Below are 57,671 nucleotides of genomic sequence, written 5' to 3' on the forward strand. Positions count from 1 at the left end.
TGATGAGAAAGCAGATGTTATTGATGAAATTGAAGAATCTAATGCTGAAGATGCTGAAGATGAAGGCAACAAAGAACGACATACTATTGAAGTAAAAGAATACGATAAAATGTCGTTAGAATCTTTAGCTATTGAGTTAGAAAAACTAATAAAAAATGAAAAGATTCAAGCCATAAAATCTCATGTAAATGAGATAAATAATGAGTTTAAAACTAAGTTTCAAGCCTTATTAGACGAGAAAAAAACAGAGTTTTTAAATGATGGTGGCAACGAAATAGATTTTTATTACTCCTCGCCTATTCAAAAACGATTCAAAGAAACTTATAAAGAATATAGAAATAAACTAAACGATCATTATAAAAGTTTAGAGAAAAACTTGAAGCAAAATTTAGCCGATAAGCTCGAGATTATTGAAGAATTAAAAGGCTTGCTTAATCTTGAAGAAAATATAAATACCACATATAAACACTTTAAAGAGCTACAAGAACGTTGGCGAAATACAGGCCCAATTCCTAGAGACAAATACAATAACGCTTGGAATTCTTACCACCATCATGTAGAAATGTTTTACGACTTTTTACATTTGAATAGAGATTTACGCGATTTAGACTTTAAACACAATTTAGATAAAAAATTAAAAATTATTGAGCGTGCTGAAGAGTTAGCACAAGATGATAATGTAATGCGTTCTTTTAGAGAGTTGCAAGAGCTTCATAAAATGTGGAAAGAAGAGCTTGGTCCTGTGGGGAGAGAACACAGAGAAGAAATCTGGGAGCGTTTTAAAGCGGCAACAAAAATAATTAACGACAAACGACAAGATTACTACAAAGAAATAGACAAGGTTTATGAAAAAAATCTTGAAAACAAACTTGATATTATTGCTAAAATAGAGGTTATTAACACTCAAGAAAGTGGTTCTCATAGTTCATGGCAAAAAAAAATAAAAGAAGTTGAAGCACTTCGCAACGATTTCTTTAATGCTGGTAAAGTACCTATAAAAGTTAACGAAGCGACTTGGGCAAAATTTAAAGATGCTGTAAGAACATTTAACAAAAATAAAAATGCTTTTTATAAAGGTTTAAAGAAAGAACAATTTGATAATCTTCAAAAAAAACTTGAACTCATTAAAATTGCTGAAGACAACAAAAACAGTGAAGACGTTGAAGTAACTACAGCGTTAATGAAAAAAATTCAAAGCGATTGGAAAAAAATTGGTCATGTGCCGCGTAAAGACAGTGATAAAATATGGAAACAATTTAAAGCGGCCTGTAATCATTATTTTGACAAACTACATTCTAAAAGAAATGCTGCAAGTCAAGAACAAGTTGATGCCTACAACAAAAAACAAGAGCTTTTAAATACGTTGAAAGATTTAAGTTTAACTGGAGATAAAAATAAAGATTTATCAACCATAAAAACGCAAATTGATATATGGAAAAGTATTGGTAGAGTACCAAACGATAAACGTTATATTGAAGGCAAGTTTAATAAATCGTTAGATAATTTGTTTTCTAACTTGAAAATGGAGAAGAATGAAATTGAAATGATTAAGTATGAAAACAAATTAGACAATTTAAGTAGTAGTGATAACAACAATAAAAACCTTGATAATGAACGCGTTTTTATTAGAAAGAAAATAGACGAGGTTAAAGGTCAAATTAATCAATTAGAAAATAATTTGCAATTTTTCACTAATGTTGATGATGATAATCCGTTAGTAAAAGAAGTCCATAACAATATTAAAGCACATAAACAAGCTTTAAAACTTTGGAAAACAAAACTTAGTAAAGTTAAAGAGCTTTATTAAAAGTTTTGTTGTCTGTTTAAAACAAAAAGCCTCATAATGTATTTATTATGAGGCTTTTTGTTTTTTATATGTACTCAGTTTTGCAGCAACAATTACTAGTACTTCCACTTAAAATATTTTTATTAATTTGAACTAAACAAATAGCATACAATCTTTACAATCTTTAACCTCGCCGTAATACGTTTCGCGGTATTTATGAAGCGTTTTTATTGGTAAACCAAATAAATATTTTTTTATGTAAGTTACCTTAGCAGTTAGTTCTCCCATTTTAACTGTATGACGTTTTTCGTATATTGTTTTTCTTTTTACTTGTAAAATTTTCATTTATTTTAGTTTTTAAAATTGATTTTTGCTCTAATTGTATTTCTATATGTCTTGATTTAAAGCCATGTCTTTAATGGTCATTAAATCATATTATAGTAACCCGTTGTGCATTTTAAATAATGCTGATTTTTATATTGTTTATTTTTCTATCAAAGACAAATTTGTTAATGTATTGAATTACAGTTAGCGAAGTTGTTTTAGATATTATTCTGGTCTTAAAGCCTTCAAAAGACTTAGCGTAGTTGCGTCTTATCATGAATTGGTCACACAGTTGAGAAAATAAAGTTTCTATCCTCTTTCTCGATTTTCTAAAAATGTACGGTTGTTTTTTGTAATTGTTTTGATTATTTCTCATCGGTGTATTTAGCTTTATGTTACAAGTATCAAACAAGTTAAGTTGAATTTCTGCGGATAAATAACCTCTATCACCAATTAAAGTGCAATTGCTAATTTGTGCTTTAATATCTTTAAGATAATTCACATCATGAACAGATGCCGGACTCAAATCTATACTCTGAAAAATACCGCTAACAGAACAAATAGCATGTAATTTATACCCATAATAATTAGCACTTTGAGAAGCACAATAACCTTTGTCTGGAAAGACATAAGTAGCTTCTTTACATATTCTTGAACGAGAACTTCTTGATAGCTTACAAACCTCTAAAGGCATACTATCTACAATGAAATAGTCTTCAAATTCATTAAAATGAGTAGCCAATTTTAAACGTATTGCATCAATATGATTTGCTAACTTTCTTCTTCTACGATTATAAACACTGCGGTTAATTTTTGATGAAATGACATCAGGAAGTTGTCTAAATAGGTTACTCTCACTATCTATACCCATATATTCTGATGTAAGGCTTAGGCTTACCAACTCCAAATCACTCAGTTTGGGTTGTCGTCTTTGATAAGCTAAAAGCTGCTCTTTTGATATTTTTCTTAATACTTCCAATATTCTTTCGTAATTTGCATTTAAGTTGTTCATAATTAATGTTTTATCGCTAAAACAAGTTACTGATTATCAGTAAGATGGACAACTTTTTTCTTTTAAATCATAATGCACAACGGGTTATAGTAATATTTATCTATAATTAGATATAGATAAAATTGAAAAAAACAATTATGCGTGATTGATTAAATACTTAAATAGTATAAGTAAATAATAAAATTAAGACACAGAAAGTATTGTGTTAAAAGTGCTTTAGAGCTATAAAGCTGGAGGGATAAATTTATCCGATTGGTTTCTAAAAACTAGAAAATTAAAGTTGAAGATTCTGTTATTTCGCTTTTCATGAATTCCTTTTCCCATGCTGCAAATGTACAAAAACAAAGCCCAAACAGCAAATTAACTGTGTTAAGATAAATACAAAACAAAAAGCTTTTACAATTTTTTAGCTTCCTCCCAAAATACATCCATTTCGGCAAGTGTCATGTCTTTAAGTGGTTTGTTTAAACTTTTAGCTTTACTTTCTAAATACTGGAAACGTTTAGAGAATTTTTTATTGGTACGTTCCAAAGCATTTTCAGGGTTAATGTTTAGAAAGCGAGCGTAGTTTACCATTGAGAATATAACGTCTCCAAATTCACTTTCCATGTTGTCTTGATTGCCCAATTGTACTTCCGCTTTAAATTCGTTTAGCTCCTCCTCTACTTTTTCCCAAACTTGGTTTGGTTCTTCCCAATCAAAACCAACGCCTGCTACTTTTTCTTGAATTCTATTCGCTTTTACTAAAGCTGGTAAACTTTTTGGAACGCCTTCTAAAACACTGGTTTTGCCTTCTTTAAGTTTTAGGTTTTCCCAGTTTCGTTTTACATCGTCTTCATTTTCAACTTTTACGTCGCTGTAAATGTGCGGGTGTCTGCTTATTAGTTTTTCGCAAATGCTGTTGCATACATCGGCAATATCAAAATCTTTGGTTTCACTTCCTATTTTAGCGTAAAATACAATGTGCAATAACACATCGCCTAACTCTTTTTTAACTTCTTCTAAATCTTTATCTAGAATGGCATCTCCAAGTTCGTAAGTTTCTTCTATGGTTAAGTAGCGTAAGGTTTCCATAGTTTGCTTTTTATCCCATGGACATTGCTCTCGTAACTCGTCCATTATAGTTAGTAGTCTATCGAAAGCTTTAAGTTGGTCTTGTCTGGAGTTCATTTTGAAGTTTTTTCAAAAATACGATTTTGATGTTTTGGATTGGAAGGAATTTGGTTAATAATTAGTGATAGCTATTTTGATCATCGTTTGACTTTATAAGAAAAAAAACGACAAATTCGTTTAGAATCTATTATGTATCATTGAAACGACACATATTCGTAAAAACTTTATTTAGTAGTAAACGCAGAGAAGAACAAATCTGAATTGAAATACTTTTCAGTTTAGAATAAAAAGGTTGAAAAGTTGATGCGAAAATCAAAACAACGATATAATGATACAAAATAACAGATATTTTAGCACTAAATTTAAAAGAATCATTTTCTTTACTAAATCAGATTTTTCTCCTTGTAAAATCCTCAATCTTAAATAACATACTAGATTCAATAAAAGCTGATATGACAAAAAAACTATTAATATTTATTACTCTAAGCCTCATAGGTTTTACAGGAAATACTCAATGCCTTAAGCCATACCAAATAGATACAAATAATAAAACCACCAATTCTATAACATTAACTTGGAATTCAGGAAACAATTCATTGACAGGTAATTTTGAAATAGAGTATGGCCTTAAAAACTTCAGCTTTGGAACTGGAACTAAAATTTCTAGCTCATTTACAGCTATCCAAATCAACAACTTAAACTCTAATACACAGTATGATTTCTACGTAACTAACAATTGTGGAAGCACTCCAACTACATCTGATGTTTATCAAAACGTTACAAGTGCAGATTACTGTAATGGAGATTTGTTTTTTGATCCTGGTTTTGAAGAAAATTACGTAGGAACTTACTATGAATCATACAATTTAAGACCAAACTCTTCAGACAAAAGAATAAGTTTAGATTTTGAATTATTTGAATTATCACCCGATGCTACATTAAAAATCTGGGAAGGTAGTTACGCTCTTGGAGACCCTATAGTAGTTTACGACAATAACACCCTGCCATCAGAACCAATCATTTCAAGGGTAGCCAATGGAGAACTGTATATTGTGTTTGAATCAAACAATTCACAAAATAATGCTCCAGGCTGGATAGGAAATGTTAGCTGTATTGACAAACCACAATGCAATTCACCTAGGTTTATTTCTCCAACAAATATTACCTATAATTCAATCACTCTAAGTTGGGTAAAAAGCACAACAAACCGTACATATATTGAATATGGTCTTAAAAATTTTGAAATAGGCACTGGTGAAAAAGTTGAAACTTATACAAATACAATAACAATATCATCGTTAAGTGAGTTGACAGAATATGATTTCTACTTAACTGAAGAATGTGACGACTCAAGCTTAAGTGATACAAAAAAAGCAACTTCTATTTCTACAAAACCTTTTTGTGAATCAACTATTTCTTTTAGAAGACTTGACTCTTACAAATTAAATCAAATAGAGTTAACTGGGGTAAATATTGACCTTGACCTTAATGAAGAGTGGCAGCTAGAATATGGATTAAAAGGCTTTACACTTGGTGAAGGTACGACAGAAAATTATTCTTCAAATGATGTTATTGTTGAGAACTTACAAAGCGATACTGAATATGATTTTTATTTAAGAAATAAGTGTGGTGAACGTTTTAGTACCCCAATAGGGCCATTCTCAGAAAAAACAAATATTGATTATTGTTTTGAAGGTAAAATATATGACAGAGGAGGAAGAGATAAGGTTTATACTGACTACCAATATACAAGGGATTTTTATATACACCTAAGAGACAATAAAAGAGCTCGAATAAAAGTAAACTCTGTAAGACTAGGTAGTTATGAGGAAATTAAAATATATGATGGTCCTGATTCAAATAGTCCTTTACTCAAACATTTACACCGTAATTCACCCTCAAGTGAGTTTGTTTCTTCAGGAAACAGTAATGTCATTTTCTTTGATATTATTAATAATTATTATAACTACTCTGATATAAAATGGGACATAGATATTACTTGTGAGGCAACTCCTAATTGTGAAGAAGCTACAAATTTTCAAGTTAATAACTTTAAATTGAGCCATAATCAATGTGAGTTGAATTGGACTAAAACCTCTAATTTAAATGATAGTTACAGTATAGAGTACGGATTAGAAGGATTTGAAAGAGGAACAGGGACCATCGTACAAACAAATGAGGATTTTATCACTCTCGATAATCTAAATAAATCAACTTCATACCAAGCTTATGTTACTACTGTATGTGCAGAAGGAGGTCAAGATAATATCTATGTTGAACCACTAACTTTTAAAACGACTCCTAATTTTTTTGGAGGCGATAAGTTTACTGATGACGGGGGAATCGACAATAATATTCCTGAAAATCAAACAAAAATAACAACAATATATCCTAAAGCTCAAGGAGAAAGAATTCGTGTCAATTTTGATTATATTGATTTAATGCGAATTTACAACAATAATGCCTTGAAATTATATAGTGGTACTGACACAAATTCCGGGCTAATTGTAGAGCTAAGAAATGCCAATGATCTTGAAAACAAAGGAGTATCATTCTATTCTCATGATCCTAATGGGGCTATTACGGTTGAATTTACAAGTAGTACAAATCCGTGGTATCATGATTATTATTCAAGGGGATGGGAAGCGGATGTAATCAGCGAGCTGATCCCTGATTGCAGTGAGCCTTTCAATATATCAACAACCAACTTTACGCATCAAGAGATAAGCTTAGCTTGGGAGGCTGAAACTGATGTGTCTGAATGGAAAATTGAATATGGGCTTGCAGGGTTTAATAGAGGTAACGGTATAATAAAAAACACTTTGGACAAAAATATCAGTATCATAGGCTTATCTCCTGACACAGAATACGATTTCTACATCTCTTCAAAATGTGATAACGGCAACTTCAATGATTATGCTCCTGCCTATAAAGACAAAACAAGGAAAGACTTTTCAAACGGTGTCTTATTGACTTCTAATGATGATATAGAGATACTATATCCAGACAATATTGGGGAAAGAATTAGAATTGAATTTACTTATTTTAATATTAAACCATATTTAAATCAGAGCACTGTCAGAAGTGAAGTAGTTATTAATTTCTTAAACGAGCAAAATGGATACAACTATTATAGTTGCTATGCTTTTAGGCACGATTCTAATTTGTATCCCGTAGTCTCTGAAAAAGAAGACGGCTCTTTATCCTATTTTCAAAAAATTGATGGTACTTCGTATTGGGAAGCAAAAGTATATAGTGAACCAAAACCTACCTGTGGGACAACCAACGAAAAAGACTTTTTGTTTCAACGATTAAGCCATAATGAAGTGGAGCTGGTTTGGGCAAAAAATGACGATAACATACTTTATAAAGTTGAATATGGACCTGTTGGTTTTTTATTAGGAACGGGGTTCACAAAAGAATTTGATAACACCAGACAATTTTTAGAGGAAGACCTGCGCAGGCCTTATCATACTTATAAGACTGAGAAAGACAGATTTGATGAAAATTTAATTTACTATTCTATTATACTCGATGATTTGGAAGAAAATACAGAATACGAATTCTATATTACAACAATGTGCCCCGATGGATTTATCAATACTTATCCAGTACCAAAACTCATTAAAACAACTAAAAATTTGCTTAATGAAGGAATTTACCATGCGAATTCCTCTGGACAAATGAGACAAAGGAAAGCTTGGACTATATTGGGTCAACTTGAAAACACCGCCATTTGTCCAAATTCCGACACCGAAAGAATAGTGGCAACAGTAAAGAGGTTGGACATCCCTCAATATACTGGCGGGGATCCCTTTACTGTTATTGACGGGAATAATACCAGAGCATCCAATAGTGTGCTTTTTTCTACATTTTCAGAAATACCTTTTATTAAACCTGAGACTGTTTTAAAGGCCGATAATGAGAGTGGTTGTTTAACTTTCAATTTCTCTCATGCTAATAGCACCTCTTTTGCTTATCTCCCAGAAACAATAGAAGATTGGAATTCCACAAGTACTTGGAGAGGCTGGATTGTTGAAATTAGCTCAGAACCAAAAAACAGCTTGAATGTAAAGGATATAGATGATACTAAGAATATTCAGATATATCCTAACCCTTCTGAGGATTATTTCTTTATAAAAAGTAATTTAGATTTAAAAATTAAAGAAATTATCATCAATGATATTACAGGTAGAAGTGTGAAAAAATATTTCAATACTAATTTTAATCAGAAACTATATTTTGACTTACCTTCTGGAACTTATTTTGTGAACATAAAAACCGAAAATAAAAATACAAGTGTTAAAAAAATTATTGTGAAGTAATTATATAATATGAAGAAGTAAAATTATCCTAATTTTTAGATCTCTTGTAGCAAAATATATAAAACTGTAGAAAAAAGCACCGAGAAAAATAAACTGAACGATTTCCTTCTATCAGAACCCTAGAAAATATAAAAGTTAGTTTGTAAAATTAGAAAAAATACTGAACCTCTTAAAAATAAATCTAGCAGATACGTGCATTAGGTATTACAGAGGAAAGCCCACAGTGAGTCTTGATAGCTATCGGGACGAAGCGAGGACTTGTAACGTAAAGCCCAACCTAGGCCCGGAACTAAATTCAGGGTATAGGTAACGCCCAACTTCTCGATAAGATTCCGATTAAAAATCGAAATCACTCGAAGTGACATTATTTTAAACTAAAAAATCCAGCCTTTACAGACTGGATTTTTAAATGTATGTGCTTGTAATTTAAGCGTTTTGCTTTTTAATTAAATTAAGTGCAGATCCCTCGTTATACCATTCGATTTGCGACTCGTTGTAAGTATGATTCAATTTGATAAGATCTTTAGATCCATCTTCATGAACAGCTTCTAGCGTTAATTGTTTTCCTGGAGCGAATGCGTTTAAATCGATAAAGTTAAATGTATCGTTCTCTTGGATTAAATCGTAATCGCTCTCGTTAGCAAAGGTTAAACCTAACATTCCTTGTTTTTTAAGGTTTGTTTCGTGGATACGTGCAAACGATTTTACGATAACCGCAGCTACACCCAAATGACGTGGTTGCATTGCAGCGTGCTCTCTAGATGAGCCTTCACCATAGTTATGATCGCCAACTACAATGGTTTTAATACCAGCAGCTTTATATGCTCTTGCCGTATCTGGAACACCTCCGTATTCTCCCGTTAATTGATTTTTAACAAAATTGGTTTTCTTACCAAAGGCATTTACTGCACCTATTAAAGTGTTGTTTGCAATATTATCTAAATGCCCTCTAAAACGTAACCATGGACCTGCCATAGAAATATGATCGGTAGTACATTTTCCGAATGCTTTTATTAAAAGTTTAGCACCTGTAATTGAATTCCCAATTGGTGTGAACGGTTCTAATAATTGTAAACGTTCTGAATCGTCTTTTACTGAAACTTGCACATGGCTACCATCAGCTTCTGGGGCTAAATAGCCATTATCATCTACAGCGAAACCTTTTGGTGGTAACTCCCATCCTGTTGGCTCATCGAACATCACTTCTTGTCCGTTTTCATTAATTAACTTATCTGTTAACGGATTGAAATCTAAACGTCCAGCAACTGCTATAGCTGCTGTTAATTCTGGTGATGCTACAAAGGCATGAGTGTTTGGGTTTCCGTCGGCTCGCTTAGCAAAGTTTCTATTAAAAGAATGTACGATGCTGTTTTTTGGTGCGTTCTTAGGGTCTGAATATCTTGCCCATTGTCCAATACATGGACCACAAGCATTGGTGAATATTTTAGCGTCTAGGTTTTCGAAAATTCCAAGAATACCATCGCGTTCTGCTGTAAAGCGTACTTGCTCTGAACCTGGGTTGATACCTAATTCGGCTTTCATTTTTAAACCTTTATCTAAAGCTTGTTGTGCGATAGATGATGCTCTTGATAAATCCTCATAAGATGAGTTTGTACAAGAACCTATTAATCCCCACTCTACTTTTAAAGGCCACTCGTTTGCAGTCGCTTTTTCAGTCATTGCTTTACCAACTGTTGTTGATAAATCTGGAGTGAAAGGGCCATTTAATAATGGACCTAATTCTGATAAATTGATTTCTATAACTTGATCGAAATATTGTTCTGGATTTGCATAAACTTCTGCATCAGCAGTTAAGTGTTGTTTTACAGTGTTTGCAGCATCAGCAACATCTGCTCTATCAGTAGCTCGTAAATAACGTTCCATAGACTCATCGTATCCAAAAGTAGAAGTCGTTGCTCCTATTTCAGCTCCCATGTTACAAATAGTTCCTTTTCCTGTACACGACATTGAAGTTGCTCCAGGTCCGAAATATTCAACGATAGCTCCTGTACCTCCTTTAACAGTAAGAATTTCTGCTACTTTTAAAATGACATCTTTTGGTGCAGTCCATCCTGAAAGTTTACCAGTTAATTTAACACCTATTAATTTTGGAAATTTAAGCTCCCAAGCCATACCAGCCATAACATCAACAGCATCTGCGCCACCAACACCAATAGCAACCATACCTAATCCCCCTGCATTTACAGTATGCGAATCGGTACCAATCATCATTCCTCCTGGGAATGCATAATTTTCTAATACTACTTGGTGAATAATACCTGCTCCTGGTTTCCAGAAACCTATACCGTATTTATTTGACACTGATTCTAAGAAATTAAAAACCTCACTACTTACATTGTTAGCGTGTTTTAAATCTGTTGCAGCGCCTTCTTTTGCTTGGATTAAGTGATCGCAATGTACCGTTGTTGGTACAGCAACTTTAGTTTTTCCTGCTTGCATAAACTGCAATAATGCCATTTGTGCTGTAGCATCTTGACATGCAATTCTATCTGGTGCAAAATCGACATAATCCTTTCCTCTTGCAAAGGCTTTAGTAGGATTACCATCCCATAGATGAGAATACAATATCTTTTCAGATAGCGTTAATGGTTTACCCACAATCTCGCGAGCTTTATCTACTCGTTCTGCCATTTTGGTGTAAACACCTTTTATCATATCGATGTCAAATGCCATATTTTATTTATTTTAATTTGTTCAGTTTTTCAAAGTCTTGCAAAAATACAAATAATAGAATGCATTAAAAAATTCTAATCAAATCTATTATAATTTTAAATAATTCGCAATTTAAATAATACTACTATTGCTTAAAATAAGGATTCATCAAAATAACTATATTAAAACTTTTAAATTAACAAAAAAAGAAGCCTGATATATTCATTTTTGCTTCATTGAAAAAAGTAATATGAGAATAACAATACTCTATTTATATATTTAATAATCTTAAGTTTGCAACAAACGATAACTATATGCTACTCATTTTTTTAAGTTGGATTTATATTTTTATCACAGCTAAAAACTTTGGAATCTTATTTACAAAAATTTTAGGTATTAAGACTTGCAATGTTATTATTCTTCAAGTATTAGGACTTTTCTTTTATGCTATAATTACAAGTTTTTCTGCCTTTTTTATTAGAATACATATTGAATATTATCTATTTATTCTATGTATAAATATTTTACTTACCTATAGATATCGAAGTATTATTAAAGATTATTTTAATTCTACCCTTCTATTATTTAAAAAATTAAAACTTCAATATAAAATTCTTTATTTATTTCTGTTCATTATCATATTAGCACAAAGCAGTACTAAACCATATCTTATTGATAATGAAACGTATTACATCCAAACTATAAAATGGCTTAACGAATATGGATATGTAAAGGGGTTGGCAAATGTACACATGTTTTTTGGTCAGAATTCGTCGTGGCACATTATACAAGCTGGTTTTAATTTTCCTTTTTTATCAGGTTTTTATAATGATTTAAATGGTTTTTTATTTGTAATATTTAGCTTTTTTGCTGTTGAAAAGTTAAATGACTACAACAATGGAGAAAACATTCAAAGTTTTAGTTTAGGACTAGTACTTTTATTTTCTCTCTTTTTAATGCAGTTTGTTAATGCACCATCTCCAGATTTAATTATTTTTTTAATAACGCCATATATACTTTATCTATTTATTACAGAATACAAAAACATAGTAATAAACGACTTTAAAATTATTTTAAGTTTAGTGCTCTTTTTATGTTTTGTTAAAGTGACTATGGCTCTTTTATCAATTTTAGTTATAATTCTTTTCTTAAAGAATTATAAAACTTTAAAAAGAGGAATATGGCAATATTCATTTTTAAGCATACTTGTTTTTGGTTTATTCATTGTGAAAAATATAATTATTTCTGGATATTTATTATATCCACTAACTCAATTTGATATTTTAAATTTTGAATGGAAGCAACCAAAAGCTCTTATTGAATTCTATAAAAATGGCACATATTTAGCAGGTATGAATAATGTAGATGTATCTTCTTTTAGCTTTTTAGAAAAAATAGCACATTGGTTAAATATACCAAAGTTACATGGTGTATTTAATAAAACATACATTTTATTAATACTTGTATTTCCTTGGGTTATTTATAAAAGCAAACACAAACACAGCTTATTTACAATCTATATTTTGGCAATCTTACAACTTGTTATATTATGGTTTACATCGCCTCAGTACAGGTTCTTTTTTGTGTTTGTTTCATTTTTAGCTATTCAATTATTTGTTACTATTATAAAAAACAAGAAAGTTGGATTGTATTTAGTGACTCTATCTATTATTCTAAGTGCTATTCCTATTTTTATAACTATAAATTTGAACACGTTTACAAGTAATGACTTTGCGATGGAATTGAATACATTCCGATTGAGAAACATTATTATTCCAGAAAAGAATACTAAAACTGAAACCAAATTTACTAAGCATAATATTGATGGTTTTGAATTTAACTCACCAAGTGAAGATACCTTTTTTTGGGCTACTGGAAATGGCGAATTACCTTGTGTAAACAAGAAACAGATAGACTATATAAGATATTATTATAATTATATTCCGCAAATGCGAACCGATAATTTAAAAGATGGATTTAAATCTTATTTAATTGAAAAATAACTAGTATTAAAAAAGACTTTCAATAATCTGATCTTCAGTAACACCTTCAGCTTCAGCTTTGTAATTTTTAATAATACGATGCCTTAAAATACTATTAGCTACTGCTTGAACATTCTCAATATCTGGAGAAAACTTACCAAGAATTGCAGCATGTGTTTTAGCCGCTAAAATTAGATTTTGCGAGGCTCTTGGTCCTGCTCCCCAATCTATGTATGTTTTAACTAAGTCGTTTGCTGCATCTGTATTTGGTCTTGTTTTACCAACCATAGTTACGGCATATTCAACAACATTATCGGCAACAGGCATACGTCGAATAAGCTGTTGAAAATCTATAATTTGCTGTGCAGAAAACAGAGCATTTACTTCAACTTGCTTGTCGGTAGTCGTTGTTTTTACTACTTGAACTTCCTCCTCAAAAGATGGATACCCCAAGTTAATAGCAAACATAAAACGGTCTAATTGTGCCTCTGGTAACGGATACGTCCCTTCTTGCTCAATAGGGTTTTGTGTGGCTAAAACAAAATACGGTAAACTTAATTTATAATGATGTCCAGCTACTGTCACCGCACGTTCTTGCATCGCTTCTAATAAAGCTGCTTGGGTTTTTGGTGGTGTTCTGTTAATCTCGTCTGCTAAAATTATATTTGCAAAAATAGGGCCTTTTATAAATTTAAAATGTCGGTCTTCATCTAAGATTTCGCTACCAAGAATATCACTTGGCATTAAATCTGGAGTAAATTGAATACGCTTAAAATCGAGACCTAAGGCTTGTGCAATGGTATTTACCATTAATGTTTTTGCTAAACCCGGAACACCAATAAGTAAGGAGTGACCGCCAGAAAAAATAGAAATTAAAATTTGATTTACAACCTCATCTTGACCAACAATAACTTTGGCTATTTCGGTTTTTAAATCTTTATATCGCTTTACAAATTGTTCTACGGCAGCTACATCCGACATATATTTATTGTTTTAACCAGTTACTAGAAAAATCGCAATCTCTATGTTTTCCGCTAACTTTAATATAAGTATCTAATATTTTTTCTTTTTGCCATTTTTCTATAGCAATAACTCTTTTTTCGTTTAGAGCTTGCTCTTTTATTTTTAAATAATCACGTGCATAATCAGCTTCATGCTCATTAATTCTATCTGTAACCATTAAAATTTTAAATTTAACTGTTCCTCTTCTATCCTCTTCTTTTAATACTAAACTTACTTCATTATCTTTTAAATTTTGAATCTGAGCATATAATTCAGGATCCATTCTGGTTAACTCAAAATTATAATCTTGTGTTTGCGGATTAATTAATTGTCCGCCATCAAACTTTGTCTCTTTTTCGTCACTCGATTCTCTTGCTGCTTCTGCAAAAGCAATATCGCCATCAACAATACTTTGTCTCACTTTTTCCAAGCGTTCTTTGGCTTCTTTAATAGCATCATCTGAAACTTTAGGAATTAATAAAATATGACTTATATCATATTGTTGTCCTCTAATTTTTTCAAGTTTAATAATATGGAATCCAAATTCTGTTTCAAAAGGATCTGATATTTCCCCTTCTTGTAACGAAAAAGCAACATCTCTAAACTCTTTAACCATTCTAGGTTTTTTTCTATCTAAAGTATAGATATAACTTGACTCTTTCATTCCAGGATCTTGACCATACAAAACCACTTTTGACCTAAAACTAGCTCCATTTTCTACAACATCTGCTTTAAAACCTTTTAAACGATCAATTATTTTTTGTTTTTCATCTTCAGATACTTCTGGTGCTGCTACAATTTGTGCAACCTTAAGCTCTGTACCAAATGTAGGTCTTTCGTCTTCTGGAATTTTATTAAAAAATATTCTAACTTCATCCGGAGTAATATCTACATCTTCAACAATTTTAGCTTGCATTTTTGAAGCTAATTGATTGTTTTTTATAATCTCAAATATTTCGTCTCTGTAGCTTTTTTCATCTTCTTTTTTATGAATTTCCAAAAGTTTTTCCATTGAACCTCCAGTTTGTTGTAAAAACTGTTGTATTGTATAATCTACTTGTTGAAGAATTTCTGCACTAGACACTTGAATACTATCTTGAACAGCATGATGTGAGTACAATTTATTTTCTAAAAGTTTACCAAATAACTCACATGGCTTTATTACATTAATATCTACACCTTGAACTTCTAATTGTTTATATTCTTTATCTAAATCAGATTCTAAAACAATATAATCGCCTACTACAGCTGCAACACCATCTACTTTTTTTGCGTTAAAAGTATTTTTTACTGTATCTGCTTTTTTTACAGTTTCTTTTACTTCATCTTCAATAATCTCTTGCGCAGACATAACATTCACAGTTAGTAAGGTTATGCTTAAAATAAATATATACTTCAAATTAATTATAAATTTCAAATTGTTTGTTTTTAATAGCATCTTTTGTAATATCTTTTTCTAATTCTCTAATAAGTTCTAACTTCCTTTTATTAATAACTATTTGCTTAATTGTTGGCTTAACATATTCCAACGGTGCGGTTTCGTTACGCAACAAAACATTATTAATTTGCATCAAATATACTCCTAATGAATCTTTGAGTTGTAAAAAATTAGATTTTTTTAACAGTTCATCTTTATTTTCTGGATTTACTACTGAAATTTTATCCATTACCTGACTTACTTTTATCCAAATTGAATCATTTAATGAAAAAGATTTAAACTGAATAGAGATAGAATCTAACTCTTTTTTATCCTTTAAATTAAAGCGTTGAAACTTCTCTTTTATAGCTTTAAAGTTGATTATATTTTCATCTACATGCACATAACGAAACTTAATAAGCTCTTCATTTAATTTAAAGGCTTCTTTATTATTTTCATAATACGTTTCAGCCTCATCATTAGCTAATGTAGTATCGATGTTTTTTTTTACTAAGGCTTCAATATAGGCTTTAGTATACAAATCGTTTTTATATTGCTCTATTAACTTATTAAATGTTGCTTGTTTTTCTTCACTCAAATTTAGCATAGCACCATCTACAAACAATTGTTGTGTTGCCCAGCGATTAATGGAATTTTGAACTAATAAAACACTATCCTCTTTTGTGGTAGCATCTGTGATTAAGTCTTTTATATCGTCATCATACAAATAGGCTTCGTTAACCCTTGCAATTGGAATTCTATCGTCTGCCTTTTTAAAAAAAGAGCACGATGTAGTTATAATGACTACTATTAAAAATATGAGGGTTTTAAATTTCAAAGATTAATTTTTAATTTGATTTTTTACTTTACTTAGTACGCTTTGGTTAACAACTACTTTATATTTTTCTTTTAGTTGCTTTACCCAGTTTTCTTCTTTATAAGTTTGATAATCGCTTATAATTAAACCTTGAGCTTCTTCAAAAGTTTTTAGTTTTTTTGGTAGAACTGCTTTTACTTTAGCAACTATAAAAGCTTTATTGTGTTTATAAATTTTAGAAATGCCTTTTGAAAATTCAAAATTATCAGGGAGCGCTTGATGAGTAGCATCCATAATACCAGATGTAAAAACCACATGCACTTCACCATTATTATTTACAAGGTTTTTTATGTTTTCTAAATCCATATTTTGCTCTAATAATTCAGCTACCTTTTTTAAGACTCTTTGTTTCGTAGATGATGCAACAATGGCATCAATACGCTTTGGCAACATGTATTTTTCTTTATTGGAATTGTAGTAGTTCTGAGTTTTTAAAGAATCTGATTTAGCTGTATTCCAAATAGTAGTTTCCATTAAATCGAAGAGCAGCAAACCATCTCTATACTCATTTACAATATGAGCGAATTCTTCATTTTCTTCTTCTAAATGGTTTTCTTGATATTGTATTAATCGTGTATTTAAAAAAGTATTATACTTTTCTGAAACAATGGTTTCAAATGTAGATTTAGAATTAGTTCCGCGTTGTGTTTTCTCCAAATAAACTCCAAAATCTTTAAATGAGAATTGTTGGTTTCCTATTTTGATTAAAGGTGAATCGCCTTTAAAATCTTCAGGAAGTTTCCAAGTATTTTTATAATAATCATCATTTAATATAGAAACGAAATATTCTAAAGCTGGTTGCTCATCGCTAATATTATATTTAGCTTTAAGTTTAATTGTTAATGCCTCGTCAATTAATTTAGAACGCTCGTCGCGTTTTACTTTAGCTTCTAACTCAGATTTTATGTCTGAAAACGGAGGTGCTAATTTTTTAGCATGTAATTTAACAATATGCCAGCCGTATTTAGTTTTAAAAGGCTCAGATACATCATTAATGTTTTCTAAATTAAAAGCAACATCTTCAAACTCAGGCGAACTTAATTGTCCGCTAGAAAAAGACGATAACAAACCTCCTTTTAATGCCGAATTTTTATCATCAGAAAATTGTTTAGCCAAGGCATCAAAATCTTCGCCTTGGTTTAGTTTTTTATAAATATCTCGTATTCTAGCTTCTGACTTTTCACCTAACGTGTCGTTTTGTTTAATAGCAACCATAATATGCGCTACAGTACGCTCGCCTCTAGATTTACGCTTATCTATAACTTTAACAATATGATAGCCAAAGCGTGTTCTAAAAGGTTGAGATATATCGCCAACATTAGTGTTAAACGCTTCGTTTTCGAATTTATAAACCATTCTAAAACCAGAGAAATAGCCTAATTCTTCGCCAAAAACAGATTTACCATTGTGCACTTCTTTTCTAACTTTTTCGAAACCTTCAGTTAGAGCTCTATCTCTTAACTTACCAATGGTATTAAACGCCACCAATGTATCTTGCGGATTTGCATTTTCAGGTATTTTAATTAAAATATGATTTGCTTTTATTTCATAAGATACTCTTTCGTATGCTTCTTCAACCAGCTCATCTGTTACTTTATTATCATAAATAAAATTTTTGGCTAGTTGCTTTTTGTACGTATTTAATTCTCTTAAATATGATGGCTTTTTATCAAGCTCTAAAACTTGCGCTTCTTTTAACTTTAATTTATATGTAGTGAAAAGCGATAAATATTCATCTACATCTTTTTGAGACTCATCTTGAACCAAATCAAGGTTTTTATTATACACTCTTAAAAATTCTGAAACATAAACTGGCTCATTATCAACTGTAAAAAGCACCTCATTATTATCATCCTGAGCATTGACATGTAGCACAATAGCTGTTAATAGTAAAATAATAAAATGTTTTAATTGCATGTAGAAAAAATTATTCAGATGGATACAAAAATAGTAATATAAACCTATAATACAAGTTGCTTTAACAAACGTTTAAAAAGTAAAAATATTACCCCTATTTATATAATATATCTTTACTTTTAACATCCATTTTAATTAAATAAATAATGCGCAAACTAAAACTAATTTGGGATTTTCGTGGTCCGGATGCTTTAAAAATTGCTGAACATCATGAGATCCATTTAAAAGATTATGTTAAATTAGAAAAATTAAATCTAAAAATTACTGGTTTTGAACCTATTACAGATTTACACGCCATTGCTTTTATGATTGTTACAGAAGATAATATGAAACCTATTAGAGATGCTTTAAAACCACATCGTGGACAAGTTTATATGAAATAAAATCTATTTCTTTACTATTGTAAAGTAATTAAACTAGCCTAATATTAAAAAATATTCAATATAAAAATAACCCTTGACACAATACGACACAAACCCATATAAATTTGCATATAAGTTTAACAATTAAATCAAATTAAAAATGAAAAATGCAATTAGCTGGTTTGAAATTCCGGTAAAAAATTACGAAAGAGCAAAACAATTTTACACAACCGTAATGGACTCCGAAATCACAGATCACCACATGCCAGAGCAGAATACGAAATATGGTATGTTTCCTTATGATAACGACAACAATGGTGTTGGCGGAGGTCTTATTGAAGCCGAAGGGCAAAACCCAACTTCTGATGGTTGCACCCTTTATTTAAATGGCGGTGAAGATTTAAATGTAGCACTTGAAAAGGTAGAAAATGCAGGTGGAAAAGTATTAATACCAAAAACGGATATTGGCGAAAATGGATTTATGGCTCAGTTTTTAGATACTGAAGGAAACCGTATTGCACTACACTCTTTTATGTAGTAATTCTAATTAAAAAACGAGATAGTGAATTGTAAAACGGTTCACTATCTTTGTTATAATATGTCACAATTAGCAAGACTTATATCTATACTTACCCTGTTAAAATCGAAACGACTTTTAACAGCAACTGAACTTTCAAAAAAATACAATGTTAGTATTAGAACCATATACAGAGATATTAGAAAATTGGAAGAAGCTGGTGTGCCTGTTACCACAATTGAAGGTCGTGGATATAGTTTAATGGATCATTATGCGGTTGCTCCAGTTCAGTTTACCGAAAAGGAAGCCAATGCATTAATCACGGCACAACATATTGCAAATCAATCTAAAGACACTTCTTTTGTAACAGATTTTAATGAGGCATTGACTAAAATAAAATCGGTTTTTAAAAGTTCAATTCAGCAAAAAAGCGAGTTGTTAAGTAATAAAATACACGTTTTCAATTGGTCTTACGAAGAATTTTCCAGTAACGCTTTATCAGAAATTCAACTTGCTATTACTAATTTAAATTTCATAGAAATTAATTATCGTAAAGCTAATGATCCAAACACCTCATTCAGAAAAATAGAACCTTATGCTTTTTATTCAACCAATCATAAATGGATATTAATTGCCTGGTGTCATTTGCGCAATCAGTATCGTGCTTTTAGAATTGATAGAATTCAACATTTTAAAATATTACAAGAAACTTTTGATGACAGAAAATTTAATCTACAAAACTATTTTCTAGATTGCCCTTATGGAAACTAAAATTCTTTACTTTTAAGTACATGAAAATCACCTCAACAAACATAGCAAAACCAACTACCATTATTTGGAATGGTAAAAAAGTAAATACAGGCATATACAAAACACCAATAAACGAACCCGTTTATTTAGGAAAAGAAGCCGTAAAAAATGATGAGATTTCAGATAGAAAAGTGCATGGTGGCATTTATAAAGCCTGCTATTTGTTTTCAGAAAATCATTATGAATATTGGAAAGCTTTATACCCAAATTTAGATTGGAATTATGGCATGTTTGGAGAAAATTTAACCGTAAAAAATTTAGATGAAACCGAAATTTTTATTGGTGATATTTATAAAGTAGGAAAAGCCTTAGTACAAATAACACAACCTAGACAACCTTGTTTTAAATTTGGTGTAAAATTTGGAACACAACATGTTTTAAAACAATTTATAAATCATGGTTTTCCAGGAACTTATACTCGTGTTTTAGAAGAAGGACTAGTAACTAATGGAGATGTATTTAAACTTATAGAACAAACAAATAACAGTTTAACAACTGCACAACTTTTTAACTTGCTATATGCTAAAGAAAAAGATCAAGCGCTTTTAAATTTAGCTATTAAAAATGAAGCTTTGCCACTTAGAAAAAGGAAAAAGTTAGAAGCTTTTATAAAATAAGTTTGATAATGTTTACTGTATCTTTGCATCAAACTATTTTTACATGTCATTTAAAGACTTACAACTTAACAAACCGCTTTTAAGAGCCATTGCCGAAGCAGGTTACGACAATCCTACTTTAGTACAAGAACGCACTATTCCGCTTGTTTTAGATAAAAAAAATGTGATTACTTCTGCACAAACTGGCACAGGAAAGACGGCTGCTTTTGCATTACCCATTTTACAATTATTGTATGATAAACAAGATGCTCCAAAAAAAGGAAAAAAAGTAAGAGCTCTAATTATAAGTCCAACAAGAGAGTTAGCCATTCAAATTAATGAAAATTTTAAAGTTTATGGCAAAAATACCAATTTACGATCGACAGTAGTTTACGGAGGCACGTCTATTGAGCCTCAAAAAGATATCCTAAATAAAGGTGTTGATATTCTTATTGCTACACCAGGGCGATTACTCGATTTACATAAACAAGATATTATCAATTTAGATTATATTGAAACCTTAGTTTTAGATGAAGCCGATTTAATGCTCGACATGGGCTTTATTGATGATGTTAAAAAGATTGAGCGTTTATGTCCTGAGGAAAAACAGATACTATTGTTTTCGGCGACAATGCCATATAAAGTGGAGCAACTTGCAAATACGATTTTAAAATCTCCAGAGCGCATTGAAGTGTCTCCAACATCATCAGCTGCTAAAAATGTGAGTCAAGTTTTGTATTATGTCCCAAAACGCAATAAAATTGAATTGTGTTTACATTTATTACGAAATACCATAAAAGGCAATATTCTTATTTTTAGACGCACCAAGTTTGGAGTAGATAAATTAGAACAAACGCTTATAAAAAATGGTTATAAAGTTGAAACTATTCATGGCGATAAAACTCAAAATTTAAGACAAGATGCTTTAATGAAATTTAAAAATGGCTATATAAATATTTTAATAGCAACCGATGTTGCAGCACGTGGTATTGATATTAACGAATTGGATGCTGTTGTAAATTTTGATATGCCAAACGTACCAGAAACTTATGTGCATAGAATTGGACGAACAGGTCGTGCAGGACAAACAGGCATATCTTATGCATTGTGTTCGGCAGATGAAAAAAGCTATGTACAAACTATTCAGCAATTAATAAATGTTCAAATTCCTATAGAAGAAAATCATCCTTATCCGTTAGACCCAAAAGCGAAACCTATTATTCATAAATCTAAAAAAACAGGAAGTAAACATAAAAAAGGACGTAAAAGCGAGGCTTCTAAAAAGAAAAAGAAACGCTGGTATTAATTAAAAAAGAACTAAGACCGCTTTGCTACTAGATATTAGAACAAACACAAAAAACCAATTAATTAAAGACTAATTCGACTAAACTTCAAATCGTTTATCAAAATGATTTTTAAGAAATGGTATTTGAATACAAAACATTAATCCGAAAAACACAATAGCATACATTAAAGTTTTAGACATTGTAAAACCTGACAAAACATTGGTGAAATTGTTGTTTGATAAAGCACTAAAATCTAAAGTACTAAACCAACTCACCTTTTCTGTCTCTGTTCCTAAAATTAAATAAGCACAAAGCACCACAAAACTTAAAGCAATTAAAACCCAAACTTTTTTAGAGATTAAAGGCTTGTAAACCGTAGCGCTACTATTATTTAATGCCGTTACTTGAGCCATTATTTCTGAAGTAAAATAAATTGAAGGACTCTCCGAAGCAGCCTTTTTAATAATCTTTTTAGTAAAATTATCTAAGTGTTTATCTTCATTCTCTTTCATAATATTCAATTATTTCTGGTTCTAATCTACTTTTTAAAATAGTTGCTAATTTTTTCCGACTTCTAAAAATTTTCACTTTTACATGATTAGCTGTAATACCAACAATTTTAGAAATCTCTTCTAAAGAATGATCTTCAAAATAATATAATGTTAGCAAAAAACTATCATCGTATGGTAACAAAGTTAAGCAATCTTGTATGGTTTTATTATGCTCTTGTTGCTCCATTCTATCTAAAGCGTTATCTATGGTTTTTATTTGATACTCGGTAAATTCATCAATAGCAACATCGTTAAAGTGCTTTTTATTCTTCTTAATTCTATCTAAACAGGTATTGTAAGTAACTTTATAAATCCATGTTGAAAATTTAGAATCACCTTTAAACTTATGTAGCGATTTATATGTTTTAATAAAAGTATCTTGTGATACTTCTTCGGCTTCTTCTCTATTCTTTAGCATGCGTAACGCCAAAGTAAAAACCAAATCTTTATAACGATCTACCAATACTGAAAATGCATTAGTGTCGCCATTTATAATTTGTTTGATATAATATTGATCGTTGTTGGTGGTCATTTTTTAAGTAAGACGACTATATTCTATTTTAGGTTACACGTCTTTGAAAAAATATTTTTAGAAAAAACTGTAACCAAAATTAAAAGTGTATCGTCATAAGCTATGAACACATTAAAATTAATCAATTAAAAACGAAACATTATGCACGCAACAGAAGTAATTATCCCAATAAGTTTGTTCTTAGCCATTTTCGGAATATTCTATTTGTACTTATCAACAAGAAACAAAGAGCGCTTAGCGCTTATAGAAAAAGGTGCAGACGCTAGTATTTTTAGTTTTAGTAAACAGGCTGGTTCATCATGGAAAGTTATAGTCCTTAATTTAGCTTTTTTATTAATGGGGATTGGTTTAGGAGTTTTTATTGCTTCTATTTTAGAAAGTTATACAACTTTAGATGAGGATGCTATATATCCAGCACTTATTTTCTTTATGGCTGGTATTGGATTGTACATCGGTTTTACGCAAACAAAAAAGCATGTAGATAAAGGATAATAAAACTCATCAATCAAAAAAAGGAAAAGCGTTTTAATTAAATTTTAAAACGCTTTTTCTATTCTATAGGAAAATCAAAATACGTTTTAGGAAAAGGCTCGTGTCGCAATGTAAAATGCCACCATTCTTTTGGATAATTTCTAAAGCCATGTTTTAACATTACAGTTTGTAAAAGTTGTCTATTCTCTTTTTGCTTTTTAGTAATATCAGCATAGTTTACCCAAGATTCTTGTCCGAAAAAATCATACGGACTCCCCATATCTAAAGGCTTTCCTGTATTACCGTTAATAATGGTTAAATCTACCGTACTGCCTCTACTATGTCCAGATTTACTCGCAATATATCCAGATTTAAATAGATTTTTCTTTTTTACATCAGGATAAAAAATAGACTTATTAATAGTATCATTTAATTGTCTTGCCCAACGCATAAAATGATTTACAGCTTGTTGCGGCCTATACCCATCGTAAACTTTCAAGCATAAATTTCTGTTCTGTAGTTCCTCTTGAACCAACTTTAAAGCTTGTGCCGTTTGTTTTGTTAAAATGAGCTTATTTGAATGATAACCATCTACACGTTTACCAACAAAATTATTTGATGTGTTGTATCTTAATTCTACATCTAAATCAGGAATACTATCTTTTACATAGGTAAATCCTTCTGGCAATTGCGCAAAAGATAAAAAGCAAATCAGCAACAAAAAAAGGGTTGAAAAAAATTTCATAAAGAATGATTATTAGCTAATTTATATAAAAAAAATTATTCCTTAAAATTGAAGCACAAAAAAACCGAGTTCCCTCAAACTCGGTTTCTTTTCAATTTGCTTTTTTTATTACGATGTAGATTTAGGGTCTCTATACCAACAACATAATGCAAATATTAATTAATTAATCCATTGAACTAAAAAGTATGTTATTTAGTACACATCAAATATATAATTAATAAATATATGTTGTCGACAAAAAACACAATAAATCGATGAAATACATGTAATTTTAACATTTAAAGATGAAAATATGCATTTCGTCGATAAAATACAGTGTGTTATATAAAAAAAGCACCTTAAATAAGGTGCTTTTTTACTAACTAACCAACCAAAAATATGAATTACATTTTCTAAGTTTAAAGTAACCACTCAATAAACCTTTTTACTAGAATGTAATTATTTTTTATAACACAATATCTATGCCAAAATTAAAATCAAACAATTATATTAACATATTTTTAATACATTTAAAGTTTTAATAAATATTCTCTCGTGTATAGTATTTAAAATATAATTATAAGATATTTGCCTATTCTAAAAAAAATAAGAAATCATGAAAAAACTATCGTTTTTAGCTTTTCTAATATTAATAGTTTCGTGTGCCAAAGAACCCGATTTAATTGTTAAAACTAATATTAAAGGTTTAAAAAAGGGAACTGTTTATCTTAAAAAAGTAAAAGACACAGCACTTGTAACTGTAGACTCTATAGTAATTAATGGAAATGCTGGATTTGAGTTGAAGAGTGATTTAGAATCTCCAGAAGTATTCTTTTTATACTTGAATAAAAATACCAACGAGGACGACCGAATAGCATTTTTTGCTGATAAAGGTATTACAGAGATTAACACTACCTTAAAAAACTTCGTTTTTGACGCAAAAATAAAAGGTTCTGCACAGCAAACTACTTGGGAAGAATATCAGGCTATGATATCAAAAATAAATGGCAGAAACTTAGATTTGATAAAAGAAAATTTTGAAGCACAAAAAGATGGTGACACAGCAAAAATTAGCTCAATAGAAAAACAATATAATGGTATGTTGAAGCGAAAGTATTTATACACAGTAAATTTTGCTATAAACAATAAAGATAGTGAAGTGTCTCCTTACTTAGCATTAACGGAAATTTACAATGCACATATTAATTTATTAGATACCATAAATAATTCTTTAACTCCAAAGGTAAAAGCATCAAAATACGGAAAAGAATTACAGGTATTTATTGATGAAATAAAAGAAGCTGATAAAAAATAACTAAAATATTAACTTAACACAAAAGCCTTTCAAAATTGAAAGGCTTTTTTATTTTATAACCAATGGAAGAAATCCCTTCTACTACACTTAGGATAAACTTCTTGTCTTGAAAAAACGAAAAAAGCTTCTCTAAAAAGAGAAGCTTTTGGGAGCCGATGGAGGGACTCGAACCCACGACCTGCTGATTACAAATCAGCTGCTCTAGCCAGCTGAGCTACATCGGCGTTTTAAAGGTTGCAAATATAATCGCAAAAACATTAATTGCAAGTGCTCCGTTAAAAATTTTTATCCTAGTTTGTTAATTTTTTCTATTAATGCTCGACCTTTTTCTTCTAATTCAGCATTAATTGCTTTAAAGTGAGCTTTTGGGTTTTCGATATCTTTAGCATTTACTTTTGCTATTAAAATATCAAACGTTTCAATTGCCTCATCAATAATTGCTTCACTTTTTTTTGTGTCTTTATCCGTGTTTGCATATTCCCAAACGTAAACTGCTTCAATAATATCACCTAAAACATAGTTTATATCTTTCTTTAGGTTTCTAACATTTGCCATAATTTGTAATTTAATTTAGTTGCAAAAATAAGTAAATAATTAAACATTACCCTTTTATAGCGAAGCATAATTAGAAGTTATTTATCTCCTTAAAACTCCATAAAAATATAAATATGGTATTACTCACCAGAATAGCTCACAAAATTTCTTGGTGTTTCAAAAAGTGTAATTTCTAATTCTAATTCAGGTTTTAATTCAGACTTAATTTTATCGTAAATAACTACAACTATGTTTTCCGCGGTTGGGTTTAAATTCTTGAATTCTAAAACTTCTACATTTAAGTTTTTATGATCAAAGGCGTCTTCAATTTTCTCTTTAATAATGTCTTTTAAAGTTTTAATATCAATAACATAGCCCGTTTCTTCATCTATATTTCCAGTAACGCTTACAATAAGTTCGTAATTATGCCCATGAAAATTGGGGTTACTACATTTACCAAAAATTAAACTGTTCTTTTCGTCAGTCCAATCTTTTCTGTATAATCTATGGGCTGCGTTAAAATGTGCTTTTCTGCTAACGGTTACTTTCATTTTTGTATATTAATATGTTCGTAAAATTTACTAAAAATGATTTTAAACCATTCTGTATAAACTTCTGGATGCAACTCCATATCTACTTTAACAGATTCAATTGGCATCCATTTCCAATCAGCAACTTCTTCTTTATTTATATTTGGTAAATCGTTATACTTACCCAACATAACATGATCGTATTCATGCTCGGTTAAACCATTATCAAAAGGTGCTTTATATATAAATGAAATAGATTCTTTAAGTTCTACTACAAAACCCATTTCCTCATGTAAACGACGTTTTCCTGCTTGTATATTTGTTTCTCCATCACGCTGATGACTACAACAGGTATTTGTCCATAACCCAGGTGAATGATACTTGTCTAATGCGCGCTGTTGTAACATTAATTCGTTCTTATCATTAAATATAAAAACTGAAAATGCTCTGTGCAATAAAGCTTTTTCATGAGCTTCCATTTTTGGCATCAAGCCAATTTGCTCGTCATTCTCATTTACAAGAATTACTTGTTCTTCTTTCATAGTTTTACAAAAATATGAAATACTTTTATGGCATCATAAAATAAAAAGAGCATTCAAATTAATGAATGCTCTTTTATTCCCTTATAAATTGATGTTAGTTGGCTACAACAATAAATTCACTTCTTCTATTTTCTTGATGTTCTTCTTTTGTGCATTTAACGCCATTTTTGCATTTATTAACTAACTTGGTTTCTCCATACCCTTTTCCTGTTAATCGATTTTTAGAGATTCCTCCTTTTTCTACTATAAACTTTATAGTCGATTTATTTCTTCTATTAGAAAGTGCAAAGTTATAAGCATCTTTCCCCCTTGAATCTGTATGCGACCTTACGTCTATCTTCACTGAAGGGAACTTATTCATATAGTTTATAATTTTTTCTAGCTCTAATTGTGCATCTGGACGAATTATAGACTTATCATAATCAAAATAAATAGGGTTTAAATTTAAGAGCTTGAACAAGTCTGTTCCTACTTCGGCTGCTTTAACTTCTGGTTCTAGTGCTAAATTTAAAACAATATCTCTAGTTTCTTTTGTTGAAAAAACAGTAGAGTTATCATTATAATCTTCTTTTTTAGCTTCAATAGTATAAGCCTCTTGTTTACAAGTTAGGCTAAATTGAAATTTACCTGAATTATCAGTTTTCAATGATTTAATAATTTTATTACTCCCATCATATATCACAAGGTCTGCATCTTCTAAAACCTCTTGAGTATTTTTATTTATTAATGTACCCGAGACTTGTTTAGAGCATTCTGGAGCTATAAAACTGTAAATATCATCATCCCCTTTTCCTCCTGTTCTATTTGATGAAATATAACCTTTACGTGTTGTTTCGTTAATAACATAACCAAAATCATCTTTAGGGCTATTTATTGGTTTTCCTAAATTTTGAATCACACCAGACTCAATATTTTTAGTGTCAATTTTAAATACATCTAAACCACCTAAACCTGTATGTCCATCTGAAGAAAAATAGAGTATGTTTTTTTTACTTACAAAAGGAAAGTTTTCTCTACTTTCTGTATTAATTTTTGCTCCTAAATTTATTGGTTCTCCGTAAGATCCATCATCATGAATATCTACAACAAAAATATCTGAAGCTCCATAAGTTCCTGGCATATCTGAAGCAAAATATAATTTTTTTTCGTCTGTGCTTAAAGCAGGATGTGCTACACTATACTCGTTATTATTAAATGGTAAAGATTCTATATTTGTCCATTTACCCTCTACTAATGTTGCTTTATATATTTTTAGGGTATGAAAATCATTACTATTTTTTTTAAAATTGCCCTTATAATAATTATTTCTTGTAAAATAAACAGTGTTCCCATCTTTTGTAAAGGCTGCAGATGATTCATGATATTTTGTGTTTATATTTCCTAAAACCTCTTTTATACTACCATCCTTATTTAATTCAAACAAATCTAAAAAGGGTTGTGCATTCCAACTATAAATTTTTTCATCTTTATCTCTTGAGGATGCAAATACCAAATTATCTTGGTAAGTAGAAGTTCCAAAATCTGAATACGGCGTATTTATGTTTAAATTATTTAGCTCAAAATCTTCTGATAACTCTTCAATTGCTTTTAAATAGTTTGTTGAGCTTAAAAATTTTTTTGCTCGAGAATCTTGAGGATTCATTGTGGCAAATGCTAACATTATTTTGTTAGCTTCCTCATAATTTTCTTGTGCTTTTAAAGCTTGTGCGTACCTAAAAAAGTTTTCTGATTCTATATTTGTATTTCCTTCGATTAGATTGCTATACCATTTTGATGCATCTTGCATTTCGTTATTAAAATAATAGGCATTTGCTAATTTCTCAATAACTTCTAATGATGCGTTACCTTTATTTGCTAAACTTAAAAGATTATTTTTTGAATCTGCATATGATAATTTTTCGTACTGCTTTACCGCACTTTTAATTTTTGCTTTTTGTGAAAAAGTAGCATTAAAAGATAAAAAACTTACTATAGATAATATGTATATTCTTTTTTTCATATCTGTTTTCTTTAGAAAAATCTTGGTGATAAAATTTTGCCTATTTGTTGTAACTCAAATCGTAACATGATTTCATGTGTTCCACTATTATAATTATTCAAAGCAGTTGTTGTAGCATCATAAGAGTACCCAACAAACAAACCTTCTGTTAGCTGAAACCCTGCTAAACCACTAATGGAATCATCCCACCTGTATGCTATACCTAGTGTTAATTTTTCACTAAATAGTGCATTAAGTGAAATATCTGCAATTAATGGCGCGCCAGAAACCCCTTTTAATAAAAATGCAGGCTTTATTTTTGTGCTATTACTTAAATTAAACACATATCCTCCTATTAAAAAGTAGTGTAACCGCTCTGTTGCTATAGATTCTTGAAAGTCATCGTAATGCTTTGTTGTTAAAACATTTGGAGCTGAGAACCCTAGGTACCACCTATTTGAATGCAAATATAAACCTGCACCTAATGTTGGGGAAATTAAATTTATATTTTCATTAAATGCATTGTCTGGGTTTTGAAAAAGCCCTTTACTCCAATCTGTATCTAATGAGTGAATACCTCCTTTAATTCCAAAAGACAATTCTAAATCACCTGATGCATTTACAGGAATAGTATAAGAAAAATTGGCATCAATACTTGTTTCCTTTGCTGGCCCTAGTTGGTCGCTAATAATATTTAGCCCTAACCCTATTCTTTCATTACTTAAAGGTGAATGCAAGCCAAATGCTATTGTTTTTGGAGCGCCATCAATACCAACCCATTGAGTTCTATATAAAGCTGTTGCGCTTAAAACATCTCTTTGTCCTGTATATCCTGCATTTACACTCATAGTATTATACATATAATGTGTAAATTGAGGATCTTGCTGTGCGTTAATTTCTAAACTTAATAGTGCAGTAAACACTACCAAAATTAAACTTTTTATGAATGATGATTTGTTTATCATTTTTTAATCTTTTATTAGTTGTTTACTTCTATGTTATCGGTTTATGTATAACCAGCCTACTTTAGGTTTAGATCCATCTCCAAAGTCAAGGACATAATAATACGTTCCTTCTGGAAGCTTTTTGTCTGCATTAATTGTAGATCTTCCATTCGAAATACCATCCCAAGCGTTATCGTTATTATAACTTCTCTGTTCATAAACTAAATTACCCCAACGGTTATAAACCTCTAATTTATTATTCGGGTAGTTTTCAATGCAGTTTATAATTAAAGTGTCGTTTACTCCATCATTATTTGGAGAAAACTCATTAAATATAAGTAAGCACCCTAATTCTGTGACTGTTGCATCATCTTCAACATTACCATCAAAATCATCTCCGTTGTCACTAGTATCATTTACATTATCTAATGTTGGCGATACGGCTGTTGCAACAACGCTATTGCTAACACCACCCGCATTAATTGCTTGCTGAGTTATAATAAAACTAGCCTTATATGTTGCTATCTCTCCAACTAATAATGTTCCTTCCATACTACCCAAACTTGAACTATCAAATCTCGGTGATTCTGATAATTCTAATGTGTTTCCATTAGCATCAAGAAATATATCTGTTAAACTTAAATTTGTTAAAATACCATCACCAGTATTCTCAACTTCTATTGTATAAATAATCACATCATTAAGTGCTATTCCTAAAACATCAGCTGTTTTTGTGACTTCTAAAGATGCCGTACAGCCATTAACAAATGGACTACATGGATTATTTGGGTCTGATGTTGGGCCTCCTGGATAATCATTCGGATTATTCGGGGTACTCGGATCGTCTATTCCTGTGGTCTCTTCACAATCAGTTAAACCATCATTATCGCTATCGGTAGTGTTAATGCCTGTTGGTAAACAACCATCGTTTGGATCAAATGGACCTGGATAATCATTCGGATTATTCGGGGTACTCGGATCGTCTATTCCTGTGGTTTCTTCACAATCGGTTAAACCATCATTATCGCTATCTATAAGAGAATCACAAACAACAGTTATGCTTACTGTAGCGGTTGAACAACTTGCCGTTGGTGTATCATCATCACATATCGTATAAGTAAATGTATCAACTCCTACAAAACCTGTTGCTGGGGTGTAATCGAAAGTACCATCGTTATTGGTGACTACTGTTCCACCATTACTACTCGTAGCATCGAAACTTGTGATGGTGGCTCCGTCTATTACGGTATCGTTACTTAATACATTGCCTGTTGTTACCAAGGTGTCTTCGCTAGTGCTTGCTGTATCGTCTACTGCTATTGGATTGCCTTCGTCAGTAACAGTTATGCTTACGGTGGCGGTTGAACAACTTGCCGTTGGTGTATCATCATCACATATCGTATAAGTAAATGTATCAACTCCTACAAAACCTGTTGCTGGGGTGTAATCGAAAGTACCATCGTTATTGGTGACTACTGTTCCACCATTACTACTCGTAGCATCGAAACTTGTGATGGTGGCTCCGTCTATTACGGTATCGTTACTTAATACATTGCCTGTTGTTACCAAGGTGTCTTCGCTAGTGCTTGCTGTATCGTCTACTGCTATTGGATTGCCTTCGTCAGTAACAGTTATGCTTACGGTGGCGGTTGATATTTCTCCATCTAAATCTGTAATCGTATAAGTAAATGTATCAATACCTACAAAACTGGCTGAAGGTGTATAAAGAATTGTATCATCGGTTGGGTCATTTGGTGTACCATTATTATTTACTGTTACAGTTCCTCCTTGTCCTGTTGTACCGCTAGGTAAAGTTATAGAACCTGTATTTGGTCCATCACCTCCAAAACTATCTGCTCCGTTACCATTATCTACTAACACATTAATTACATTATTTGAGCTTCCCTCTGTTATGCCTGTGATAGTGTCATCTTGAGCTGTTGGAGTATCATTTATCGGATTAATTACAACACTCAAAACATCGCCAGTTCCAATAGGATCAACTAAATCATCACCCCTTGCCTTAGAAACTGTATTAGTAATCGTTGTGCCTCCTGTGGCACCATCAACTGTTACCGTAATAACTATTTGTGCAGTGTTACCAACATTTAAATCTCCTACAGACCATAACCCTGTAAGATTGTTATATGTGTTTTCTGTTCCTCCTGTTGCAGCGGCACTTACGTAGGTAACTCCCGACGGCAATACATCTGTAAGATTTACTCCTGTTACATCTTGTGGACCATTATTAGTTGTAGTAATGGTATAAGTAATTGTTGAACCAACTGCTGGTGTTGCATTACTAACAGTTTTAACAGTAACTAAGTCTGATTCTGTTACCATACTAAAACAATAATCTATAGCAGGAAAAACACCACAATTAAAAGACGTTATAAAATTATCTGCTGTTGAGCCATCTCCAACATTCCCTTCAGATCTATGCCCCACAAAACAAGGTATAGGATTACCATATTTTTTAAGTAAAGTATAGTGGCCTGAATTTGCAACGTATGTGGCATACTCAACTCCTTGAGTAAAACCAGCAGGAACAATTGGCAGATCTTGAACTGTAGCAGCAGCGCTAGAAAGCATATTACTAGAATTATCTCCCCAAAGGTATACTGTACCATCACTTGTAATTGCTGAAGCAGCTGGATGACCTGTACTTACGCTTGCAGCATTTATAAAAACAACATTATCAAAATCACCAGTACCTTCTGCTGCTGGATTTTGAACTATTTGCCATGTCGTTGAATCTGTTGTTGAACCGATACCTAGTTGCCCTCTATTATTATCTCCAACGCAATATATTTTAGAATCTAATGGATTTAAAGCAAAATAAGACACATCTTCGCCACTACTTGCCCCTCCTGTAATTGCTATCATGCTAGGTACAGTAGCAAAAGGAGCTGTCATTAATGTTGGTTTATTTCTTGAAGAAAATCCTGTACCATTTGCTAGTACTGTTCTTAAGCCCCATGTGTAGAAAGCTCCAGCAGAAGTTACAGCAAAAATTGCATCTTCAGTTACCTTTAATAAAGACACATTACTTATTGCTGATTGATGCCATAATGAATTAGCAGTTCCTGTAGAACCGTCACCAAAAAGTTGAGAATCGTCATCCGCCATAACATATACATCTCCGCTATTAGTAAGTAATACTAAAACACCGCCTGAGGCCCCCATATATGAGATATCTCCTGGTACAATATCTGAAGGCAAAGACATCGATTGAAATGTTGTTGAGCTTGTAATTGAACTATCAATAACAGCACCCTCTGTTCCCCAAACATATAAACCTGTTGTAGTCAATAAAAAAGATTGAGGGTTACCAGAGCCTTGAACATCACCTTGAGCCGCTAATAAAATATATCCTGTATAATTATAGCCATTTGCTGGAGTAACATCTTGATGGGAATATATAGTTGATCCATTAGCTCCCATTTTATCGCCCCATACTTCAAGACCTGTTGTTGTTCTTGCCATAGTACTGTGATATCCAGCTATTAATAACTCAGATTGATTAGTAAAAGGTAAAGGTGGACATGAATACTGCCCGAAAGCTGAATACCCAAATGCTAAAAACACTAATAGAGCATGTTTTAGGTTTAGATGTTTCTTAGCTTCTTGTTTAAGTAGTTGTTGTTTAATAAAATTTTTCATTTATTGTCGAGATATAGTTTGTTGCTGAGATGTAATTTTTATTAACTATCATTATGTGTAAAAAAAACATTTAATCGATGTTTTTAACACTTAATCATTAATTTTAAGCATTTAATCGATGTAAATGTAATCTGATATTGTGTTTTTTACTCCTTTAATGTTCTAAAACGGTGTTAAAATGTTCTAAAAACATAAAATGGATGTAATAGTTATGATTAAATGCTTTTTGGTATACTTTAAATTGAACTAATTTTATTTAAAATATTTAGTTTATAGGTTTTTCCTATGGGAAGAATCTCATCGCCTACTTTTAATGAAGAGTTATTTATTTGTATTAAGTACATAGAATTAATTATAAACCCTCTATGTATTCGAATAAAACTACTTGGTAATTTATCTATTATTTCGTTTAAACTAAAACGAACAATATACTTTTGTTTACTTTTTAGAAAAATCTCTATATATATGTGTGAACTTTTTATATATAAAATATCTTCTAAAATAACTTTTACTAAAGCTCCTTTTTCTTTAACAAAAATAGAATCTTTTATAATTAAAGCTTCGTTATTAGCTTTGTCTTTGTTTTCAGTATAATTATGAATAACAATTTCTATGGAAGCATAGAGTTCGTCTTTTGTAAAAGGCTTTATTAAATAAGCAGGAGGTGCTAATTTTTTAGCTTCATTTATTGTAACAACATCTGCGTTTGAGGTTAAAAAAATAAAGGGAAAGTTATATTCTTCTTTAATTTTTTTTGCCAACTCTAAGCCTGTCTTTTTTCCAGAAAGCTGAATGTCTAATATTGCTAAATCTGGTTTTTGAGTTTCAATAATTTGTATAGCTTCAGAATAATTTATTGCTGGTTCTAAAACTGTATATCCTATATTTTTTAATGTACTACAAATATTATCTGCTATAATGATCTCGTCTTCAACGACTAAAATTTTTATTTTATCCATACTTCTGTCAAATAATAATTCTATTTAAAAATTAGTCAATTTTTTTTCTAGCATTTATATCTTTAAAAATAATTGAAATCTTTAATCCGTTATCATTTTCAAATTTCAAATTCCCTTGTAATTGCTTAACTAGCCTTAAAACTAAATGCAATCCAAATTTTTTGATTTTATCGATATCTTCTTCATTACAAATCCCATGTCCATCATCACGTACCAATAGCTTATAGCTTTCATCATCAATTTTTTTTATAGACACTAATAAATAGCCTTTATTCTTTTCTTTAAATGCATGTTTATATGCATTAATAATTAATTCATTAATTATTAAACCTAGTGGTGTTGCTGTATCAACATCAAAAAACACTTCATCTATATCTGTATCAATTTTTACTTTTTTATTTACATCATCAAAAGCCGATAACCCTAATATTAAATGCTTTACATAATCTTTAAAGTTTACAGAATTTTCATTATTATTGTATAACTTTTGATGTATTAAAGCCATAGAGTTTACTCTATTTTTACTATCCACAATAAACTCTAAAGCTTTCTCATCATTTATTCCTTGTGCTTGTAATTCCAACAAACTAGATACTATTTGGAAATTATTTTTAACTCGATGATGAACCTCTTTAACAAGTAATTCTTTTTCTTTTAGTGTTTTATTTATTTGGTTATTTTTAATTTTAAGTATTTTAGATTGTTTCCCTATGCGTCTTATAAATAAAATTGATGCCAGTAATACAATAGAAACTAATGTTATGATAACAATATATAAATCTGTTGTTTCCTTCTCATGCTTTAATTCTAACTCTTTACTTTTTACAGCCTGTTGAGTCTTAAAATTAGCTAAAGCATTTGATAAATCTTCCGAATAAATTTTTCTTGTTAACGTAACACACTTGTCTTTGTAATAAATACTTTTTTCGAAAAAATCTAATTTAGCTAATGTATTTGCGCTTTCATTAAGAACATGAAAAAAATCATTCGGGTTTAATCGTTCCTCACTTAGTTTTTCTATTTTTTCGCAAAACTCAACTATATTAGATACTTCAAATTGATCAAATATTGATTCTTTAATTGGAGAGTCTGTTGATAAAGTACCCAAATATTTGGCATACAACGAATAGCTTAATACTCTTGTATGTTCATTATCATATAGTTCAGCTAATAATTCTTCAACACGATTGCTGTTGTCTCCTTTATAAACATAAGCGTCAATTAAATGAATAAGCGTGCCCACATAATACGAGCTCTTTGGCTTCAAGTCATTTTCAATATCCAAACTTTCTTCGCTTATATTTATATATTTATCTAACTCACCTTCAATTATATAAAAGTCACATAAATGATATAAAAAGGCTATAATTAATTCTTTATCCTCAAGTTTTTTTGCTTTTTCAAGACTTTTTAAGCATAACGATTTACCGTTTTCTACATCGTTTTGTATTTGGTACAAGACTATTTCATGTATACTTATTAGTAATTTAGATTTAGCAACATTAATGTCTTTGTCGCTAAATTTATTTACATAACGTTCTAGCTTGTTTTGTTCTTTATTGGCTTCAGCCATGTTAATTTCATCTCGTAATTTTGAAATTTGCAACCATTTAATTTTTACAAAATTATAATCTATTTCTTTCAAATTAACAGATGCCTTTATTGTTGTATTAATATAATTAGATACATCTTGGTAATTCAAGTCTGTTCGATTATGGAGCCTAGATATAAATTGAAGATAATCTGAATTATTAGCCTTGTTTTGAACAATTCTATTTAATAATTCGCAATAAGGTTTTTGAGTTTGTTTTGAAATATATGATTTAGCTGAATCTATTTGTTTACTAATAATAAAGTTCTCAATCTTATTATTTAAATTTTCAGAATTATTTTGAGCATAAAAACTAATTACAAGCAATAATTGCGTTATAATTAATATGGAAGTTTTAAAAACATTACTCATTAGCAGTAGATACAAAGCTTCTTAATAATTTATATGAGAGGAAGCTTAAAAAAGATTTTAAACTATTAATGTTTATACCCTTGTAATTAAATATTAACAAATGTTAATATTGCTAAAGTATTGGATAATGTTAAAAAAACCAAAGCTTTATTAAACAATTTCACAAATCTTAATTTCAATTGTAAACCTATAACTAGAAATATATTTTTAAGTGATTTTTAGAATATTAATTCTAAAATTTACTTAACAAAAATAGGAGCGATACTCCTTAATTTCTATTTTTGCGACTTGTAAAAAAATCTATGAGTTTTTTAAAAGAAATACAACGCAGACGAACCTTTGGTATTATTTCGCATCCAGATGCTGGTAAAACAACGCTAACAGAAAAATTGTTATTGTTTGGTGGTGCTATTCAAGAAGCTGGGGCTGTAAAAAGTAATAAAATCAAAAAGGGGGCGACGAGTGATTTTATGGAAATTGAACGTCAGCGTGGAATTTCGGTAGCAACTTCGGTTTTGGCTTTTGAATATAATGGGATTAAAATTAATATTCTTGATACACCAGGGCACAAAGATTTTGCCGAAGATACCTTTAGAACGCTTACTGCTGTAGATAGCGTTATTGTGGTTATTGATGTGGCCAAAGGTGTTGAGGAGCAAACCGAAAAATTAGTTGAAGTTTGCCGCATGCGCAATATCCCTATGATTGTATTCATTAATAAAATGGATAGAGAAGGTAAAGATGCCTTTGATTTATTAGATGAAATTGAACAAAAATTAGGACTAAAAGTAGTGCCGCTAAGTTTCCCTATTGGAATGGGTTATGATTTTAAAGGTATTTATAATATTTGGGAGAAAAACGTTAATTTATTTAGTGGTGATAGTAGAAAAGATATTGAAGAGACTATCGAAATTTCAGATTTGTCTTCTTCAGAATTAGATACATTAGTAGGAGAAAAAGCAGCAAATACACTAAGGGAAGAAATTGAATTGGTTGAAGGTATTTATCCGAATTTTGATAAAGATGAATATTTGCAAGGCAATCAACAACCCGTGTTTTTTGGTTCTGCATTAAACAATTTTGGAGTAAGAGAATTACTGGATTGTTTTGTAGAAATAGCTCCTAAGCCAAGACCAAAACAAAGTGAAGAACGACTGGTGAAACCTGATGAAAATAAATTTTCTGGTTTTGTTTTTAAAATTCATGCTAATATGGATCCAAATCACAGAGATCGTTTAGCTTTTATTAAAATTGTGTCGGGTAAATTTGAAAGAAACAAACCTTATTTACACGTTAGAAATAACAAGAAAATGAAATTCTCTAGCCCAAATGCTTTTTTTGCTGAGAAAAAAGAAATTGTGGATATATCTTATCCGGGAGATATTGTTGGACTACACGATACAGGAAATTTTAAAATTGGAGATACCCTTACCGAAGGGGAAAGCATCAATTATAAAGGTATACCAAGTTTTTCTCCAGAACATTTCAGATATATTAATAATGCAGATCCATTAAAATCGAAGCAACTTTTTAAAGGTATCGATCAATTAATGGATGAAGGTGTAGCACAATTATTTACTTTAGAGCTTAATGGACGAAAAGTAATTGGAACTGTTGGTGCACTGCAGTACGAGGTGATTCAGTATAGATTAGAACACGAATACGGAGCAAAATGTACTTACGAAAACTTAAATGTATTTAAAGCCTGCTGGGTAGATCCTAAAAACTCAAATAGTGATGAGCACAAAGAATTTGTTAGGGTTAAACAACGCTTTCTTGCTAAAGACAAACAAAATCAGTTAGTCTTTTTGGCAGATTCTTCGTTTTCTTTACAAATGACTCAACAAAAATATCCAAATATTAAATTTCATTTTACATCTGAATTTGAGTAATTTAAGTATGTAGTTCATCGATTATTACTTCAAAAACTTGTATTTCATCTTTATTTTTATACATTTAAACGATTATTTTAAGTTTTAAGTTTTGAAGTTATATACATTTAAAACAGAATCATAACCCCAAATATGACCTACTTATGGAAACAAATGCAAATGTTTTCAGTAATTCAGATATTACTGTAACCTATAAACCTTGTGTGTGCATTAATGCAGAGCGTTGTGCAAAAGACCTTTCCAATGTTTTTAGAGATTCTGTTATTCCTTGGATAGACTTAGATGGAGCTTCTACTAAAAAAATTATCAAGCAAATAAAAAAGTGCCCTTCTGGTGCGCTGCAATTTCATGTAAATAAAGAAGTCGCATAATAAATTATAGAATATAAAATAACAAAAGCCTTTAAAAAATTAATTTTTTAAAGGCTTTTGTTTATGCTTGTCCTGTTGGCCCAAAGTTTAATGGAATCGGAGGTTGTTCATAATCTTTAATTTCACCATGGGCATTTTCAAACCTAGAAACATTATCGTTTAAAGCTTTTAGCAAACGTTTAGCGTGCTGAGGTGTTAAAATAATTCTAGACTTCACTTTGCTTTTAGGTACTCCCGGCATAATACTAACAAAATCTACAACAAACTCAGATACAGAGTGATTGATAATAGCTAAGTTAGAATATATACCTTCAGCCACAGTTTCATCCAATTCAATATTTATTTGACCTTGCTTTTGTTTGTCTTTTTCTTCTGCCATAATGTTTATGTTTTAAAAATAAAAAGCCTTCAAGTTAATACACATGAAGGCTTTTGTTTATAGATTCCTGCCTTCGCAGGAATAACAATTAATTATAATTTAATTCTTTTTTTACTTGCATCATTTCGTCGAATTCTTCTTTAGAACCTACAATAATATCCGTATAGTTACGCATACCTGTACCTGCTGGAATTCTATGTCCAACAATTACATTTTCTTTAAGCCCTTCTAAAGAATCTACCTTACCTGCTACGGCTGCTTCGTTAAGAACCTTAGTGGTTTCTTGGAACGATGCCGCAGAAATAAATGATTTAGTTTGAAGCGAAGCTCTTGTAATACCTTGTAATATAGGCGTTGCTGTTGCAGGTTGTGCATCTCTTGCAACTACAAGATTTTTATCTTCTCTTCGTAAAATAGAATTTTCATCTCTTAACTCACGAGGCGAAATAATTTGACCAGCTTTAAGATTTGTTGAATCTCCAGCATCCTCAATAACTTTCATTCCAAAAATTTCATCATTTTCTTTAATGAAATCTGCTTTATGAGCTAATTGATCTTCTAAGAAAATAGTATCACCAGAATCAATAATTCTAACTTTACGCATCATCTGTCTTACTACAACCTCAAAGTGTTTGTCATTAATTTTCACACCTTGTAAACGATATACTTCTTGTACTTCGTTAACTAAATATTGTTGTACCGCAGATGGTCCTTTGATATTTAAAATATCGTTAGGCGTAATAGAACCATCAGATAAAGGCATACCAGCTTTTACATAATCGTTTTCTTGAACAAGAATTTGATTAGATAATTTAACTAAGTATTTCTTAATATCTCCTGTTTTAGATTCTACAATAATCTCACGATTACCACGCTTAATTTTTCCGAAAGAAACCACACCATCAATAGCACTAACTACTGCTGGGTTTGAAGGATTACGTGCTTCGAATAACTCAGTTACACGTGGTAAACCTCCTGTAATATCTCCTGCCTTTGCAGATTTACGAGGAATCTTAACTAAAATTTTACCAATATTAATTTTCTCTCCATCATCAATCATTAAATGCGCTCCGACTGGTAAGTTATAAGAACGAATAGTTTCGCCTTTACCATCTTCGATATGAAGTGTTGGTATTAATTTCTTATTTCTTGATTCAGAAATTACTTTTTCTTGGAAACCTGTTTGTTCATCAATTTCAACTTGATAAGTAACACCCTGTTCGATGTTTTCATACTTCACTTTACCAGCAAACTCTGAAATAATTACACCGTTATATGGATCCCAAGAACAAACTACATCGCCTTTATTTAATGCTTGACCATTTTTAACATAAATGGTAGAACCGTAAGGAATGTTGTTAGTACTTAATACAATACCTGTTTTCTTATCTGTTAATTTAAGTTCAGACGTACGAGAAATTACAATATCAATTTCATTCCCTTCGCTATCTTTACCTTTAACTGTTTTTAAATCTTCTATTTCTGCTATACCATCAAACTTAACAGCTAATTTATTCTCTTCAGAAATGTTACCAGCAATACCACCTACGTGGAATGTACGTAATGTTAACTGCGTACCAGGTTCTCCAATAGACTGTGCAGCAACTACGCCAACAGCCTCACCACGTTGAACCATTTTCCCTGTCGCTAAATTACGCCCATAACATTTAGCACAAATACCTTTTAATGCTTCGCAACTTAATGCAGAACGCACTTCTAAAGAATCGATTGGTGATGCTTCAATAGCTTTTGCAATATCATCTTCAATTAATTGTCCAGCAGAAACTAACAACTCATCTGTTAAAGGATTATGAACATCGTTTAAAGATACACGTCCAACAATTCTTTCTTCTAAAGTTTCAACAACTTCATCGTTTTTCTTTAATGGTTCAACCTCAACTCCTCTTAACGTACCACAATCTTCAGTGTTAATAATAACATCTTGAGATACATCAACTAAACGACGTGTTAAGTAACCAGCATCTGCAGTTTTAAGTGCAGTATCGGCAAGACCTTTACGTGCACCGTGAGTAGAGATAAAGTATTCTAAAATTGAAAGCCCTTCTTTAAAGTTAGAAAGAATCGGGTTTTCGATAATTTCTCCTCCACCTGCGTTAGATTTTTTAGGCTTTGCCATTAATCCACGCATACCTGTAAGCTGACGAATCTGTTCCTTAGACCCACGAGCTCCAGAATCAAGCATCATAAACACAGAATTAAATCCTTGTTGGTCTTCACGAATACGCTTCATTGACAATTCAGTCAATTCTGCATTAGTTGAAGTCCAAATATCAATAACTTGATTGTAACGTTCGTTATTAGTGATAAGTCCCATGTTATAGTTTCCTGTAATACCATCAACTAAACCGTTAGCTTTATCAATCATACCTTGCTTTTCTGGCGGAATAATAATATCACCTAAACTAAATGATAATCCACCTTGGAATGCAAACTTAAATCCTAACGTTCTAATGGCATCTAAGAAATCAGCTGTTTCAGGAACAGATGTTACTTTAAGAATGTTTCCAATAATATCTCTTAAAGACTTTTTAGTAAGTACTTGATTAATATATCCAGCTGCTTGTGGTACATGTTGATTAAACAACACACGACCTACAGTAGTTTCAACAATCATTTTATCAAGTTTACCATCTTCATTAAGATCAATCGTTCTAACTTTAATGCCTGCATTCAAGTCTACTTTTTGCTCATTAAAAGCAATGACAACTTCTTCTGGAGAATAGAAAGTTAAACCTTCACCTTTAACAGAAACTTCTGGAGTAGAGGTACGTAACTTAGTCATATAATACAGACCAAGCACCATATCTTGAGAAGGTACAGTTACTGGCGAACCATTTGCTGGATTTAAGATATTGTGTGATGCCAACATTAATAATTGACACTCTAAAATAGCTTCTGGCCCAAGTGGTAAATGCACAGCCATCTGGTCACCATCAAAATCGGCATTAAATGCAGTACATACTAATGGGTGTAACTGAATTGCTTTCCCCTCAATTAATTTAGGTTGGAATGCTTGTATACCTAAACGGTGTAACGTAGGCGCACGGTTTAGTAATACTGGGTGTCCTTTAAGAACATTTTCCAATATATCCCAAACCACTGGTTCTCTTTTATCTATAATTTTCTTTGCAGATTTTACAGTCTTTACAATACCTCTTTCAATTAATTTTCTAATTACAAAAGGTTTGTATAATTCTGCTGCCATATTTTTTGGCAATCCGCATTCAAATAATTTTAATTCTGGTCCAACAACAATTACCGAACGTGCAGAATAATCAACACGTTTACCAAGTAAGTTTTGACGGAAACGCCCTTGCTTACCTTTAAGCGAATCTGATAAAGATTTTAACGGTCTGTTAGAGTCGGTTTTTACTGCTGATGATTTACGTGTGTTATCAAATAATGAATCAACCGATTCTTGTAACATACGTTTCTCATTACGTAAAATTACTTCTGGTGCTTTTATCTCAACCAATCTTTTAAGACGGTTGTTACGGATAATTACACGACGGTATAAATCATTTAAATCTGAGGTTGCAAAACGACCACCATCTAACGGCACTAACGGACGTAATTCTGGTGGAATAATTGGCACAACTTTCATAATCATCCATTCAGGACGATTCTCTCTGTTATTGTTTGATTCACGTAACGCTTCAACAACTTGTAAACGTTTTAAAGCTTCAGTTTTGCGTTGCTTAGACGTTTCTGTGTTGGCTTTATGACGTAATTCATAAGACAGCTCTTTTAAATCAATTCTTGCTAATAAGTCTATCAAACATTCAGCACCCATTTTAGCTAAAAACTTATTAGGGTCTGAATCGTCTAAGTATTGATTATCTTGAGGAAGTTCTTCTAAAATGTTTAGGTATTCTTCTTCTGTAAGGAAATCCATTTTTTGTATTGGCTCACCTTCTTCATTCTTAGCGTTACCTGGTTGAATTACTACATATCGTTCGTAGTAAATAATCATATCTAATTTCTTAGATGGTAGACCTAATAAATAACCAATTTTGTTTGGTAAAGAGCGGAAGTACCAAATGTGTGCTACAGGAACTACTAAATTAATATGTCCTACTCTATCACGACGTACTTTCTTTTCTGTTACTTCAACACCACAACGGTCACAAACTATACCTTTGTAGCGAATTCTTTTATATTTACCACATGCACATTCATAATCCTTTACAGGACCAAAAATACGCTCACAGAACAAACCGTCACGTTCTGGTTTGTGAGTTCGATAATTGATAGTTTCTGGTTTTAAAACTTCACCTCTAGATTCTGCTAAAATAGATTCTGGTGATGCTAAACCAATGGAGATTTTATTAAACCTCTTTACTGTATTCTTATCTTGTTTTCTTGCCATAATATATGGTTGAAATGAATTTAATTAATTACTCCTCTAATCTGATGTCTAACCCTAAACCTTTCAATTCGTGCATAAGTACGTTGAATGATTCTGGTAATCCTGGATCTGGCATTGGCTCACCTTTAACAATACTTTCGTAAGTTTTAGCTCTACCAATTACATCATCAGATTTAACAGTCAAGATTTCTCTTAAAGTACTTGATGCACCATAAGCCTCAAGTGCCCAAACTTCCATCTCACCAAAACGCTGACCACCAAATTGTGCTTTACCACCTAATGGTTGTTGTGTAATTAATGAGTAAGGTCCAATAGAACGTGCGTGCATTTTATCATCTACCATGTGTCCTAGTTTCAACATATAAATCACACCAACAGTTGCTGGCTGATCGAAACGTTGTCCTGTCCCTCCATCATATAAATAAGTATGTCCGTAACGTGGAATTCCAGCTTCATCTGTAAATTCGTTAATTTGATCTATTGTAGCACCATCAAAAATTGGTGTTGCATACGTACGATTTAATTTCTGACCTGCCCATCCAAGAACAGTTTCATAAATCTGACCAATATTCATACGAGATGGTACACCTAGTGGATTTAATACAATATCAACAGGCGTTCCGTCTTCTAAGAAAGGCATATCTTCTTGACGAACAATACGAGCAACAATACCTTTGTTACCGTGACGTCCTGCCATTTTATCACCTACTTTTAGTTTACGCTTTTTAGCGATATAAACTTTAGCTAATTTGATAATTCCTGCTGGTAACTCATCACCCACAGAAATAGTAAACTTCTCACGACGTAGCGACCCTTGTAAATCGTTTTCTTTAATCTTGTAGTTGTGAATTAAATCTGCAACTAATTGATTTGTATGATCATCTGTTGTCCATTTCCCAGACACTAAATGTGCATAATCATCAACTGCATTTAACATTTTAAGTGTGAATTTTTTACCTTTTGGTAATACTTCTTCACCTAAATCATTAAAAATACCTTGAGCCGTTTTACCATTTACAATAGCAAAAAGTTTTTCGATTAAAACATCTTTTAAAGCATCAAACTTAGCATCATATATACCTTCTAATTGTAAAATATCATCTTTATCTTGTGCTCTTTTACGCTTATCTTTTACTGCTCTAGCGAATAATTTCTTTTCGATTACAACACCATTTAATGAAGGCGAAGCTTTTAAAGAAGCATCCTTAACGTCTCCCGCTTTATCACCGAATATAGCACGTAATAATTTTTCTTCTGGAGTTGGATCTGATTCTCCTTTTGGTGTAATTTTACCAATAAGAATATCGCCAGGTTTAACCTCGGCTCCAACACGAATCATTCCGTGTTCATCTAAATCTTTAGTTGCTTCTTCAGATACGTTAGGAATATCATTAGTTAACTCTTCGTTACCTAATTTTGTATCTCTAACTTCTAGAGAATACTCATCAATATGTATAGATGTAAAAATATCCTCACGAACCACTTTTTCAGAAATTACAATCGCATCCTCAAAGTTATATCCTTTCCATGGCATAAATGCCACTTTCATATTTCTACCTAAAGCTAATTCTCCTTTTTGAGTTGCGTAACCTTCACATAAAACTTGACCTTTAGTAACTTTATCGCCTTTAACCACAATTGGTTTTAAGTTGATAGAAGTTCCTTGGTTTGTTTTTCTGAATTTTACTAACTCATAAGATTTAATATCACTATCAAAACTTACTTTAGCTTCATCTTCGGTACGTTCGTATTGAATTTTTATTTCGTTTGCATCAACATATAATACTTCTCCATTACCCTCTGCATTTATTAATACACGAGAATCTGATGCTACTTGTCTTTCTAATCCTGTACCAACAATTGGTGCATCTACTCTTAATAATGGCACAGCCTGACGCATCATGTTAGATCCCATCAAGGCTCTGTTCGCATCATCATGCTCTAAAAACGGAATTAAAGATGCAGATATAGATGAAATTTGATTTGGTGCAACATCTGTATAGTTTACAGCTGTTGGCTCTATTACTGGGAAGTCACCTTCCATTCTAGCAATTACCTTATCATGTAATATCTTTCCATTATCATCAACTTTTACAGTTGCTTGTGCAATTAATTTTTCTTCTTCCTCTTCAGCACTTAAATATATTGGAGCATTTTTAATATCTACAACACCATCCGTTACTTTTCTATAAGGTGTTTCAATGAATCCCATAGAATTCACTTTCGCATATACTGATAGTGAAGATATTAAACCAATATTTGGTCCCTCTGGTGTTTCAATTGGGCATAAACGCCCGTAGTGTGTATAGTGAACATCACGCACCTCGAAACCTGCTCTCTCTCTAGATAAACCTCCTGGTCCAAGTGCAGATAAACGACGCTTATGCGTAATTTCTGCAAGAGGATTGGTTTGATCCATAAATTGTGACAGCTGATTTGTTCCAAAGAAAGAATTAATTACAGACGACAACGTCTTAGCATTAATTAAATCTATTGGTGTAAAGACCTCATTATCACGAACGTTCATACGCTCACGAATTGTACGTGCCATACGTGCTAAACCAACTCCAAACTGTTGAGATAATTGCTCACCAACTGTACGTACACGACGGTTAGATAAGTGATCAATATCGTCAATCTCTGCTTTTGAGTTAATAAGCTCGATTAAATATTTAATGATAGTTATGATATCTTCTTTGGTAAGCACTTGCTTATCCATTCCAATATCTAACTGTAATTTTTTATTCATTCTATAACGTCCAACTTCTCCTAAAGAGTAGCGTTGGTCACTAAAGAATAATTTATCTATAATACCACGCGCTGTTTCCTCATCTGGCGGCTCAGCATTACGTAATTGTCTATAAATATGTTCAACAGCCTCTTTTTCTGAGTTTGTTGGATCCTTTTGAAGCGTATTATGAATAATAGCATAATCGCCTTGTTCAGACGTTTCTTTGTGTAAAAGAATAGTTTTTACTTCAGCTTCAAGAATTTCTTCAATATTTTCTTTATCAAGAACCGTATCACGATCTAACACAATTTCATTACGCTCGATAGATACCACCTCTCCTGTATCTTCATCAACAAAATCCTCATGCCATGTATTAAGTACACGAGCAGCTAATTTTCGCCCTAAATATTTTTTTAATCCAGATTTTGAAACTTTTACTTCTTCAGCAAGATCAAAAATTTCAAGAATATCTTTATCTCTTTCAAAACCGATAGCACGGAAAAGTGTAGTTACAGGTAATTTTTTCTTTCTATCAATGTATGCATACATTACCTGATTGATATCTGTAGCAAATTCTATCCAAGAGCCTTTGAAAGGAATAACTCTTGCAGAATATAATTTTGTTCCATTAGCATGGAAAGATTGACCGAAGAATACTCCTGGAGATCTATGCAATTGAGATACTACTACGCGCTCTGCACCATTGATACAAAACGTACCAGACGGCGTCATATAAGGTATAGTTCCTAAATACACATCTTGAACAATGGTCTCGAAATCCTCATGTTCAGGGTCTGTACAATATAACTTTAACCTTGCTTTTAGCGGAACGCTATAAGTAAGACCTCTTTCAATACACTCTTCAATAGCATATCTTGGTGGATCTACAAAGTAATCTAAAAATTCTAAAACAAATTGATTACGTGAATCTGTGATTGGAAAGTTTTCCATAAAGGTGTTGTAAAGACCTTCATCACCTCTTTCTTCTGATTTAGTTTCTAATTGGAAAAAATCCTGGAAGGATTTTATCTGAATATCCAAAAAATCTGGGTATTCTGTTCTATTTACAATAGACGAGAAATTTAATCTTTCAGCTTGTGTTGATAACATCAATGGACGGAATTATGATTAAAAATAAATAGTGAAAACGTATTAAAACGTTAATTAAACAACTATAAACTATTCGATGTTTATATGCTATTTTATAATTTATTTGGTATAATGTTATTATACGCAAAATGGTCTAGGTCTTAGAGCGTATAACTCCAGACCTAAACCTTTGTGTTTTTGAGTTGTTAAGCTTACTTAAGCTCAACCTCTGCTCCAGCTTCTTCTAAAGATGCTTTTAATGCTTCAGCTTCATCTTTAGTAACTGCTTCTTTGATAGCGCTTGGTGCATCGTCAACTAAACCTTTTGCTTCTTTTAAACCTAAACCAGTTAATTCTTTAACTAATTTTACAACTGCTAATTTAGAACCACCAGCCGCTTTTAAAATAACATCAAATTCAGTTTGAGCTTCTTCAGCTTCTCCACCAGCAGCAGGACCAGCAACAGCAACTGCAGCAGCAGCAGCAGGCTCGATACCATACTCATCTTTTAATATAGTTGCTAACTCATTTACTTCTTTTACAGTAAGGTTAACTAATTGTTCTGCGAAATCTTTTAAATCTGCCATTTTTCTATCGTTTTAATAATTTTGTAATAATAATATATTTGTAATAAGTGCGTACTTGTTAATACTATTCTGATTTTTCAGAAAGTGTTTTAATAATTCCAGCTATTGTTCCTCCACCTGATTTAAGTGCAGAAATAACATTTTTAGCAGGAGATTGTAATAATCCAACAATTTCTCCAATCAATTCTTCTTTAGATTTGATATCTACTAACATGTCTAATTGCTCATCGCCAATATAAACTGCTTCCTCAATAAATGCTCCTTTTAATAAAGGCTTATCTGATTTTTTACGGAAGGTTTTAATTAACTTCGCTGGTACATTACCTGTTTCAGAATACATTACAGATGTATTGCCTTTTAAAACTGTTGGAAGCTCTCCAAAATCTCTCTCTGAAGCTTCCATTGCTTTTTCAAGTAATGTGTTTTTAACTACTGCTAATTTTACGTTAGCTTTAAAAGCAGCACGACGTAAATCTGAGGTTGTACCTGCGTTTAATCCTGAAATATCTGCTAAATAGATATTTGCATTATTAGCTAATTCTGCAGTTAACTCCTTAATTACTAATGATTTTTCTTCTCTTGTCATAATAAAAGTTTTAACTTAATTAACCAATTTTAGGATCAACAGCAATACTTGGGCTCATTGTAGAAGACATAAATATGCTTTTTACATAAGTTCCTTTTGCAGTTGTCGGTTTTAGTTTCATTAATGTTGTTAATAATTCATTTGCGTTACCCGCAATTTTATCAGCACTAAATGATGCTTTTCCTATAGCAGCGTGTACAATACCTGTTTTATCAACTTTAAAGTCTATTTTACCAGCTTTTACTTCGCTTACTGCTTTAGCAACATCCATAGTTACTGTACCTGTCTTTGGATTTGGCATTAAACCACGAGGACCTAATACACGCCCTAAAGGACCTAATTTACCCATAACACTTGGCATAGTAACAATAACGTCAACGTCTGTCCAACCACCTTTGATTTTATCTAGGTATTCGTCTAAACCAACGTAATCTGCTCCAGCTTCTTTAGCTTCCGCTTCTTTATCTGGTGTTACCAATGCTAATACTTTCATGTCTTTACCAGTTCCGTGAGGTAATGAAACCACACCTCTTACCATTTGATTAGCCTTACGAGGATCTACTCCTAAACGTACAGCCAAATCAATTGATGAGTCGAACTTAGTATTAGTAATTTCTTTTATTAATGCTGATGCTTCATCAACAGAATAGATTTTACCTTTTTCAATTTTTGCTAAAGCCTCTTTTTGCTTTTTTGTTAATCTTGCCATTTTCTAATGTCTTTAATAGATTAAGAAGGAAATTTTCCTGTTACAGTTATTCCCATCGATCTTGCTGTTCCAGCAACCATTTTCATAGCAGACTCTGTAGTAAATGCGTTTAAATCTACCATTTTGTCTTCTGCGATGGTTTTAACCTGATCCCAAGATACTTTAGCTACTTTTTTTCGGTTTGGCTCTCCAGACCCTTTCTTCACTTTAGCTGCTTCCATTAATTGAACAGCTGCTGGTGGAGTTTTGATTACAAAGTCGAATGATTTGTCTTTGTAAACAGATATAACCACTGGTAATACTTTACCTGGTTTATCTTGGGTTCTGGCATTGAATTGCTTACAGAACTCCATGATGTTAACACCTGCAGCTCCTAAAGCGGGTCCAACCGGTGGCGATGGATTCGCAGCACCTCCCCGAACTTGTAACTTAACTACTTTACCTAATTCTTTTGCCATTTTTAATAATTTAATTTTGATGGTATCTCTCTTTTGGAAGCGAAAGATTCATCTATCTTAATGTAACACTAATTATACTTTTTCAACTTGCATATAGCTTAATTCTAATGGTGTTTTTCTTCCGAAAATCTTAACCATTACTTCTAGCTTACGTTTTTCTTCATTTATTTTTTCAATCGTACCATCAAATCCGTTAAACGGCCCATCAATAACTTTGACTGTTTCCCCTTTTGTAAAAGGTATGGCTACATTAGCACTTTCCTCTACTGCTAATTCATCAACTTTACCTAACATTCTGTTTACCTCAGATTGTCTTAACGGCACAGGATCACCTCCTTTTGTTTCTCCTAAAAACCCAATGACGTTAGTAACCGATCTTATAATATGAGGAACTTCTCCTGTTAAGTTTGCTTGAACCATTATATATCCTGGAAAAAAAACTTTTTCTTTATGAATTTTTTTTCCATTACGAATCTGAACAACTCTTTCGGTAGGCACTAATACCTGATCAACATAATCTTGTAAACCTAAACGAGCAATTTCGTTTTCTATATAGGTTTTTATTTTGTTTTCTTGACCACTTACAGCCCTAACAACATACCATTTTTTTTCACTTACTTCAGCCATAGAATTTATTTTTAACGGTTAATCCAATCAAAGTAAAATGTTATGACTTTACTGAAAACTGTATCTACCCCCCATATTGCAAGAGAGAATATAATTGAAAATACCGCAACTAAAACAGTTAAACTTTGTGCTTCTGCCCAAGTAGGCCATGTCACATTGTTTTTTAGCTCTCCAAATGATTCCTTTATATAATTTACAATTCCAGTCATTTATATTTATTCTTTATTAGCACGGGTTGAGAGACTCGAACTCCCGACACCTGGTTTTGGAGACCAGTGCTCTACCAACTGAGCTAAACCCGTAAATATAAGTCAAAAGGCATCACGTAAATACGCGATACCTTGACTCTATATTTATTAAACTTTTATTTAGTCTAAAATTTCAGTTACCTGACCAGCACCTACTGTTCTACCACCTTCACGTATTGCGAAGCGTAGACCAATATTCATTGCGATTGGTTGAATTAACTCAACTGTAATCGTTAAGTTATCTCCAGGCATAACCATTTCTACTCCATCAGGAAGTGCAATATTTCCAGTTACATCAGTTGTACGTACGTAGAACTGTGGACGGTAGTTATTATGGAATGGAGTGTGACGTCCACCTTCTTCTTTTTTAAGGATATAAACCTCAGCTTTAAATTTAGCGTGTGGTGTTACAGAACCAGGTTTTGTAATTACCATACCACGAGAAATTTGAGTCTTCTCAATACCTCTTAATAAGATACCAGCGTTATCTCCAGCCTCACCTCTATCTAATATTTGACGGAACATTTCAATACCAGTAATAGTAGATGTTAATTTCTCAGCACCCATACCGATAATCTCTACAGGATCTCCAGTGTTAGCTATACCAGTTTCAATACGACCAGTTGCAACAGTACCACGACCAGTAATAGAGAATACATCTTCTATTGGCATTAAGAAATCTTTATCAACTTCTCTTAAAGGCTCTTCAATCCAAGAATCACAAGCTTCCATTAATTCCATTACTGTATCTACCCATTTTTGCTCTCCGTTAAGGGCACCTAAAGCAGAACCAGCAATTACAGGTCCATTATCTCCATCGTACTCATAGAAAGATAATAAATCTCTAATTTCCATATCTACTAACTCAAGTAATTCTTCATCATCAACCATATCCACTTTATTCATGAATACAACGATACGAGGAATTCCTACTTGACGACCTAATAAGATGTGCTCACGAGTTTGTGGCATTGGACCATCAGTAGCAGCAACCACTAAAATAGCACCATCCATTTGAGCAGCACCAGTAACCATGTTCTTTACATAATCGGCGTGACCTGGACAGTCAACGTGAGCATAGTGACGGTTAGCTGTTTGATATTCTACGTGTGAAGTATTAATTGTAATACCTCTCTCTTTTTCTTCTGGAGCGTTATCAATTTGATCAAATGATCTCGCTTCTGATAAACCTGCATCAGCTAATACTTTAGTAATAGCAGCAGTTAAAGTTGTTTTACCGTGATCTACGTGTCCAATTGTACCAATATTTAAGTGTGGTTTTGAACGATCGAAAGTTGCCTTTGCCATGTTTTTAAATAATTTTAATCTTAGTTATATAATAATATTAGTGTATTCTTTTTTATACTCTTCAATATAGAGCCAATGACGAGATTTGAACTCGTGACCTCTTCCTTACCAAGGAAACGCTCTACCCCTGAGCTACACCGGCGTAAAGTTTTTATTCCCTATTCTCTCAAATAATCTTTTTAAAAGATTGCATTAGCTGAAAGAAGAGTTTCCTGCCTTCGCAGGAATTTTAGAGCGAGAGACCGGGTTCGAACCGGCGACATTCAGCTTGGAAGGCTGACGCTCTACCAACTGAGCTACTCTCGCAATTTTAACAAGCTTAAACTTGTTTGGTTTTCAATATTTCAATAAAATTTTGAAAAAAGTTTGTGGGGAGAGCAGGATTCGAACCTGCGAAGACGTAGTCAGCAGATTTACAGTCTGCCCTCGTTGGCCGCTTGAGTATCTCCCCAATTAAACTTATTTCAATCTTTTTAAGAACTTTTTTGCGCACACCTTTTAAATCTACGCTTTTTGAGCCGATGGAGGGACTCGAACCCACGACCTGCTGATTACAAATCAGCTGCTCTAGCCAGCTGAGCTACATCGGCGTTTTTTACACTTTTTACGCATAAAAAAAGCCCGCTATTTCTAACGGACTGCAAATGTATAGATTTTTTATTTTATTCAAAACATTTTTTAATAAATTTTATTATAAATGTGCTCTTAATTTTTCTTTTCGCTTTTTTAACTGTCTTTCTAATGATGAGACAGCCATATCTGCTCCTTCTTCAAAGCTTTTGCATTGTTTTTTTACTACAAAACTATCTCCTGGAACACTTACCCTAGCTTCGAAAACTTTATTTTCTTTGTCACTAGTGTTTTCTACCTTTAGAAAAACATCAGATTTTATAACTTTATCATAAAACATATCTAACTTATCCATTCGTTTTTGAATAAAATCTATTAATTTTTGGTCAGCATTAAAATTAACTGATTGCGTGTTTACTTTCATCTGTTATTTTTTTTAGGTTATTAAATTGCTAAGATGTAATTCGCCAATAATTATTTTTAGCTAATAGCTACTTAAATTATTATGACTCATTTCATTCTTTTATTTTTTGGTTAGACAATAATATTTTATTTTTCACTCCTTGGATGTGCTTTTACATGCACTTTTTTAAGCTCGGTTATACTATTATGAGTATAAACTTGTGTTGCTGCTAAACTTGAATGACCAAGCAATTCTTTAACAGCATTTAAATCGGCACCTTGATTAAGTAAATGAGTGGCAAATGAATGTCTTAATATATGCGGACTCTTTTTAACCTTAGCTGATGCCAAACTAAAATAATCATTTATTATTCTGTAAACAAGTGTTTCGTAAACTTTAATTCCTTTTTTAGTTAAAAACAAGATATCATCATCTATAATACTTTCTAATTCATTTCTTGAAATTAAATACTTACTTATCGTTTGTACTACCGGTTTTAATAACGGAACGATGCGCTCTTTATTTCTCTTCCCTAATACTTTTACCGTTTTATTATCTAAATTAACACTTGTTAGTTTTAACTCTACTAATTCTATACGTCTTATTCCTGTGGAATAGAATAATTCAATTATTAATTTATTACGAATCCCTTCAAAATCATTCTCAAAATGTAATTCATTTAAAACGGTCATTACTTCATTTTCTGAAAAGGGAACTTGAATTTTCTTGCTAGTTTTTAATGCTTTATGTTTAGAAAGCGGATTGGTTTTTATCTCACCTATTTTTAAAAGAAACTTGTAATAGGTGTTTAATGCAGAAACTTTTCTGTTAATACTTCTGTTTGATAGACCACTTTCTACCATGGAGACTATCCAACTTCTTATTTGTGGATAGTTTACCTTATTAATAGTGTTGGTTTCATATTTGGCTGTTATGAAATCTAAAAAGTTTTTTAAATCGGTTTGATACGCATTTACTGTTAATGCTGAATAGTTTTTTTCGAGCAATAAATATTCTGTAAATGATTTGAAGGCCATTTGATAAGTTTAATGTTTAAAGTTAAAAGTTTAAAATTTAAGCAGCAACTTTATAATCAAAATACTTAAAAATTGATGGATAAAAAAATTCCCGCAAATGCGGGAATTTAATTCTATTATAATTTAGAAGCTATTAAATATCTTCTGCATCTCTCAATCCTTGAATGTACTGCGCTTTTTGGATTTGCGCTCTACGTACTACTGAAGGTTTATTAAACTGCTTACGTACTTGAAGTTGACGTTTAGTTCCAGTTTTATCAAACTTTCTTTTAAAACGCTTTAGCGCTCTATCTATATTTTCCCCTTCTTTTATTGGTATAATTAACATAGTGTCTTAACCTCCTCTCTTTTAGATTTTGTGGGTGCAAATATAAAAACTAATTAATAATTAACAATTAAAAATTTAAATTTTTATGTAACAGGTTTATAGTCTTTCTTATCGATGATTATTTTTGCTAAAATCTCTTTTAATATCTCAGACGTCCCTCCTCCTATTGGTCCTAATCTGCTATCGCGTAAAAGTCTTGCCATGGGGTAATCTTCCATATAGCCGTAGCCACCTAAAAACTGGAGGCATTGGTAGATAACCTCATCTGCCATTTTAGTAGATTTAAGCTTAGACATTGAAGCTTCTTTTACCACATACTCGCCTTTGTTTAATCTGTAAGCCACTGCATAGTTGAATGTTTTACAAATTTCCATATCGGTATATAATTCTGCTACTGAATGACGTAATGCTTGAAATTTATTGATAGTTTTTCCGAAAGCCATACGTTCGGACATGTATTGTAGCGCATACTCTAAAGCGTATTCTGCACGAGCATGTGCATTAACTCCCATAATTAAACGTTCTAACGAAAAATGCTGCATGATATAAGGGAAACCTTTATTTTCTTCGCCCAATAAATTAGTTGCTGGAATTTTAACATTATCGAAAGCTATTTCTCCAGTATCGGATGCACGCCAACCTAACTTATCTAATTTGGTTGCAGATACGCCTGTAGTTTCTCTATCGACAACAAAAATACTGATACCTTTATTGCCTAATTCTGGATTTGTTTTGGCTGCTACTACCAAATAGTCGCTTACAACCCCATTGGTAATAAATGTTTTTGATCCGTTTATAATATAATGTTCACCATTTTTAACCGCAGTGGTGCGCATGCCTGCAACATCACTACCGCCAAAAGGTTCGGTTATACATAAACATCCTATTTTATCTCCAGAGATGCTTGGTGTTAAATAATGTTCTTTTATATCGTGATTGCCTTCGGCATTAAGATGCGTCATTGCTAAATAACAGTGCGCCCAAATTGCTGCGGCAAAACCACCAGAGTTTATTTTTTGAAGTTCTTCAAGAAGAATAACGGTATAGAAAAGATCTAAATTTAGTCCGCCATAAGCTTCTGGGTAATTGATACCAAAGAAACCCATATCACCCATTTTTTTCCAAATAAAGCGTTCGATATTTCCATCGTTTTCCCATTTATCTATATGCGGAACAACTTCTTTGTTTAAAAAATCTTGTAAACTTTTTCTAAAAAGTTGATGCTCTTCGGTGAAGTACATTGTATTCATTAGCGTTTTTTTCTTTCAATTCGATAGCATTAATCGAGCGACAAATATAATTTAATTATCTCGATTTTATTTACAGGAAAGTCTTTAACTTTTGTTAATTCATTTAACGATTTATAGCCGTCTCTTAATTTTCTCTGCTCAACAATCTCGTGTGCTAAATCGTAATCGATGTGCTGAATGGTAACGAGATCTTCTAATTCAGCTTTATTTATATCGATTTTTTTAATGGCTCTTGGTGTTTTAACGGTAAACTGATTTGTTATTTTTTCGATAACTTCAGGTGTTAATCCGTAAATACCTTGAAGCTGAACATCGGCAATAAATCCGCCATCAAATTTATTTCTGAATTTTACAATGCGCTCTGAGTAATATTCACCAACACCATTTACTCTTTGTAATTGTTTTGCGGTTGCTGTGTTTAAATCTTGTTTTTGAGCGAATGTCTTTGGTGTGTTATTGTAGACCGTTGCCTTAGTTTTTGGTTTCGGATTTGCAACCCACTCTGGAAATTTAAAATATGGAGATATCGTGTTCAAAAGTGAATCGGATATTTTGGTTGCCTCTTGAAATTCTTTTGAAGAATTCACCCATTTGTTTTGTTTTCTAAACGCGTGTAACCTGTCAATTTCTTCGTTTGACATACCTAACGAAGTGCCTTTATAATCGGTTATATAATTAGGGTTAAAAGGATATATTTTTGGTTTCCTTTCTTCAAGTTTAACTAGTTTAAGAGAGTCAATTTCTTTTTGAAATTTTGCGAGTTCTTCTTGATTTACTGAGATGTCTTGATAATCTTTATCAACAAAAAAATAAACGCATTGCAATACTATTATAAGTAGAATTAATAAAAAAATCCCATTTCGCTGTTCTTTTGAAAACGTGAAATGGGACTTCATTTAACTTATCTTTTATATTATTTTTTATTCCTCTTTACTCGCTTTTATAGCACCCACATACTTATTCATTTCTTCTCTTACTTTAGGGAATAAGAACAGAAGTCCAATCATATTTGGAAACACTAGAGCTAATATCATAGCATCAGAAAATTTAATTACCGCATCTAATGTTGCAGCTGCTCCGATAACAATAAAAATTAAGAATAGAATTTTATAAACAGTATCTGCTGTTTTTCCTTTTCCAAATAAAAATTTCCATGATTGTAAGCCATAATAAGACCAAGAAATCATAGTTGAAAATGCAAATAAAACAATCGCAATGGTTAATATATATGAAAACCCTGGAATTACAGAATCGAAAGCCATAGATGTTAAATCTACACCTCCAATTGAGCTGCCATCAGAATTTAAAATTACATTACTTGCTCCGTCGCCGCCATACGGAAATACGCTTTGCATATTTGTACCATCAATATTGAAAAAGATGATAACTAAAGCTGTCATTGTACAAATAACAACAGTATCAATAAAGGGTTCTAAAAGTGCCACAACACCTTCTGATGCTGGATAATTTGTTTTAACTGCTGAATGCGCTATGGCTGCCGAACCTGCACCAGCTTCGTTTGAAAATGCTGCACGCTGAAACCCTACTATTAAAACACCTACTAGACCACCAAGTCCTGCCATTGGTGTAAATGCACCATTAAATATTAGTCCGAAAGCATCGCCAATAGAGCTGAAATTTGCAAAAATTATCACTAAACACGCAAGCACATATATACCTGCCATAAATGGTACAATTTTTTCTGTAATACTTGCAATACGCTTAATACCACCAATAATTACAATACCAACTAAAACAGCTAAAATAACACCAATAATTACTCCGGTTGCACCACCTTGTAAATTAAACAAAGAGCTTAATTGTACAGCAGCTTGATTAGATTGAAATGCGTTACCACCTCCAAATGAAGCACCAACACAAAGTATAGCAAATAAACCTGCAAGTACTTTTCCTATTCCAGAAAAGCCTCTTTCCTTAAGGCCTTTTGATAAATAATACATTGGACCACCGTATACAGTACCGTCTTCTCCAACATCTCTATA

At 31.8% G+C, this 57,671-nt stretch carries 47 protein-coding genes and 6 tRNA genes (2 of these 53 running past the window's edge); 12 read left to right on the forward strand and 41 right to left on the reverse strand.

The features are described 5' to 3' along the window. Window positions 1-1,807: the 3' portion of a DUF349 domain-containing protein gene (locus RG22_RS02560; RefSeq protein WP_034040604.1), read on the forward strand. It extends 215 nt beyond the left edge of the window; the window shows 1,807 of its 2,022 coding nt (coding positions 216-2,022); its start codon lies off the left edge, out of view; its stop codon occupies window positions 1,805-1,807. Between the two features lie 132 nt (window positions 1,808-1,939). On the opposite strand, the gene RG22_RS02565 is transcribed toward RG22_RS02560, so the two are convergent. The 3 genes from RG22_RS02565 to mazG all read right to left on the reverse strand — a co-directional run bounded on the left by RG22_RS02565 (window position 1,940) and on the right by mazG (window position 4,292). Then, window positions 1,940-2,131, reverse strand: coding sequence for a hypothetical protein (locus RG22_RS02565; RefSeq protein ID WP_034040606.1), 192 nt, complete (start codon window positions 2,129-2,131; stop codon window positions 1,940-1,942). Between the two features lie 112 nt (window positions 2,132-2,243). Next, window positions 2,244-3,122 (reverse strand): IS982 family transposase, encoded by an 879-nt coding sequence (locus tag RG22_RS02570; RefSeq protein ID WP_034040609.1) that lies wholly within the window; start codon window positions 3,120-3,122, stop codon window positions 2,244-2,246. Window positions 3,123-3,518: 396 nt separating this feature from the next. Continuing rightward, entirely contained in the window at window positions 3,519-4,292 is a 774-nt protein-coding gene (gene mazG / locus RG22_RS02575; RefSeq protein ID WP_034040611.1) for a nucleoside triphosphate pyrophosphohydrolase, read from the reverse strand. Window positions 4,293-4,687: 395 nt separating this feature from the next. On the opposite strand from mazG, the gene RG22_RS02580 reads away from it, so the two are divergent. After that, window positions 4,688-8,560 (forward strand): T9SS type A sorting domain-containing protein, encoded by a 3,873-nt coding sequence (locus RG22_RS02580; protein WP_034040613.1) that lies wholly within the window; start codon window positions 4,688-4,690, stop codon window positions 8,558-8,560. A gap of 426 nt (window positions 8,561-8,986) precedes the next feature. Here the strand turns inward: RG22_RS02580 and RG22_RS02585 are convergent, their stop codons facing one another. Next, window positions 8,987-11,254, reverse strand: coding sequence for an aconitate hydratase (locus RG22_RS02585; RefSeq protein ID WP_034040615.1), 2,268 nt, complete (start codon window positions 11,252-11,254; stop codon window positions 8,987-8,989). Window positions 11,255-11,547: 293 nt separating this feature from the next. Between RG22_RS02585 and RG22_RS02590 the strand changes: the two genes are divergently transcribed. After that, window positions 11,548-13,236, forward strand: a complete 1,689-nt coding sequence (locus tag RG22_RS02590) for a DUF8201 family protein (protein WP_034040617.1) — start codon at window positions 11,548-11,550, stop codon at window positions 13,234-13,236. Window positions 13,237-13,242: 6 nt separating this feature from the next. Here the strand turns inward: RG22_RS02590 and RG22_RS02595 are convergent, their stop codons facing one another. The 4 genes from RG22_RS02595 to RG22_RS02610 are packed head-to-tail and all read right to left on the reverse strand — an operon-like array spanning window position 13,243 to window position 18,428. Further along, window positions 13,243-14,196, reverse strand: a complete 954-nt coding sequence (locus tag RG22_RS02595; protein WP_034040619.1) for an AAA family ATPase — start codon at window positions 14,194-14,196, stop codon at window positions 13,243-13,245. Between the two features lie 4 nt (window positions 14,197-14,200). Then, window positions 14,201-15,655, reverse strand: coding sequence for a peptidylprolyl isomerase (locus tag RG22_RS02600; protein ID WP_034040621.1), 1,455 nt, complete (start codon window positions 15,653-15,655; stop codon window positions 14,201-14,203). After that, on the reverse strand, window positions 15,618-16,472 hold the full coding sequence (locus RG22_RS17820) for a hypothetical protein (protein WP_052143597.1): 855 nt from the start codon (window positions 16,470-16,472) through the stop codon (window positions 15,618-15,620). Before RG22_RS17820 ends, RG22_RS02600 begins: the two co-directional genes overlap by 38 nt. A 3-nt stretch (window positions 16,473-16,475) precedes the next feature. Further along, a complete protein-coding gene (locus RG22_RS02610; RefSeq protein WP_034040624.1) occupies window positions 16,476-18,428 on the reverse strand; it encodes a peptidylprolyl isomerase in 1,953 nt (650 codons plus the stop codon). A gap of 146 nt (window positions 18,429-18,574) precedes the next feature. Here RG22_RS02610 and RG22_RS02615 point away from each other — a divergent pair, with 146 nt between their 5' ends. The 5 genes from RG22_RS02615 to RG22_RS02635 all read left to right on the forward strand — a co-directional run bounded on the left by RG22_RS02615 (window position 18,575) and on the right by RG22_RS02635 (window position 22,019). Further along, window positions 18,575-18,811: a hypothetical protein gene (locus RG22_RS02615; RefSeq protein WP_081997649.1), complete on the forward strand. Its 237-nt coding sequence runs from the start codon at window positions 18,575-18,577 to the stop codon at window positions 18,809-18,811. A 139-nt stretch (window positions 18,812-18,950) separates the two neighbouring features. Beyond that, the gene (locus RG22_RS02620; protein WP_034040627.1) at window positions 18,951-19,328 is read left to right on the forward strand and encodes a VOC family protein; all 378 of its coding nucleotides are present in this window, start codon (window positions 18,951-18,953) and stop codon (window positions 19,326-19,328) included. A gap of 60 nt (window positions 19,329-19,388) precedes the next feature. Continuing rightward, a complete protein-coding gene (locus tag RG22_RS02625) occupies window positions 19,389-20,078 on the forward strand; it encodes a helix-turn-helix transcriptional regulator (protein ID WP_034040628.1) in 690 nt (229 codons plus the stop codon). A 20-nt stretch (window positions 20,079-20,098) separates the two neighbouring features. Then, complete coding sequence (locus RG22_RS02630; protein ID WP_034040629.1) at window positions 20,099-20,734, forward strand: MOSC domain-containing protein; 636 nt, start codon at window positions 20,099-20,101, stop codon at window positions 20,732-20,734. A gap of 43 nt (window positions 20,735-20,777) precedes the next feature. Continuing rightward, window positions 20,778-22,019 (forward strand): DEAD/DEAH box helicase, encoded by a 1,242-nt coding sequence (locus RG22_RS02635; RefSeq protein WP_034040630.1) that lies wholly within the window; start codon window positions 20,778-20,780, stop codon window positions 22,017-22,019. A gap of 78 nt (window positions 22,020-22,097) precedes the next feature. On the opposite strand, the gene RG22_RS02640 is transcribed toward RG22_RS02635, so the two are convergent. Then, on the reverse strand, window positions 22,098-22,511 hold the full coding sequence (locus tag RG22_RS02640; protein ID WP_034040632.1) for a hypothetical protein: 414 nt from the start codon (window positions 22,509-22,511) through the stop codon (window positions 22,098-22,100). Further along, window positions 22,498-23,082 carry an RNA polymerase sigma factor gene (locus RG22_RS02645; protein WP_034040633.1) on the reverse strand — a complete coding sequence of 195 codons (585 nt, stop codon included), beginning with the start codon at window positions 23,080-23,082 and terminating at the stop codon, window positions 22,498-22,500. The genes RG22_RS02640 and RG22_RS02645 overlap by 14 nt, the downstream gene beginning before the upstream one ends. 141 nt (window positions 23,083-23,223) lie before the next feature. Between RG22_RS02645 and RG22_RS02650 the strand changes: the two genes are divergently transcribed. Then, a complete protein-coding gene (locus RG22_RS02650; RefSeq protein WP_034040635.1) occupies window positions 23,224-23,574 on the forward strand; it encodes a DUF6249 domain-containing protein in 351 nt (116 codons plus the stop codon). Window positions 23,575-23,632: 58 nt separating this feature from the next. Here RG22_RS02650 and RG22_RS02655 read toward each other — a convergent pair whose 3' ends face one another. Next, window positions 23,633-24,298, reverse strand: a complete 666-nt coding sequence (locus RG22_RS02655) for a M15 family metallopeptidase (RefSeq protein ID WP_034040638.1) — start codon at window positions 24,296-24,298, stop codon at window positions 23,633-23,635. A gap of 595 nt (window positions 24,299-24,893) precedes the next feature. On the opposite strand from RG22_RS02655, the gene RG22_RS02660 reads away from it, so the two are divergent. After that, the gene (locus RG22_RS02660; RefSeq protein WP_034040640.1) at window positions 24,894-25,592 is read left to right on the forward strand and encodes a DUF4369 domain-containing protein; all 699 of its coding nucleotides are present in this window, start codon (window positions 24,894-24,896) and stop codon (window positions 25,590-25,592) included. Between the two features lie 150 nt (window positions 25,593-25,742). On the opposite strand, the gene RG22_RS02665 is transcribed toward RG22_RS02660, so the two are convergent. From RG22_RS02665 to RG22_RS17195, 9 genes are all read right to left on the reverse strand, one after another. Then, window positions 25,743-25,816: transfer RNA gene (locus tag RG22_RS02665), tRNA-Thr, on the reverse strand. Window positions 25,817-25,877: 61 nt separating this feature from the next. Beyond that, complete coding sequence (locus RG22_RS02670; RefSeq protein ID WP_034040642.1) at window positions 25,878-26,147, reverse strand: hypothetical protein; 270 nt, start codon at window positions 26,145-26,147, stop codon at window positions 25,878-25,880. Between the two features lie 119 nt (window positions 26,148-26,266). Beyond that, entirely contained in the window at window positions 26,267-26,677 is a 411-nt protein-coding gene (locus RG22_RS02675; RefSeq protein WP_034040643.1) for a 6-pyruvoyl trahydropterin synthase family protein, read from the reverse strand. Then, a complete protein-coding gene (idi, locus tag RG22_RS02680) occupies window positions 26,674-27,198 on the reverse strand; it encodes an isopentenyl-diphosphate Delta-isomerase (protein ID WP_034040645.1) in 525 nt (174 codons plus the stop codon). The genes RG22_RS02675 and idi overlap by 4 nt, the downstream gene beginning before the upstream one ends. 94 nt (window positions 27,199-27,292) lie before the next feature. Then, window positions 27,293-29,197, reverse strand: a complete 1,905-nt coding sequence (locus RG22_RS02685; protein ID WP_034040648.1) for an OmpA family protein — start codon at window positions 29,195-29,197, stop codon at window positions 27,293-27,295. A gap of 11 nt (window positions 29,198-29,208) precedes the next feature. Then, entirely contained in the window at window positions 29,209-30,141 is a 933-nt protein-coding gene (locus RG22_RS02690; RefSeq protein ID WP_034040650.1) for a PorP/SprF family type IX secretion system membrane protein, read from the reverse strand. 33 nt (window positions 30,142-30,174) lie between these two features. After that, window positions 30,175-33,783, reverse strand: a complete 3,609-nt coding sequence (locus tag RG22_RS17190; protein WP_052143598.1) for an Ig-like domain-containing protein — start codon at window positions 33,781-33,783, stop codon at window positions 30,175-30,177. A 236-nt stretch (window positions 33,784-34,019) separates the two neighbouring features. After that, window positions 34,020-34,742: a LytR/AlgR family response regulator transcription factor gene (locus RG22_RS02700; RefSeq protein WP_034040652.1), complete on the reverse strand. Its 723-nt coding sequence runs from the start codon at window positions 34,740-34,742 to the stop codon at window positions 34,020-34,022. A 31-nt stretch (window positions 34,743-34,773) separates the two neighbouring features. Continuing rightward, complete coding sequence (locus RG22_RS17195; protein WP_052143599.1) at window positions 34,774-36,705, reverse strand: sensor histidine kinase; 1,932 nt, start codon at window positions 36,703-36,705, stop codon at window positions 34,774-34,776. Between the two features lie 302 nt (window positions 36,706-37,007). Between RG22_RS17195 and RG22_RS02710 the strand changes: the two genes are divergently transcribed. Together RG22_RS02710 and RG22_RS02715 are read left to right on the forward strand one after the other, a co-directional pair. Then, window positions 37,008-38,597 carry a peptide chain release factor 3 gene (locus tag RG22_RS02710; RefSeq protein WP_034040654.1) on the forward strand — a complete coding sequence of 530 codons (1,590 nt, stop codon included), beginning with the start codon at window positions 37,008-37,010 and terminating at the stop codon, window positions 38,595-38,597. A gap of 143 nt (window positions 38,598-38,740) precedes the next feature. After that, a complete protein-coding gene (locus RG22_RS02715; RefSeq protein WP_034040656.1) occupies window positions 38,741-38,968 on the forward strand; it encodes a (4Fe-4S)-binding protein in 228 nt (75 codons plus the stop codon). A gap of 61 nt (window positions 38,969-39,029) precedes the next feature. Here RG22_RS02715 and RG22_RS02720 read toward each other — a convergent pair whose 3' ends face one another. The 21 genes from RG22_RS02720 to RG22_RS02820 all read right to left on the reverse strand — a co-directional run. Beyond that, window positions 39,030-39,347 (reverse strand): DUF3467 domain-containing protein, encoded by a 318-nt coding sequence (locus tag RG22_RS02720; RefSeq protein ID WP_034040658.1) that lies wholly within the window; start codon window positions 39,345-39,347, stop codon window positions 39,030-39,032. Between the two features lie 88 nt (window positions 39,348-39,435). Further along, window positions 39,436-43,737, reverse strand: coding sequence for a DNA-directed RNA polymerase subunit beta' (rpoC, locus tag RG22_RS02725; protein ID WP_034040660.1), 4,302 nt, complete (start codon window positions 43,735-43,737; stop codon window positions 39,436-39,438). 28 nt (window positions 43,738-43,765) lie between these two features. Continuing rightward, entirely contained in the window at window positions 43,766-47,578 is a 3,813-nt protein-coding gene (rpoB, locus tag RG22_RS02730; protein ID WP_034040662.1) for a DNA-directed RNA polymerase subunit beta, read from the reverse strand. A 191-nt stretch (window positions 47,579-47,769) separates the two neighbouring features. Then, a complete protein-coding gene (gene rplL / locus RG22_RS02735) occupies window positions 47,770-48,144 on the reverse strand; it encodes a 50S ribosomal protein L7/L12 (RefSeq protein ID WP_034040664.1) in 375 nt (124 codons plus the stop codon). Between the two features lie 64 nt (window positions 48,145-48,208). After that, entirely contained in the window at window positions 48,209-48,730 is a 522-nt protein-coding gene (gene rplJ, locus RG22_RS02740) for a 50S ribosomal protein L10 (protein WP_034040666.1), read from the reverse strand. Window positions 48,731-48,749: 19 nt separating this feature from the next. After that, window positions 48,750-49,439, reverse strand: a complete 690-nt coding sequence (gene rplA / locus RG22_RS02745) for a 50S ribosomal protein L1 (protein ID WP_034040669.1) — start codon at window positions 49,437-49,439, stop codon at window positions 48,750-48,752. Window positions 49,440-49,459: 20 nt separating this feature from the next. After that, window positions 49,460-49,897 carry a 50S ribosomal protein L11 gene (gene rplK, locus RG22_RS02750; RefSeq protein ID WP_034040671.1) on the reverse strand — a complete coding sequence of 146 codons (438 nt, stop codon included), beginning with the start codon at window positions 49,895-49,897 and terminating at the stop codon, window positions 49,460-49,462. Window positions 49,898-49,969: 72 nt separating this feature from the next. Beyond that, window positions 49,970-50,524 (reverse strand): transcription termination/antitermination protein NusG, encoded by a 555-nt coding sequence (gene nusG, locus RG22_RS02755; RefSeq protein WP_034040672.1) that lies wholly within the window; start codon window positions 50,522-50,524, stop codon window positions 49,970-49,972. An 11-nt stretch (window positions 50,525-50,535) separates the two neighbouring features. After that, on the reverse strand, window positions 50,536-50,733 hold the full coding sequence (gene secE / locus RG22_RS02760; protein WP_034040674.1) for a preprotein translocase subunit SecE: 198 nt from the start codon (window positions 50,731-50,733) through the stop codon (window positions 50,536-50,538). Between the two features lie 20 nt (window positions 50,734-50,753). After that, window positions 50,754-50,826: transfer RNA gene (locus RG22_RS02765), tRNA-Trp, on the reverse strand. A gap of 66 nt (window positions 50,827-50,892) precedes the next feature. Then, a complete protein-coding gene (gene tuf, locus RG22_RS02770) occupies window positions 50,893-52,080 on the reverse strand; it encodes an elongation factor Tu (protein ID WP_034040677.1) in 1,188 nt (395 codons plus the stop codon). A 70-nt stretch (window positions 52,081-52,150) separates the two neighbouring features. Next, window positions 52,151-52,222: transfer RNA gene (locus tag RG22_RS02775), tRNA-Thr, on the reverse strand. Between the two features lie 91 nt (window positions 52,223-52,313). Further along, window positions 52,314-52,386: transfer RNA gene (locus RG22_RS02780), tRNA-Gly, on the reverse strand. Between the two features lie 63 nt (window positions 52,387-52,449). Next, window positions 52,450-52,531 (reverse strand) — tRNA-Tyr (locus RG22_RS02785). Between the two features lie 65 nt (window positions 52,532-52,596). Continuing rightward, window positions 52,597-52,670: transfer RNA gene (locus RG22_RS02790), tRNA-Thr, on the reverse strand. A 101-nt stretch (window positions 52,671-52,771) separates the two neighbouring features. Further along, on the reverse strand, window positions 52,772-53,074 hold the full coding sequence (gene hpf / locus RG22_RS02795) for a ribosome hibernation-promoting factor, HPF/YfiA family (RefSeq protein ID WP_034040680.1): 303 nt from the start codon (window positions 53,072-53,074) through the stop codon (window positions 52,772-52,774). A 125-nt stretch (window positions 53,075-53,199) separates the two neighbouring features. After that, on the reverse strand, window positions 53,200-54,090 hold the full coding sequence (locus RG22_RS02800; protein ID WP_034040682.1) for a tyrosine-type recombinase/integrase: 891 nt from the start codon (window positions 54,088-54,090) through the stop codon (window positions 53,200-53,202). A gap of 133 nt (window positions 54,091-54,223) precedes the next feature. Beyond that, window positions 54,224-54,418 (reverse strand): 30S ribosomal protein S21, encoded by a 195-nt coding sequence (rpsU, locus tag RG22_RS02805; RefSeq protein ID WP_034040684.1) that lies wholly within the window; start codon window positions 54,416-54,418, stop codon window positions 54,224-54,226. Window positions 54,419-54,501: 83 nt separating this feature from the next. Continuing rightward, the gene (locus RG22_RS02810; protein WP_034040686.1) at window positions 54,502-55,668 is read right to left on the reverse strand and encodes an acyl-CoA dehydrogenase family protein; all 1,167 of its coding nucleotides are present in this window, start codon (window positions 55,666-55,668) and stop codon (window positions 54,502-54,504) included. A 29-nt stretch (window positions 55,669-55,697) separates the two neighbouring features. Then, on the reverse strand, window positions 55,698-56,564 hold the full coding sequence (locus RG22_RS02815) for a ComEA family DNA-binding protein (protein ID WP_034040688.1): 867 nt from the start codon (window positions 56,562-56,564) through the stop codon (window positions 55,698-55,700). 24 nt (window positions 56,565-56,588) lie between these two features. After that, on the reverse strand, window positions 56,589-57,671 hold the 3' portion of the coding sequence (locus RG22_RS02820) for an alanine/glycine:cation symporter family protein (RefSeq protein WP_034040690.1). Its footprint extends 549 nt past the window's final position; the window shows 1,083 of its 1,632 coding nt (coding positions 550-1,632); its start codon lies beyond the right edge, outside the window; the stop codon is at window positions 56,589-56,591.

Origin of the sequence: Wocania ichthyoenteri Th78 (genome assembly GCF_000789235.1) — a bacterium.
Lineage (GTDB): Bacteria > Bacteroidota > Bacteroidia > Flavobacteriales > Flavobacteriaceae > Wocania_A > Wocania_A ichthyoenteri.

What these genes read in the sequence shown, in the direction of transcription:
- tuf (WP_034040677.1), bottom strand. Translation starts at nt 52,080, where the DNA reads ATGGCAAAGGCAACTTTCGATCGTTCAAAACCACACTTAAATATTGGT.
- RG22_RS02625 (WP_034040628.1), top strand. Translation starts at nt 19,389, where the DNA reads ATGTCACAATTAGCAAGACTTATATCTATACTTACCCTGTTAAAATCG.
- RG22_RS02655 (WP_034040638.1), bottom strand. Translation starts at nt 24,298, where the DNA reads ATGAAATTTTTTTCAACCCTTTTTTTGTTGCTGATTTGCTTTTTATCT.
- rplJ (WP_034040666.1), bottom strand. Translation starts at nt 48,730, where the DNA reads ATGACAAGAGAAGAAAAATCATTAGTAATTAAGGAGTTAACTGCAGAA.
- RG22_RS02630 (WP_034040629.1), top strand. Translation starts at nt 20,099, where the DNA reads ATGAAAATCACCTCAACAAACATAGCAAAACCAACTACCATTATTTGG.
- hpf (WP_034040680.1), bottom strand. Translation starts at nt 53,074, where the DNA reads ATGAAAGTAAACACGCAATCAGTTAATTTTAATGCTGACCAAAAATTA.
- RG22_RS02670 (WP_034040642.1), bottom strand. Translation starts at nt 26,147, where the DNA reads ATGGCAAATGTTAGAAACCTAAAGAAAGATATAAACTATGTTTTAGGT.
- RG22_RS02645 (WP_034040633.1), bottom strand. Translation starts at nt 23,082, where the DNA reads ATGACCACCAACAACGATCAATATTATATCAAACAAATTATAAATGGC.
- RG22_RS02590 (WP_034040617.1), top strand. Translation starts at nt 11,548, where the DNA reads ATGCTACTCATTTTTTTAAGTTGGATTTATATTTTTATCACAGCTAAA.
- RG22_RS02810 (WP_034040686.1), bottom strand. Translation starts at nt 55,668, where the DNA reads ATGAATACAATGTACTTCACCGAAGAGCATCAACTTTTTAGAAAAAGT.
- RG22_RS02640 (WP_034040632.1), bottom strand. Translation starts at nt 22,511, where the DNA reads ATGAAAGAGAATGAAGATAAACACTTAGATAATTTTACTAAAAAGATT.
- RG22_RS02635 (WP_034040630.1), top strand. Translation starts at nt 20,778, where the DNA reads ATGTCATTTAAAGACTTACAACTTAACAAACCGCTTTTAAGAGCCATT.
- mazG (WP_034040611.1), bottom strand. Translation starts at nt 4,292, where the DNA reads ATGAACTCCAGACAAGACCAACTTAAAGCTTTCGATAGACTACTAACT.
- RG22_RS02565 (WP_034040606.1), bottom strand. Translation starts at nt 2,131, where the DNA reads ATGAAAATTTTACAAGTAAAAAGAAAAACAATATACGAAAAACGTCAT.
- rpsU (WP_034040684.1), bottom strand. Translation starts at nt 54,418, where the DNA reads ATGTTAATTATACCAATAAAAGAAGGGGAAAATATAGATAGAGCGCTA.
- RG22_RS02595 (WP_034040619.1), bottom strand. Translation starts at nt 14,196, where the DNA reads ATGTCGGATGTAGCTGCCGTAGAACAATTTGTAAAGCGATATAAAGAT.
- RG22_RS02685 (WP_034040648.1), bottom strand. Translation starts at nt 29,197, where the DNA reads ATGAAAAAAAGAATATACATATTATCTATAGTAAGTTTTTTATCTTTT.
- RG22_RS02700 (WP_034040652.1), bottom strand. Translation starts at nt 34,742, where the DNA reads ATGGATAAAATAAAAATTTTAGTCGTTGAAGACGAGATCATTATAGCA.
- RG22_RS02690 (WP_034040650.1), bottom strand. Translation starts at nt 30,141, where the DNA reads ATGATAAACAAATCATCATTCATAAAAAGTTTAATTTTGGTAGTGTTT.
- rplA (WP_034040669.1), bottom strand. Translation starts at nt 49,439, where the DNA reads ATGGCAAGATTAACAAAAAAGCAAAAAGAGGCTTTAGCAAAAATTGAA.
- rpoB (WP_034040662.1), bottom strand. Translation starts at nt 47,578, where the DNA reads ATGTTATCAACACAAGCTGAAAGATTAAATTTCTCGTCTATTGTAAAT.
- RG22_RS02715 (WP_034040656.1), top strand. Translation starts at nt 38,741, where the DNA reads ATGGAAACAAATGCAAATGTTTTCAGTAATTCAGATATTACTGTAACC.
- idi (WP_034040645.1), bottom strand. Translation starts at nt 27,198, where the DNA reads ATGAAAGAAGAACAAGTAATTCTTGTAAATGAGAATGACGAGCAAATT.
- rplL (WP_034040664.1), bottom strand. Translation starts at nt 48,144, where the DNA reads ATGGCAGATTTAAAAGATTTCGCAGAACAATTAGTTAACCTTACTGTA.
- RG22_RS02585 (WP_034040615.1), bottom strand. Translation starts at nt 11,254, where the DNA reads ATGGCATTTGACATCGATATGATAAAAGGTGTTTACACCAAAATGGCA.
- RG22_RS02615 (WP_081997649.1), top strand. Translation starts at nt 18,575, where the DNA reads ATGCGCAAACTAAAACTAATTTGGGATTTTCGTGGTCCGGATGCTTTA.
- RG22_RS02815 (WP_034040688.1), bottom strand. Translation starts at nt 56,564, where the DNA reads ATGAAGTCCCATTTCACGTTTTCAAAAGAACAGCGAAATGGGATTTTT.
- RG22_RS02570 (WP_034040609.1), bottom strand. Translation starts at nt 3,122, where the DNA reads ATGAACAACTTAAATGCAAATTACGAAAGAATATTGGAAGTATTAAGA.
- RG22_RS02580 (WP_034040613.1), top strand. Translation starts at nt 4,688, where the DNA reads ATGACAAAAAAACTATTAATATTTATTACTCTAAGCCTCATAGGTTTT.
- RG22_RS02660 (WP_034040640.1), top strand. Translation starts at nt 24,894, where the DNA reads ATGAAAAAACTATCGTTTTTAGCTTTTCTAATATTAATAGTTTCGTGT.
- rpoC (WP_034040660.1), bottom strand. Translation starts at nt 43,737, where the DNA reads ATGGCAAGAAAACAAGATAAGAATACAGTAAAGAGGTTTAATAAAATC.
- RG22_RS02600 (WP_034040621.1), bottom strand. Translation starts at nt 15,655, where the DNA reads ATGCTATTAAAAACAAACAATTTGAAATTTATAATTAATTTGAAGTAT.
- RG22_RS02620 (WP_034040627.1), top strand. Translation starts at nt 18,951, where the DNA reads ATGAAAAATGCAATTAGCTGGTTTGAAATTCCGGTAAAAAATTACGAA.
- nusG (WP_034040672.1), bottom strand. Translation starts at nt 50,524, where the DNA reads ATGGCTGAAGTAAGTGAAAAAAAATGGTATGTTGTTAGGGCTGTAAGT.
- RG22_RS02675 (WP_034040643.1), bottom strand. Translation starts at nt 26,677, where the DNA reads ATGAAAGTAACCGTTAGCAGAAAAGCACATTTTAACGCAGCCCATAGA.
- secE (WP_034040674.1), bottom strand. Translation starts at nt 50,733, where the DNA reads ATGACTGGAATTGTAAATTATATAAAGGAATCATTTGGAGAGCTAAAA.
- RG22_RS17195 (WP_052143599.1), bottom strand. Translation starts at nt 36,705, where the DNA reads ATGAGTAATGTTTTTAAAACTTCCATATTAATTATAACGCAATTATTG.
- RG22_RS02720 (WP_034040658.1), bottom strand. Translation starts at nt 39,347, where the DNA reads ATGGCAGAAGAAAAAGACAAACAAAAGCAAGGTCAAATAAATATTGAA.
- RG22_RS02710 (WP_034040654.1), top strand. Translation starts at nt 37,008, where the DNA reads ATGAGTTTTTTAAAAGAAATACAACGCAGACGAACCTTTGGTATTATT.
- RG22_RS02610 (WP_034040624.1), bottom strand. Translation starts at nt 18,428, where the DNA reads ATGCAATTAAAACATTTTATTATTTTACTATTAACAGCTATTGTGCTA.
- RG22_RS17190 (WP_052143598.1), bottom strand. Translation starts at nt 33,783, where the DNA reads ATGAAAAATTTTATTAAACAACAACTACTTAAACAAGAAGCTAAGAAA.
- rplK (WP_034040671.1), bottom strand. Translation starts at nt 49,897, where the DNA reads ATGGCAAAAGAATTAGGTAAAGTAGTTAAGTTACAAGTTCGGGGAGGT.
- RG22_RS02800 (WP_034040682.1), bottom strand. Translation starts at nt 54,090, where the DNA reads ATGGCCTTCAAATCATTTACAGAATATTTATTGCTCGAAAAAAACTAT.
- RG22_RS02650 (WP_034040635.1), top strand. Translation starts at nt 23,224, where the DNA reads ATGCACGCAACAGAAGTAATTATCCCAATAAGTTTGTTCTTAGCCATT.